General features: G+C 56.5%; 52 protein-coding genes (1 of these 52 running past the window's edge). 24 read left to right on the forward strand and 28 right to left on the reverse strand.

Annotation, left to right across the window (positions count from 1 at the left end):
• From NUX24_RS05490 to NUX24_RS05500, 3 genes are all read right to left on the reverse strand, one after another.
• A partial coding sequence (locus NUX24_RS05490) for an ABC transporter substrate-binding protein (protein ID WP_257830180.1) occupies positions 1-309 on the reverse strand: 309 nt, incomplete at its 3' end.
• A 199-nt stretch (positions 310-508) separates the two neighbouring features.
• Positions 509-1,612, reverse strand: a complete 1,104-nt coding sequence (locus NUX24_RS05495; protein ID WP_047651278.1) for a cobalamin-independent methionine synthase II family protein — start codon at positions 1,610-1,612, stop codon at positions 509-511.
• A gap of 156 nt (positions 1,613-1,768) precedes the next feature.
• Positions 1,769-2,182 (reverse strand): rhodanese-like domain-containing protein, encoded by a 414-nt coding sequence (locus NUX24_RS05500; RefSeq protein WP_257830181.1) that lies wholly within the window; start codon positions 2,180-2,182, stop codon positions 1,769-1,771.
• A gap of 73 nt (positions 2,183-2,255) precedes the next feature.
• Here NUX24_RS05500 and ftrA point away from each other — a divergent pair, with 73 nt between their 5' ends.
• Complete coding sequence (gene ftrA / locus NUX24_RS05505) at positions 2,256-3,263, forward strand: transcriptional regulator FtrA (RefSeq protein ID WP_047651276.1); 1,008 nt, start codon at positions 2,256-2,258, stop codon at positions 3,261-3,263.
• Between the two features lie 154 nt (positions 3,264-3,417).
• On the opposite strand, the gene NUX24_RS05510 is transcribed toward ftrA, so the two are convergent.
• Positions 3,418-3,780: a hypothetical protein gene (locus NUX24_RS05510; protein WP_047651275.1), complete on the reverse strand. Its 363-nt coding sequence runs from the start codon at positions 3,778-3,780 to the stop codon at positions 3,418-3,420.
• A gap of 244 nt (positions 3,781-4,024) precedes the next feature.
• On the opposite strand from NUX24_RS05510, the gene NUX24_RS05515 reads away from it, so the two are divergent.
• A complete protein-coding gene (locus tag NUX24_RS05515) occupies positions 4,025-4,255 on the forward strand; it encodes a YncJ family protein (RefSeq protein WP_257830182.1) in 231 nt (76 codons plus the stop codon).
• Here NUX24_RS05515 and NUX24_RS05520 read toward each other — a convergent pair whose 3' ends face one another.
• A complete protein-coding gene (locus tag NUX24_RS05520; protein ID WP_257830183.1) occupies positions 4,256-6,220 on the reverse strand; it encodes a U32 family peptidase in 1,965 nt (654 codons plus the stop codon). It abuts the gene before it with no gap.
• Positions 6,221-6,300: 80 nt separating this feature from the next.
• The gene (locus NUX24_RS05525) at positions 6,301-6,828 is read right to left on the reverse strand and encodes a helix-turn-helix domain-containing protein (protein WP_257830184.1); all 528 of its coding nucleotides are present in this window, start codon (positions 6,826-6,828) and stop codon (positions 6,301-6,303) included.
• A 92-nt stretch (positions 6,829-6,920) separates the two neighbouring features.
• Here NUX24_RS05525 and NUX24_RS05530 point away from each other — a divergent pair, with 92 nt between their 5' ends.
• Entirely contained in the window at positions 6,921-8,087 is a 1,167-nt protein-coding gene (locus NUX24_RS05530; RefSeq protein ID WP_257830185.1) for a benzoate/H(+) symporter BenE family transporter, read from the forward strand.
• On the opposite strand, the gene NUX24_RS05535 is transcribed toward NUX24_RS05530, so the two are convergent.
• A complete protein-coding gene (locus NUX24_RS05535) occupies positions 8,067-8,939 on the reverse strand; it encodes a helix-turn-helix transcriptional regulator (protein ID WP_047651270.1) in 873 nt (290 codons plus the stop codon). The two genes, NUX24_RS05530 and NUX24_RS05535, sit on opposite strands and share 21 nt — an antisense overlap.
• Before the next feature lie 173 nt (positions 8,940-9,112).
• On the opposite strand from NUX24_RS05535, the gene NUX24_RS05540 reads away from it, so the two are divergent.
• The gene (locus NUX24_RS05540; protein ID WP_047651269.1) at positions 9,113-10,009 is read left to right on the forward strand and encodes a DMT family transporter; all 897 of its coding nucleotides are present in this window, start codon (positions 9,113-9,115) and stop codon (positions 10,007-10,009) included.
• Positions 10,010-10,043: 34 nt separating this feature from the next.
• Here the strand turns inward: NUX24_RS05540 and NUX24_RS05545 are convergent, their stop codons facing one another.
• Together NUX24_RS05545 and NUX24_RS05550 are read right to left on the reverse strand one after the other, a co-directional pair.
• A complete protein-coding gene (locus NUX24_RS05545) occupies positions 10,044-10,718 on the reverse strand; it encodes a DUF3313 domain-containing protein (protein ID WP_047651268.1) in 675 nt (224 codons plus the stop codon).
• Between the two features lie 135 nt (positions 10,719-10,853).
• Entirely contained in the window at positions 10,854-12,449 is a 1,596-nt protein-coding gene (locus NUX24_RS05550; protein ID WP_047651267.1) for an ABC transporter substrate-binding protein, read from the reverse strand.
• A 111-nt stretch (positions 12,450-12,560) separates the two neighbouring features.
• On the opposite strand from NUX24_RS05550, the gene pepT reads away from it, so the two are divergent.
• Complete coding sequence (gene pepT, locus NUX24_RS05555; protein ID WP_257830186.1) at positions 12,561-13,790, forward strand: peptidase T; 1,230 nt, start codon at positions 12,561-12,563, stop codon at positions 13,788-13,790.
• On the opposite strand, the gene tehB is transcribed toward pepT, so the two are convergent.
• Positions 13,787-14,383, reverse strand: a complete 597-nt coding sequence (tehB, locus tag NUX24_RS05560) for a tellurite resistance methyltransferase TehB (protein ID WP_257830501.1) — start codon at positions 14,381-14,383, stop codon at positions 13,787-13,789. The genes pepT and tehB overlap by 4 nt on opposite strands.
• 133 nt (positions 14,384-14,516) lie before the next feature.
• Here tehB and ydcK point away from each other — a divergent pair, with 133 nt between their 5' ends.
• Positions 14,517-15,497 (forward strand): YdcK family protein, encoded by a 981-nt coding sequence (gene ydcK / locus NUX24_RS05565; RefSeq protein ID WP_257830187.1) that lies wholly within the window; start codon positions 14,517-14,519, stop codon positions 15,495-15,497.
• On the opposite strand, the gene rimL is transcribed toward ydcK, so the two are convergent.
• From rimL to NUX24_RS05585, 4 genes are all read right to left on the reverse strand, one after another.
• Positions 15,492-16,040, reverse strand: coding sequence for a 50S ribosomal protein L7/L12-serine acetyltransferase (gene rimL, locus NUX24_RS05570; protein ID WP_257830188.1), 549 nt, complete (start codon positions 16,038-16,040; stop codon positions 15,492-15,494). The two genes, ydcK and rimL, sit on opposite strands and share 6 nt — an antisense overlap.
• 45 nt (positions 16,041-16,085) lie before the next feature.
• Positions 16,086-17,741 (reverse strand): glucan biosynthesis protein D, encoded by a 1,656-nt coding sequence (locus tag NUX24_RS05575; RefSeq protein ID WP_257830189.1) that lies wholly within the window; start codon positions 17,739-17,741, stop codon positions 16,086-16,088.
• A gap of 356 nt (positions 17,742-18,097) precedes the next feature.
• Entirely contained in the window at positions 18,098-18,871 is a 774-nt protein-coding gene (locus tag NUX24_RS05580) for a transporter substrate-binding domain-containing protein (RefSeq protein ID WP_025756391.1), read from the reverse strand.
• A gap of 10 nt (positions 18,872-18,881) precedes the next feature.
• Complete coding sequence (locus NUX24_RS05585) at positions 18,882-20,051, reverse strand: pyridoxal phosphate-dependent aminotransferase (RefSeq protein ID WP_047651261.1); 1,170 nt, start codon at positions 20,049-20,051, stop codon at positions 18,882-18,884.
• Between the two features lie 115 nt (positions 20,052-20,166).
• Between NUX24_RS05585 and NUX24_RS05590 the strand changes: the two genes are divergently transcribed.
• Complete coding sequence (locus tag NUX24_RS05590; RefSeq protein WP_257830190.1) at positions 20,167-21,009, forward strand: LysR family transcriptional regulator; 843 nt, start codon at positions 20,167-20,169, stop codon at positions 21,007-21,009.
• On the opposite strand, the gene NUX24_RS05595 is transcribed toward NUX24_RS05590, so the two are convergent.
• Together NUX24_RS05595 and NUX24_RS05600 are read right to left on the reverse strand one after the other, a co-directional pair.
• Entirely contained in the window at positions 20,996-22,501 is a 1,506-nt protein-coding gene (locus NUX24_RS05595; protein WP_257830191.1) for a carboxylesterase/lipase family protein, read from the reverse strand. The two genes, NUX24_RS05590 and NUX24_RS05595, sit on opposite strands and share 14 nt — an antisense overlap.
• 43 nt (positions 22,502-22,544) lie before the next feature.
• Positions 22,545-23,888, reverse strand: a complete 1,344-nt coding sequence (locus NUX24_RS05600; protein ID WP_257830192.1) for a VOC family protein — start codon at positions 23,886-23,888, stop codon at positions 22,545-22,547.
• A 528-nt stretch (positions 23,889-24,416) separates the two neighbouring features.
• Between NUX24_RS05600 and NUX24_RS05605 the strand changes: the two genes are divergently transcribed.
• The 8 genes from NUX24_RS05605 (at position 24,417) to NUX24_RS05640 (ending at position 30,953) form a co-directional block, all read left to right on the forward strand.
• Positions 24,417-24,602 carry a general stress protein gene (locus NUX24_RS05605; RefSeq protein WP_004150795.1) on the forward strand — a complete coding sequence of 62 codons (186 nt, stop codon included), beginning with the start codon at positions 24,417-24,419 and terminating at the stop codon, positions 24,600-24,602.
• Between the two features lie 94 nt (positions 24,603-24,696).
• Positions 24,697-25,191: a ferritin-like domain-containing protein gene (locus NUX24_RS05610; protein WP_008502272.1), complete on the forward strand. Its 495-nt coding sequence runs from the start codon at positions 24,697-24,699 to the stop codon at positions 25,189-25,191.
• Positions 25,192-25,213: 22 nt separating this feature from the next.
• Positions 25,214-25,417, forward strand: coding sequence for a hypothetical protein (locus tag NUX24_RS05615; RefSeq protein ID WP_008502273.1), 204 nt, complete (start codon positions 25,214-25,216; stop codon positions 25,415-25,417).
• Positions 25,418-25,442: 25 nt separating this feature from the next.
• Positions 25,443-25,949, forward strand: coding sequence for a ferritin-like domain-containing protein (locus tag NUX24_RS05620; RefSeq protein ID WP_014883791.1), 507 nt, complete (start codon positions 25,443-25,445; stop codon positions 25,947-25,949).
• Between the two features lie 15 nt (positions 25,950-25,964).
• Entirely contained in the window at positions 25,965-26,837 is an 873-nt protein-coding gene (locus NUX24_RS05625) for a manganese catalase family protein (RefSeq protein WP_008502274.1), read from the forward strand.
• A gap of 68 nt (positions 26,838-26,905) precedes the next feature.
• Positions 26,906-28,309, forward strand: a complete 1,404-nt coding sequence (locus tag NUX24_RS05630) for a cytochrome ubiquinol oxidase subunit I (protein WP_047651256.1) — start codon at positions 26,906-26,908, stop codon at positions 28,307-28,309.
• Entirely contained in the window at positions 28,309-29,319 is a 1,011-nt protein-coding gene (gene cydB / locus NUX24_RS05635) for a cytochrome d ubiquinol oxidase subunit II (RefSeq protein WP_047651255.1), read from the forward strand. The genes NUX24_RS05630 and cydB overlap by 1 nt, the downstream gene beginning before the upstream one ends.
• An 8-nt stretch (positions 29,320-29,327) precedes the next feature.
• Positions 29,328-30,953, forward strand: a complete 1,626-nt coding sequence (locus tag NUX24_RS05640; protein WP_257830193.1) for an alpha-amylase family protein — start codon at positions 29,328-29,330, stop codon at positions 30,951-30,953.
• Here the strand turns inward: NUX24_RS05640 and NUX24_RS05645 are convergent, their stop codons facing one another.
• From NUX24_RS05645 to NUX24_RS05660, 4 genes are read right to left on the reverse strand one after another with little or no spacing between them, the layout of a single operon-like run.
• Positions 30,954-31,940: an SDR family oxidoreductase gene (locus tag NUX24_RS05645; protein ID WP_126328494.1), complete on the reverse strand. Its 987-nt coding sequence runs from the start codon at positions 31,938-31,940 to the stop codon at positions 30,954-30,956.
• A 17-nt stretch (positions 31,941-31,957) separates the two neighbouring features.
• Positions 31,958-32,476 (reverse strand): 2-oxo-tetronate isomerase, encoded by a 519-nt coding sequence (locus NUX24_RS05650; RefSeq protein ID WP_032657136.1) that lies wholly within the window; start codon positions 32,474-32,476, stop codon positions 31,958-31,960.
• An 11-nt stretch (positions 32,477-32,487) separates the two neighbouring features.
• Complete coding sequence (locus NUX24_RS05655) at positions 32,488-32,934, reverse strand: DUF421 domain-containing protein (protein WP_126328493.1); 447 nt, start codon at positions 32,932-32,934, stop codon at positions 32,488-32,490.
• Between the two features lie 9 nt (positions 32,935-32,943).
• Complete coding sequence (locus NUX24_RS05660; RefSeq protein WP_257830194.1) at positions 32,944-33,447, reverse strand: hypothetical protein; 504 nt, start codon at positions 33,445-33,447, stop codon at positions 32,944-32,946.
• Between the two features lie 138 nt (positions 33,448-33,585).
• On the opposite strand from NUX24_RS05660, the gene NUX24_RS05665 reads away from it, so the two are divergent.
• The 4 genes from NUX24_RS05665 to NUX24_RS05680 all read left to right on the forward strand — a co-directional run bounded on the left by NUX24_RS05665 (position 33,586) and on the right by NUX24_RS05680 (position 38,667).
• A complete protein-coding gene (locus NUX24_RS05665) occupies positions 33,586-33,975 on the forward strand; it encodes a YdeI family stress tolerance OB fold protein (RefSeq protein ID WP_257830195.1) in 390 nt (129 codons plus the stop codon).
• A gap of 64 nt (positions 33,976-34,039) precedes the next feature.
• A complete protein-coding gene (locus tag NUX24_RS05670; RefSeq protein ID WP_047651249.1) occupies positions 34,040-34,924 on the forward strand; it encodes an SDR family oxidoreductase in 885 nt (294 codons plus the stop codon).
• 181 nt (positions 34,925-35,105) lie between these two features.
• Complete coding sequence (locus tag NUX24_RS05675) at positions 35,106-36,029, forward strand: LysR substrate-binding domain-containing protein (protein ID WP_033145495.1); 924 nt, start codon at positions 35,106-35,108, stop codon at positions 36,027-36,029.
• 256 nt (positions 36,030-36,285) lie between these two features.
• Entirely contained in the window at positions 36,286-38,667 is a 2,382-nt protein-coding gene (locus NUX24_RS05680) for a glucose/quinate/shikimate family membrane-bound PQQ-dependent dehydrogenase (protein WP_257830198.1), read from the forward strand.
• 48 nt (positions 38,668-38,715) lie between these two features.
• Here the strand turns inward: NUX24_RS05680 and NUX24_RS05685 are convergent, their stop codons facing one another.
• The 3 genes from NUX24_RS05685 to NUX24_RS05695 form a co-directional block, all read right to left on the reverse strand.
• Complete coding sequence (locus NUX24_RS05685; protein ID WP_257830199.1) at positions 38,716-40,407, reverse strand: methyl-accepting chemotaxis protein; 1,692 nt, start codon at positions 40,405-40,407, stop codon at positions 38,716-38,718.
• 160 nt (positions 40,408-40,567) lie between these two features.
• Positions 40,568-41,686, reverse strand: coding sequence for an S-(hydroxymethyl)glutathione dehydrogenase/class III alcohol dehydrogenase (locus NUX24_RS05690; RefSeq protein ID WP_032668253.1), 1,119 nt, complete (start codon positions 41,684-41,686; stop codon positions 40,568-40,570).
• A gap of 30 nt (positions 41,687-41,716) precedes the next feature.
• On the reverse strand, positions 41,717-41,992 hold the full coding sequence (locus NUX24_RS05695; RefSeq protein ID WP_003857256.1) for a metal/formaldehyde-sensitive transcriptional repressor: 276 nt from the start codon (positions 41,990-41,992) through the stop codon (positions 41,717-41,719).
• 198 nt (positions 41,993-42,190) lie between these two features.
• On the opposite strand from NUX24_RS05695, the gene NUX24_RS05700 reads away from it, so the two are divergent.
• Positions 42,191-43,057: a GyrI-like domain-containing protein gene (locus NUX24_RS05700; RefSeq protein ID WP_257830200.1), complete on the forward strand. Its 867-nt coding sequence runs from the start codon at positions 42,191-42,193 to the stop codon at positions 43,055-43,057.
• A 51-nt stretch (positions 43,058-43,108) separates the two neighbouring features.
• On the opposite strand, the gene NUX24_RS05705 is transcribed toward NUX24_RS05700, so the two are convergent.
• Positions 43,109-44,038 carry a LysR family transcriptional regulator gene (locus NUX24_RS05705; protein ID WP_257830201.1) on the reverse strand — a complete coding sequence of 310 codons (930 nt, stop codon included), beginning with the start codon at positions 44,036-44,038 and terminating at the stop codon, positions 43,109-43,111.
• Between the two features lie 89 nt (positions 44,039-44,127).
• On the opposite strand from NUX24_RS05705, the gene NUX24_RS05710 reads away from it, so the two are divergent.
• The 3 genes from NUX24_RS05710 (at position 44,128) to NUX24_RS05720 (ending at position 45,789) form a co-directional block, all read left to right on the forward strand.
• Positions 44,128-44,604, forward strand: a complete 477-nt coding sequence (locus NUX24_RS05710; RefSeq protein WP_047651244.1) for a GNAT family N-acetyltransferase — start codon at positions 44,128-44,130, stop codon at positions 44,602-44,604.
• A 124-nt stretch (positions 44,605-44,728) separates the two neighbouring features.
• Positions 44,729-45,397 carry an epoxyqueuosine reductase QueH gene (locus NUX24_RS05715; protein WP_257830202.1) on the forward strand — a complete coding sequence of 223 codons (669 nt, stop codon included), beginning with the start codon at positions 44,729-44,731 and terminating at the stop codon, positions 45,395-45,397.
• A gap of 119 nt (positions 45,398-45,516) precedes the next feature.
• Positions 45,517-45,789 (forward strand): YqjD family protein, encoded by a 273-nt coding sequence (locus NUX24_RS05720; RefSeq protein ID WP_047651242.1) that lies wholly within the window; start codon positions 45,517-45,519, stop codon positions 45,787-45,789.
• Between the two features lie 29 nt (positions 45,790-45,818).
• Here the strand turns inward: NUX24_RS05720 and NUX24_RS05725 are convergent, their stop codons facing one another.
• The gene (locus NUX24_RS05725; protein ID WP_257830203.1) at positions 45,819-47,282 is read right to left on the reverse strand and encodes an EAL domain-containing protein; all 1,464 of its coding nucleotides are present in this window, start codon (positions 47,280-47,282) and stop codon (positions 45,819-45,821) included.
• 276 nt (positions 47,283-47,558) lie between these two features.
• Here NUX24_RS05725 and NUX24_RS05730 point away from each other — a divergent pair, with 276 nt between their 5' ends.
• Positions 47,559-48,443 (forward strand): hypothetical protein, encoded by an 885-nt coding sequence (locus NUX24_RS05730; protein WP_047651240.1) that lies wholly within the window; start codon positions 47,559-47,561, stop codon positions 48,441-48,443.
• A 35-nt stretch (positions 48,444-48,478) separates the two neighbouring features.
• On the opposite strand, the gene NUX24_RS05735 is transcribed toward NUX24_RS05730, so the two are convergent.
• From NUX24_RS05735 to NUX24_RS05745, 3 genes are all read right to left on the reverse strand, one after another.
• Complete coding sequence (locus NUX24_RS05735) at positions 48,479-49,654, reverse strand: HlyD family type I secretion periplasmic adaptor subunit (protein ID WP_257830205.1); 1,176 nt, start codon at positions 49,652-49,654, stop codon at positions 48,479-48,481.
• The gene (locus NUX24_RS05740; RefSeq protein ID WP_257830206.1) at positions 49,651-51,831 is read right to left on the reverse strand and encodes a type I secretion system permease/ATPase; all 2,181 of its coding nucleotides are present in this window, start codon (positions 51,829-51,831) and stop codon (positions 49,651-49,653) included. The genes NUX24_RS05735 and NUX24_RS05740 overlap by 4 nt, the downstream gene beginning before the upstream one ends.
• 176 nt (positions 51,832-52,007) lie before the next feature.
• Positions 52,008-57,671, reverse strand: the end of a protein-coding gene (locus NUX24_RS05745) for an Ig-like domain-containing protein (RefSeq protein ID WP_257830207.1). Its footprint extends 12,342 nt past the window's final position; 5,664 of the gene's 18,006 nt are visible here — the last part of the coding sequence; its start codon lies off the right edge, out of view; its stop codon occupies positions 52,008-52,010.

Below are 57,671 nucleotides of genomic sequence, written 5' to 3' on the forward strand. Positions count from 1 at the left end.
GAATACCACCGCCACTTTATCCTGACTTAACAGCTGGCGCGCCTTCTCGGCAAACAGCGGCCAGTTTGAGGCGGGATCCACCACCACCGGCTCCAGTTTTTTACCCAGCACGCCGCCTTTCGCGTTGATCTCGTCGATGGTCATCAGCGCGACGTCTTTCAGCGGCGTTTCGGATATGGCCATGGTGCCGGAAAGAGAATGCATGATCCCCACTTTGATGGTATCGGCCGCCTGCACGCCAAAACTCATTCCCATCGCCACGACTGACGCGGATAACGCAAAGGCTTTTAATAAGGTACGACGCTGCATATTTTCACTCCTGAAAAAGAACGCTGTCAAAACGTCCGTTACGGCGTGGACGCGGAAAAAAATGTGTCAGCGAAGCAGGAGCAAAAAGGATGCCAGAATGGAGGAAGCGCTATTTCAGGTGGGGGAACGCGGGATGTAAAGAGAACGACTCAGAATGGCACAGCGCTGCACTTTTATAATGCAGCGCTGTGGAAGAGTCTTACCAGACTTCGCTGGCGATCTGCGTGACCAGACGGACTTTATCCCACTGCTGGGATTCACTCAGACTGTTGCCCTCTTCGGTAGAGGCAAAGCCGCACTGCGGGCTGAGGCAAATTTGCTCTTTTGCCACGTATTTTGCCGCCTCTTCCAGACGGGCTTTTATCCCCTCCGGGTTCTCCAGCTCGCCGTTTTTCGTGGTGATCAGACCCAGCACCACCTGCTGTTTGCCCGGGCGAATGAAGCGCAATGGCGCGAAATCCCCGCTGCGGTCGTTGTCGTATTCAAGGAAGAACGCGTCAACGTTGACCGTACCGAACAGCACTTCCGCCACCGGCTCATAGCCACCTTCGGAAATCCAGGTTGAACGGAAGTTACCGCGACAGACGTGCAGCCCGATGGTCAGATCGTCCGGCTTGCCTTCCAGCGCCTTGTTCAGGACGCGGGCATAGATGCGTGCCAGCTCATCGGCATCATCGCCCCGCTCGCGGATCTGACGGCGCTGATCGTCCGAACAAAGATAGGCCCAGACGGTGTCGTCCAGCTGCAGGTAGCGGCAGCCCGCGTCGTAAAATGCGCGGATGGCGTCGCGCCAGGTGGTCGCCAGATCGTCGAAATAGTCATTCAGATCCGGGTACACCGTCGCATCGATGTCTTTGCGCCCGCCGCGGAAATGAAGCACGCTCGGGCTGGGTATGGTCATCTTCGGCTGAGCATTGCCGCTGATGCTTTTCAGATAGCGGAAATCTTCCAGCATCGGATGGTCGCCAAAGCCCAGCTTTCCGGTGACGCGCACGCCGTGGGCTTTGGTTTGTACCCCGTTGAACTGGATACCCTGCTGTGAATCGTAACGCTCAACCCCCTGCAGACCGTCGAAGAAGTCGAAGTGCCACCAGGCACGGCGAAATTCACCGTCGGTGACCACATGCAGGCCGCACGCACACTGCTGCTCAACGACGTGGCGAATGGCATCGTCTTCCACCGCGCGAAGCTGTCCGGCGTCAATCTCGCCGCTGGCGAACTTCAGGCGAGCCTGCTTGATGGCATCCGGGCGTAAAAAACTGCCGACTACGTCGGCGCGGTACGGGGCGTGCTGTCGTTGCATGGAAATCTCCTCAGTCTGCCGACGATAATTGCCAGCAGTGATAGTTCATCATTTGAAGTTTTAGACTTCTGGATGTCTAAATGTCCAAAAAAGATGTCATACCTGTCCTGTTCCGGCAAACGAGAAAATTTCACGGGTGTTGAAAAAAATTCATCTTCACAGCGCGACGCCGGTTTCGCTGCTGGCAAAGGCGAACTTTTCATCTTCCCATCCGGCGATCCCCCCGAGCATAATTTTGACCGGCAGCCCGAGGCGCGCCAGCTTCAGCGCGGCTCTGTCCGCGCCGTTACAGTGCGGACCTGCGCAGTAAACGACGAACAGCGTGCCTTCAGGCCATTCGGCCATGCGCCCGGCAGTCATCTGACTCCGCGGCAGGTGCAATGCGCCCGGCACGTGACGGCGGGCAAACTGCTCCGGACTCCCCACCACGTGCAGCAAAACAAAATCCTGCTCATTATTGGCGATGGCGTGATGCACATCCGCACAGTCGGTTTCAACGCTCAGGCGGCGCAGAAAATGGGTAACGGCTTCCTGCGGCTCGGCAGCCGGAAATTCAGTAACATAGCTCATGATCCTTCCTCATCTTTGGCGTTTGTGTTAACACTACTCTATCCACAAATTCAGCCCGTGAATGCGTTCGCTTATGCCAGAAAACAGCAAAAAGATGACAAACTTAAGACAAATTGCCCGCCCGCAGGTGGTCGTGCTGGCGTATGACGGTCTGTGTACCTTTGAGTTTGGCGTAGCGGTGGAGATCTTCGGCCTGCCGCGTCCCGAGCTGGGCGACGAATGGTATCGTTTTGCGGTGGCGAGCGTGGACAGCGGTGAACTTCGGGCAACTGGCGGGATCCGCATCGTTACCGATGGTGATTTAAGCCTGCTTGCGTCTGCGGATCTGATTGTGGTTCCCGGCTGGCGTGGGCTGGACTCGCCGGTTCCGGACGCGCTCAGCGAGGCATTACGTCAGGCCAGCGAACGAGGATGCCGGCTGCTGTCCATCTGCTCGGGGGTGTTTGTGCTGGCCGCAACGGGGCTGCTGAACGGCCGCAAAGCCACGACGCACTGGCGCTACATTGACGCGCTTAAAGCCCGTTACCCTGACATCGACGTGGTTGAAGATGTGCTCTACCAGGACGAAGGCGATATTCTGACGTCCGCTGGCAGCGCGGCGGGAATCGATCTCTGTCTGCACGTTGTGCGGCGGGATTATGGCATGGAAACCGCCAACAGCGTGGCGCGTCGGCTGGTCATTCCTCCACACCGGGATGGTTCACAGCCGCAGCAGCTTAGCCGCCCTGTGGCGCAGCTGCGGGAGAGCCAGCGTCTCGGACAGCTATTTGATTTTCTGCACACGCATCTTATCGAGTCGCACAGCGTCGACTCCCTGGCGCGTCGGGTCGGAATGAGCCAGCGCACCTTCCTTCGTCGCTTCGAGGCGGCAACGGGAACGACGCCCGCACGCTGGTTAATCAATGAGCGCCTGCTGAGAGCAAAAGATTATCTGGAAAGCAGCCGGTTAAGCGTCGACAGCATCGCTGAGCAGACCGGGTTTGGGCAGGCATCAACGTTGCGTCATCATTTTCGCCAGCAGTTCGCGCTTTCCCCGGCTCAGTATCGCAAACAGTTTTCACGTTCTGACACTGCCCGCTAGCGGCATAAGTGCAAAAAAAACCGCCATTAACTGGCGGTAAATGCTTGCATGGATAGATTTGTGTTTTGGTCTCTACGTCCCGACACTCCATGGCCGGGCTGCGGATCTCCTACAACCTAACACCCGTTGTCTTAACGAAGGTTAAACAGTCTTATTAACCTGCATGGGTATTGATCTGCAAATAACGCATAAGCCCCTGCTCAGCGCTCTGTTTTGCGTCGTCATTAAGGGCTTCAAGATAAAAGGAGCGAGCGACACCATAAGGTGCTTTTTCAGAGGGATACACCGCGAACTGGAATGTTTTTCCTCTTGCCTGATGAGTACAATCTAATTCCCAGCGCCGATCGTTTATTTTTTTGCTGGAGCAGGCAACGCCACCATAATCGCTGGTTAAATAGGAACCCACGCGAATTTCTGCAGACTGAATATATTCTGGTTCTTCATTACCTGCATAACGAATCCCAACAACAGCCCCAACAGCCACCGCCAGAAGCGCAAGCGCTATTATTTTTTTCATTTATGAATGACCTGTTCCTTAGCCCGAGATAACTATTATATAAGATTTATCCTTAATGCAAATATCCAATTGTGGTCCAGAAATGGAGCTTTACAAAGTTTCAGATGACTTTTAGGAAATGTCTTAACCGTAATTCCGAATCCACAATATTTGACATTTTCTTTTCGCTAATTTTAATTTTTGAATAATAACCCTTAAAAATAATCGACATGATTATCCCGCATTGTTTTTGAGCGGTGAATCCATGATTAAAAAAGGGTTATCTTTCCTCATGCTTATCTGTGCGCTGTTTTCCGGCCAGCTTATGGCCGGACACAAAGGACACGAATATTTATGGGTCAAGAATGTGGCGCATCAGCTTCGTCATGAAGCCGACAGCGATGAGTTGCGAAGCGCTGCGGAAGAGTCGGCGGAGGGTTTGCGCGAACACCACCTGTGGCAGAAATCGCGCAAACCGGACACGCACGTTCGGTAATTAGCTGCCCTTGCGTTTTGGCAGGGTTTTCATCAGATCGTCCGGACTGACGGACGCCACAATACTGCCGGGCTGCGGCATTTTGAAGATGTGGTTTTTCATCTTACCAATCACATGCATTTCGCAGGGACGACAGTCGAATTTAAGAGTTAGCACTTCGTCACCGTTTACCAGCTGCATGGGGGTGGCCTTCCAGCTCTTAATGTTCCCTTTCGCCTGCTTAGGACACAGGTTAAAGGCAAAGCGCAGGCAGTGCTTGGTGATCATCACCGGCACATCGCCCTTCTCTTCATGCGCTTCATAGGCTGCGTCGATCAGCTGTACGCCGTGGCGATGATAGAATTCACGCGCTTTATGGTTGTAGACGTTAGCGAGGAAGGATAAATGGGTGTCCGGGTAGACTGGCGCAGGGACGGTTTCCGCTTTACGGCTTCCGCGTGGATACTGAGCCAGACGCGCGGCATCCAGCATCTCTGCCGTTTCACGACGGAACTGGTTAAGCAGGCTGTTCGGCACGAACAGAGCATCCGGCAGACTGACCTCAACGTTGCGGGCGTAGTAAATCGTCTGGCCAAGCTTCGCCACCCCATCCTTCAGGCTGTTGAGCGCTTTTTCCGCGTTGTTTGCCACCTCGAACAGGCCATCGAGCGTATGCGTTACGCTGATGCCGTCTTCACAGGTCATGGTCAGAATCAGCTGCTCTTCCCAACCGCCCAGCTCAATGTCCACAGCGATACGACGTTCGCTGGAGGTTTTCAGCAGCGCCTGCTGCCAGTTATGATCGAGGTTACGGTTAAGCGCCGCGTTCGGCCGCGCCTTGTAGAGATCGGCGGGCATTTCATTCGGCCAGACGCGGTAGCGGTTCTCGCCGGTTTTCTCGACCGTGTTGGCGCGGAAGCCTACGACCTCACGCTTAATCATCACGTTAAGGCCATCGCCGTTCGCCAGCGGTTCCGTCACCTGGACATCAAGGTGATCTTTCGCCACTTTCAGCACTTCACCCACCGGTAAACCGATAAACTTCGGTGAGTCAAACGCGCCGATATCCCCTTTACGGGCATTAACGAAATAGTCCGTGCTGCCGCGGTGGAACGTTTTGTCCGTCGACGGAACGAAGAAATGCTCGGTGCGACCGGCGGACGCGCGCGCCAGATCGCCGCGATCCTCAATAATGGCGTCGAGCATCTGGCGATAGTGCGCGGTGATGTTCTTCACGTAGCTCATATCTTTGTAGCGCCCTTCAATCTTGAAGGAACGCACGCCCGCGTCGATCAGCGCGCCCAGGTTGGCCGTCTGATCGTTATCCTTCATGGAGAGCAGGTGTTTTTCGAACGCCACGACGCGGCCCTGATCGTCTTTCAAGGTATACGGCAGACGGCAGGCCTGAGAGCAGTCGCCGCGGTTGGCGCTGCGGCCCGTCTGCGCGTGGGAAATATTGCACTGACCGGAATAGGCGACGCACAGCGCGCCGTGGATAAAGAATTCAATCGTCGCGTCTGTCGCCTGGTGAATATCGCGGATCTGATTCAGGTTCAGCTCACGCGCCAGAACGATCTGCGAAAAGCCGACGTCAGAGAGAAACTTCGCCTTCTCTACCGTGCGGATATCGCACTGGGTACTGGCATGCAGTTCAATGGGGGGAATATCCAGTTCCAGCACGCCCATATCCTGAACAATCAGGGCATCCACCCCGGCCTGGTAGAGATCGGTAATCAGACGTTGCGCAGGCTCCAGCTCATCATCATGAAGAATGGTGTTCAGGGTCACGAACACTTTCGCCCCGAAACGGTGGGCGAACGGCACCAGTTCAGCAATATCGCTCAGGCTGTTGCTGGCGTTATGGCGGGCACCGAAGCCTGGGCCACCAATGTAGACGGCATCTGCGCCATGAAGGATCGCTTCACGGGCAATGGCGGCGTCGCGGGCCGGGCTTAAAAGTTCAAGATGATGGGATTGCAGGCGCATACTTCGTCGTTATCCGTTATGGTCAAAATGGCGGCTATTGTAGTCAGAAGTATGCGTCAGCGAAACAGTTTTGCGTAGCGTCAGCGGGGATAATGAATCAGGGAGTGAAAATGCACCGTTCGGTCGCTGCTGTTGCGGTAGGCGTGCGGTTTATCGCCGGCGAAACGGACGCCCGAATCGGCAGATATCGTCTGCCATTTGCCCTCGAGCTTCATCTCCAGCTCGCCGCTGACCACCACCACATGTTCAATCACCCCCGCCTCATGCGGCGTGGATTCACTCAGCGCGCCGGGTGCCAGCGTAATCGAGAAATAATCAAACCCGAGCGTCTCGTCCCACGGAAAAAGCGGTTTGACCACCATCGCCTGCTGCTGCGGGTCAAACACCGCCTGCCGATCCGCCTCCGGCGTGATGAACGCGGAAAACGGCACGTTCAGCCCGGTGGCTATTTTCCACAGCGTCGACACCGTCGGGCTGGATTCATTGCGCTCGATTTGCCCCAGCATCGCTTTTGACACGCCGGTCTCGTCCGCGAGCTTCGACAAACTCCAGCCGCGCGTCTGGCGCAGCGTTTTCAGCGTTGTTGCAAGGTGTAGTGTGATGTCCATGGTCCCTCCTGATGGCGATCAGCATACCACTTGTACGCTATAGCGCACAGTGTTACCTTATATCGGACGTTATAACGCACAACGGAGTTTTCATGCGCCCTTCCTCTCACCTTGTTCCAGTCGCACTGGCTGGATTTGTCGCCGTGCTGGTCGGTTACGCCAGCTCGGCCGCCATCATCTGGCAGGCCGCCGCGGCGGCTGGTGCCAGCGCGCAGCAGATCGCAGGCTGGATGACCGCGCTGGGGATTGGGATGGGCGTCAGCACGCTGGCGCTTTCCTGGTGGTACAAAGCGCCGGTGCTGACCGCATGGTCTACGCCCGGCGCGGCGCTGCTCGCCACCAGCCTGCACGGCGTGACGCTGCCGGAAACGATCGGCGTGTTCATCTTTGCTAACGGGCTCATTTTACTTTGCGGCATCACCGGGCTCTTCGCCCGTCTGATGAGGCTGATCCCCCATTCGCTTGCTGCCGCCATGCTGGCAGGCGTGTTGCTGCAGTTTGGCCTGCACGCGTTTGCGCACCTGGAGGGTCACTTTCTGCTGTGCGGCAGCATGATTGTAGCGTGGCTGATGGCAAAAGCGCTGGCGCCGCGCTATGCCATCGTGGTCACGCTGCTGGTCGGCGGTCTCGTGGCATGGGCGGTCGGTGACGTTGTCACGGATAAGCTCACGCTCTCCCTTGCGATGCCTGAGTTTATTGCGCCCACGTTCACCTTCACCAGCCTGGTGAGTATTGGCGTGCCCTTCTTCCTGGTGACCATGGCCTCGCAGAACGCGCCGGGGTTCGCCACGATGAAAGCCTCCGGTTACCCGCTGGCGGTCTCGCCGCTTATCGTCGTGACGGGCGGACTGGCTCTGCTGTTTTCTCCGTTTGGCGTCTTTTCAATATGCATCGCGGCCATTACCGCCGCCATTTGCCAAAGCCCGGATGCACACCCGGACGCCGATAAACGCTGGCTGGCGGCCATCGCAGCGGGAGGTTTTTATCTGCTGGCGGGGATTTTCGGCGGCTCGATTACCGGGCTGATGGCCGCTCTGCCGCTCAGCTGGATCCAGACGCTCGCCGGTCTGGCGCTGCTGGGAACCATTAGCGGGAGTTTATATCAGGCGCTGAATCACGAGGCGGAGCGCGACGCGGCCATCGTCACGTTCCTGATGACCGCGAGCGGCGTCACGATCCTCGGCATCGGTTCGGCATTCTGGGGGCTGGTGCTGGGCGGCGTTTGCTATGCCCTGTTTTCACGCGCGCGCCGCGCGTAGCTGCGAAGGCGTCATGCCCGTCGCGCTGCGAAAGCGGTTGCTGAAGTGGCTGGCGGAGTTAAACCCACAGGCAAGGGCGATGTCCGTTAGCGGCGTCGCCGTGTTCTGCACCAGCGCCTTCGCTTTTTCCATTCTTCTCTGCATCACGTACTGATGCGGCGCCAGCCCCGTCGACTGGCGGAACATGCGGGCAAAATGGTATTCGCTGAGGGCGGCCTGCGCCGCCAGTTCAGCCAGCGTCAGGGGTTGCCCGAGGTTCTCTTCGATGAAGGCCAGCACGTTGCGCAGCACGAATGGCGATAGCCCGCCGGTGACGACCGGCAGCTTCCACTGAACGTTAGAGTAGTTTTGCAGCAGATGGGTCAGGAGCAGCGTAGAGGCCGTACTCAAAGTGAGCTGGTTGGCGTGCTGCTGCCAGTCGCAGCCGAGCAAAAACTGGCGATACAGCGCGGTGATCTTCGGATCGCTACCAAAAATGCGCTCGTCCAGCGTCAGCGAAAGCGGGCGCTTATCCCAGATCTTCTCCCCCACGTCGCGCAGGTGTTCATCGGTGCAGTAGAGATGCACAAACGACAGGTCATCGCGGATATCCCACGTCGATTCGCTCTCTTTTGGCATCAAGCAGAAACGGTCCGGCCCCCCGCCGTTCTTCCAGCCGCCCGGCGTTTTTTGGTAGCTTTCGTAGCCGTCCGCCACGTACAGGCTCAGGGTATGGTGGTTACTTTTTACCGTTATTGTATCGTGCTTGTTGTACCACGCTGCCAGCTGAATGCCCGAGTTCAGCGAGACGGTTTCCCGCAGGACCGCATTCTGTTGGCAAAGCGTTTCAAAGGTATCGTAAGCGTGAGACATGACCGTAAGCGCGTGATTGACTGGAATATCAGTCTAAGAAGAGTTGTCTCCCGTTGCCAGCCCCCGGGGAAGAAAAAAGCGCAAGAATTTGCAAGTCTACCGCAAGCCGGTGAAAGCCCCTGACCGATCTCAGCGGCATACTGCGGGCTTCCGTGGTTTGAGAAGAGAAAAATATGAACGCATTATTATACGGACTGGTGGTGGTCATCTGGGGAACCACCTGGATTGCGATTTTCCTGCAGCAGGGCCCCGTGGCGGCGCCCGTCTCGATTTTCTGGCGTTTCGCCGTCGCCAGCCTCACGATGATGGTGGTGTTACTCGCCCTGCGCCGCCTGCGCAAGCTGGCGCTGCGGGATCACCTCTTTTGTATGCTCCAGGGATGCTGCGTTTTCTGCTTTAACTTCTGGTGTTTTTATACGGCAGCGGCACATATCAATACCGGGCTGGAGTCGGTGATCTTCTCCATGGCCGTGCTCTATAACGCTATTAACAGCTTTATTTTCTTCGGGCAGCGCCCGCCCGCGCGTTTCTGGACGGCGGCGGCACTGGGCCTGACTGGGATCGTCACCCTCTTCTGGGACGATCTGCTGGCCAGCGGCTGGAGCGCGTCGCTCCTGACCGGGATTGGTCTTTCCGCGCTCGGCACCTACGGCTTCTCGCTGGGCAATATGATCAGCATGCGTCACCAGCGCAGAGGCTTGGAAACCATGACCACCAACGCCTGGGCGATGCTCTACGGCACGCTGGTAATGGGTTGCATTGCCCTGCTCAGAGGCGACAGCTTCGCGCCAGAGTGGACCATCAGCTACATTGGCGCGCTGCTCTATCTGGCGCTGTTTGGTTCGGTGATTGCCTTTGGCGCCTACTTCACGCTGGTGGGACGTATCGGTCCCGGCAAAGCGGCCTACAGTACGCTGCTCTTCCCGCTGGTGGCGCTGTCCATCTCCACAGTGTACGAAGGCTACGTCTGGCATATCAACGGAATCGTGGGGTTATTGCTGATTCTGGGGGGAAATATGGTGATGTTTACCAAACCAGAAACCTGGTTCAGACGCTTACGAACGGCGTAAATAAAAAGGCCTGCATTAAGCAGGCCGTTTTATTTTATTTCGCGGTATTTTTCACATCAAACATGGTGGCGTCCGTCGCCATGTCATCAACTACCTGTTTCAGCGTCGCAAAGCCCATCGGCGTATTTTCGTTTGCCAGCTCTTTACCTTCGCCTTTACGAACCACCTTCATTACGGACTTATTGGTTGCCGCATCAATCAGCTCACCTTCAAAGTAAAGATGGGTATCCATGGTGCGATGTCCGGTTGCCATCTGCGTACCTGCTACCACCAGCGCGACCGGCACCACTTCATAGAACTGCAGACCTTCTTTCTGCGAACTCACCCCGGTAATTGCACCGCGGAAAATCAGGCTGTGTTTACCCGGCGTGGTCACGACTGGCTTACGGGTACCAATAGCGGTTTTCATTTTGTTATTTGTATAATTCAACAGCTCATCAAGCGTTTTCTGACCAATTTGAGTGGTCGGTTTAGGCGCAGGATAATAAGTAATCGGCGTCCAGAGAATACTGTCGTAATTAGCTTCGTTATAAGAAGGATCAACCCAACGCAGCGTTGGTTTCCCCGTCGCAGACGTCGTCTGCTGCAAGCCGGAATAGTCTTTTAAAAAGCCAGAATATTGTTCGGGAGCCGCGACTTTTGAAGAACAGCCCGCTAACGCCAACAGACCAGTAAGCACTGCAACTTTAAAAAAAGTTTGAGTACGCATGATAGTTTTCCATGTTATCTGCAAGTATGCATTTGAAGTTATAGCAAAAGACCGACGGGTTTGTTGTGACAAAAAATGATGCGGAGAGCACAAATTGCAAAAAGACTGCCCGGAGGCGTGCCGGGCAGTGAAAAATTACTGATTTATATCCAGTTGCCAGAACAGATGTTTGCCAAATGGGTCGATTTCATAGCCCGTCACCTCCTTGCGCACCGGCTCGAAAATGGTTGAATGCGCAATCATCACCGCCGGCATCTGGTCATGCATCATTTGCTGAGCCTCTTTATACAGCGCCACGCGTTTATCGCGATCGGTCGTTGATTTTGCTTCCGCGATAATATTATCGAAGGGCTTATAGCACCATTTCGCCGAATTTGAGCCACCGTTTGCCGAGGTGCAGGTAAATAGCGGACCAAAGAAGTTGTCGGGATCGCCCGTTGCGGTCGTCCAGCCCATCAGCGCGGCCTGATGTTCCCCGCCCTTCACGCGCTTAAGGTATTCGCCCCACTCGTAGGTCACGATTTTGGTCTGTACGCCGATTTTCGCCCAGTCGGCCTGAATCATCTCCGCCATGCGTTTCGCATTCGGATTGTACGGACGCTGCACCGGCATCGCCCACAGGTCGACGCTCACGCCGCTGGCAAAACCAGCCTCTTTCAGCAGCGCTTTCGCCTTTTCAGGATCGTAATCGTAATCCTTAAGCTCGCTGTCTGCGCCCCAGACGCCCGGCGGCAGCAGGTTCTTCGCCGCAGTGCCGGTGCCGTGGAAAACCGCATCAATAATGGCAGGTTTATTGATGGCAATCGCCAGCGCCTGACGGACTTTCACGTTATCCAGCGGTGGCTTTTGGGTATTGAACGCCAGAAAGCCGGTATTCAGTCCGGCTTTGCTCATCAGATTGATGTCTTTGTTCGCCTTCATGCGCGGCAGGTCCGCCGGGTTCGGGAACGGCATCACCTGACACTCGTTCTTTTCAATTTTGGCAAAACGCACGGAGGCATCCGGCGTGATGCTAAACACCAGCCGGTCCAGCTTCGATTTCCCCTGCCAGTAGTCGGCAAACGCCGTAAACAGGATCCGCGAATCCTTCTGATACTGGGCCAGCTTAAACGGGCCGGTGCCTATAGGCTCCATATCCACCTTCTCCGGCGTACCCGCTTTGAGCATCGCGTCGGCATATTCCGCGGATAGGATCGAGGCAAAATACCATGCCAGATCGGCGACAAACGGCGCTTCCGGGTGCGCCAGGGTAAAGCGCACGGTGTGGTCATCAACTTTATCAATGCCGGTTATCAGGCTGCCAAACTCCAGACTTTCGAAGTTCGAGTAGCTGCCGTTAGAGACGTTGTGATACGGATGATTCACGTCTTTCTGACGCATAAACGAGAAAATCACGTCGTCGGCGTTAAAGTCGCGGGTCGGCGTGAAGGATTTATTGCTCTGGAATTTGACGCCCTTACGCAGATGGAAGGTATAAACCTTGCCGTCGTCGCTCACCTCCCAGCGCTCCGCCAGGCTCGGCACCAGCTCCGTGGTGCCGGGTTTGAAATCAACCAGCCGGTTATAGACCGGCACGGCGCTGGCGTCCACGCTGGTTCCCGAGGTGTATAGCTGAGGATTAAAGTTTTCCGGCGATCCTTCGGAGCAATACACCAGCGTTTTCGCGGCAACGGTGGAACTGACCGTGAGCGCAGCAAGCGCCAGCGTTAAAGTTGTGAGTTTGCTTTTCATCATTTATTCCTGTCTTTTTAATTCGACGGCTAATTAATTCTTTTGCCATTTCATAAATAACATTAAAGTGATGTGGCAAACACCTGAAAAATAAATAAGGAATAAATCACTATGGGCTCGCCGCTTTCCAGACAATTAACGCACCGTTTTTTCCGCTATCTCGCGATCACCAGCCAGAGCGATCCCAAAGTCAAAACCCTGCCCTCAACGCCGGGCCAGCACGACATGGCGCGGGAGCTGGCGCAGGAGCTGTCACAGCTGGGTTTAGACGACATTGTTATTGATGAATTCGCCACGGTAACGGCGGTTAAAAAAGGCAACGTGCCCGGTGCGCCGCGCATCGGCTTTATTACCCATATTGATACCGTGGACGTGGGATTATCACCGGATATTCATCCACAAATATTAACCTTTACCGGTGAAGATCTCTGTCTGAATAAAGAGAAAGACATCTGGCTGCGGGTTAACGAGCATCCTGAAATTCTGGCGTATCCGAATGAGGAGATTATTTTCAGCGACGGAACCAGCGTATTGGGCGCGGATAATAAATCGGCGGTCACGGTGGTCGTGACGGTGCTGGAAAACCTGACCGCGGAACATCAGCACGGGGATATCGTCGTGGCGTTTGTGCCTGACGAAGAGATCGGCCTGAACGGTGCAAAAGCGCTGGACCTTAAGCGCTTTGACGTCGACTTCGCCTGGACTATCGACTGCTGCGAGCTGGGGGAAATTGTCTACGAGAATTTTAATGCGGCAGCCGCTGAAATCCGCTTTACCGGCGTAACGGCGCACCCGATGTCCGCCAAAGGCGTGCTGGTGAATCCCCTGCTGATGGCGACTGACTACATCAGCCATTTTGACCGCCAGCAAACGCCGGAGTGCACCGAGGGGCGTGAGGGCTATGTCTGGTTTAACGGCATTCAGGCCGGACAGAACGAGGCCGTTCTTAAGGCCAATATCCGCGACTTTGACAAGGACAGCTTTGCCGCCCGCAAGCAGCAGATTGCCAACGTTGCCGCGCGGATTGCCGCCCAGTATCCAACGGCCAGGGTGGACTATCGCATTGAAGATACCTACAGCAATATCAGCAATGCGATTGGTGAGGACAGACGCGCCATCGATCTGATGTTCGAGGCGATGGAATCGCTCGGCATCACGCCAAAACCGACGCCCATGCGCGGCGGTACCGACGGCGCGGCGCTCTCGGCAAAAGGGCTGCTCACGCCGAACTTCTTCACCGGCGCGCATAACTTCCACTCGAAGTTTGAATTCCTGCCGCTGTCGTCGTTCGAGGCGTCTTATAAGACTGCCCTGCAGATCTGCCTGCTGGCCGCCCGCTAAGCGGGCTTGCGCGCCAGCATCGTGGCAAAGCGCAGCTTGATGCGGTTACCGTTTTCATCGGTGCGGTGGAGTTCGCCAACGTCTTCGTTGTATTTGAGCAACTCCCAGCCTTCGTAGTAGTTGCTCAGCTCGCCGCTCCTGAACGCAAACGGGAAGCCGACGGTGCACGGGTAATCCGCCGTGTCCATCGCGGCAACAATCAGGTTGTAGCCGCCGGGCTTGGTGCAGCGCTGCATGTTGGCGATAAGTCCCGGGATGGTTTTTGACTCCAGGAACATCAGCACCACGGTGGAGAGAATGAAATCGTACTCGCCGTCAAAACTCAGGTTGTTGAGATCTTTGATCGCCGTATGGAGGTTATCGATCCCTTCTTCCGCCTTGATGCGCTCGATATTCTCGATGCTCATCGGGTTCTTATCCCACGCGGTCACCTCGTAACCGTTGGCCGCCAGATAAAGGCTGTTGCGGCCATTGCCGCAGCCCAGGTCCAGCGTTTTGCCCGGTTTAATCTGTGCCGCACTGAACAGCACCTCTGAATGGGTGCGGGTTAAGCCATATTTCTCTGTGAAGTAATTCTCGTCGACGGTCATTATTTTTTTCCTGAGCCTGCATAATCTGAAAGTGCATTCTGAATGCCATTTTAAGGCGTTTACCGTCTGGTTGCCAACCGTTCGAAAACCGAAAAATTTGCTACGTTTAGTTAAGACGCTTATCAGAGACCTAAAGATGAATAAATATCGCCTTAGCGACGAAACCCGCCTCTGGCAGTGGAAAAACGGCGAAACTACCCACTCCGTCACGCTGCGGCAGATTATCGCGACGGCGGATTTTAACGACGTGACGGTCGGGACGAGAGGCGGATGGATTGATGATGAGCGCGCCCTCGCGCAGGACGGCGTCTGTTGGATCTACGACGAAAACAGCGTGGTGTTCGCCGGTGCAACCGTGTCCGGCAACGCGCGGCTTACCCTGCCTTGCATCATTAGCCACGACGCGCATATCAGCGGCAGCTGCTGGCTGGACGGCGCGGAGGTAAGCCACGGAGCACGCATAAGTGACAATGTCACCGTTCAGCACTCCTGCGTGCGGGGCGAATGCCATCTCTACGGCGATGCCCGCATCCTGCACAATAGCGTTATCATTGCCGCCAAAGGGCTGACGCCGGACCATGACCAGATCCTGCAAATCTACGATAAGGCGACGGTGAGCCAGTCGCGCATTGTGCATCAGGCGCAAATCTACGGCGAGGCGATGGTTAATTTTGCCTTTGTTGAGCACCGCGCCGAAATATTCGACAACGCGATCCTCGAAGGTAACGACTTAAATAACGTCTGGGTGTGCGACTGCGCAAAGGTCTATGGCAACGCCCGCGTGATTGCCGGTTATGACGACGATGCCATCCCGACGGTGCGCTACAGCTCTCAGATTGCGGAGAATGCCGTGGTGGAAGGAAACTGCGTCATCAAACATCACGTCCTGATTGGCGGTCAGGCATGGCTGCGCGGCGGGCCGATCATGCTGGACGATAAGGTCGTGATTCAGGGACGCGCGAGGATCAGCGGAGATGTGCTGATCGAACATCGGGTTGAAATCACAGATGATGCGGTCATTGAAGCGTTTGCCGGGGAGAGCATTCACCTGCGCGGCGAAAAGGTGATCAACGGCGACCAGCGCATCACCCGCACCCCGCTGCTGGGAGCGTTATAGGGCGTAGATCTTCCCGTAGATATTCACATCGTCAAAGCGGCCATTCAGGTATTCCGCTTCCCGCAGGCATCCTTCCAGCGTAAAACCGTTACGCACGGCAACGCTGTTGCTGTGCTGATTCGCCACCCGACACTTGATCACAAAACGGCGGATCTCCCCGCGTTCGACGTAGTAGCGCATAAACGCCTGCAGTGACCGGGAGAGAATGCCCTGCCCCTGGTGGGATTCATCCAGCCAGTAGCCGATGTACCCGGCTTTGTTAGCAGGCTCAATCGTATTGAAAGACAGCACGCCAACCAGTTCATCATTCTTGAAGATCAAAAACATTTTGGCGTAGCCGCGCTGATGCAGCATCTGATTGCTCTGCACGTTGCGGCGGGTATCCTCCTCGCTGCCGACGTGCTGCGCCCAGTCAAAGGCGGTTTGCAAAAAGGTTTTATTTTTGACGACCAGATTATGCAGATCGGCGGCGTAGCGCTCTTCGACGGCGCGAAGCTCGAGAGCGTCAGATACCGGGATAATTTCGGATTTTGCTTCGGTCATTGCCCCTCACCCTAACCCTCTCCCGAAGGGAGAGGGAATCGATCGTTAACGCATTATCCGCTCGTCAACGTAGATACGTTTATCCGGCGCCGGTGGGAAATACTGGTACAGCCAGGTTTCACTGATGGCATCGCCCTGACAGCGCAGGAACAGGCGCATATCCACCGGCTCCGTTGAATCCGATGTCGGATACCAGTCAAACAGGATGCGATAGCCGTCAAACGGCTCAACGTAGAGGATCTCAACCTGCTTCGCTTCACCGCTGGAGAGCGTAATCACCGGCTCGATGCCTTTTGGCGCAGCGGCCTTCAGGTCGCCGCCGACGAAGTCGATAGCAAAGCGACGGGCCCACACTTTCGGGTAATTTTCGCCCGGTGCCCAGCCTTCCGGGAAGCCGCCCATGCCGGTACGGGTGGCGAAGACGTTGGCCAGCGGAGAACGCACCGGCGGCATGGCGCTCCAGTAGAGGCGATATTTGAAGTCCAGCTCGTCGCCCGCTTTCACCGCTTTTTCCGGCTGCCAGAAGCAGACCACGTTATCCAGCGTTTCGCCGGTGGTCGGGATCTCCATCAGGCCAACCGCGCCTTTCCCCCAGTTGTTACGCGGTTCCACCCACAGGCTCGGGCGTTTGTTATACCAGCCCATCACGTCCTGATAGTGCGAGAAATCGCGGTCGAGCTGCAGCAGGCCGAAACCTTTCGGGTTTTTGTCCATATAGGCGTTGAACTGCAGCTTCTGCGGGTTGTTCAGCGGACGACAGATCCACTCCCCGTTGCCGCGCCACATTGCCAGGCGGTCGGAGTCATGAATTTGCGGGTGAATGGTGTCACACATGCGGCGTTCGTTATTACCGCAGCTGAACATGCTGGTCATCGGCGCGATGCCGAGCTGCTTGATGTCCTTTCGCGCGTAGAGATGGTTTTCCACCTCCATAATCACCTGGCTCTTCTCGCAGTGGATCACGAATTTATAGGCACCCGTGATGCTCGGGCTGTCCAGCAGGGTATAGACGGTAAAAGTCGTGTCGCCGGGCTTGACGGTTTCAAACCAGAATGACGTGAAATCGGGAAACTCTTCCGGCGTATCGGTAAAGGTATCTACCGCCAGACCGCGGGCAGACAGGCCGTACTGGTAGGTGTCATCCACCGCGCGGAAATAGCTCGCGCCCAGGAAAGAGACGATATCGCGACGCGCCAGTTCAGGGGCCTTAAAGGCGCGGAATCCCGCAAACCCGAGATCGCTTTGCCCTTCCAGCTGTTTGGTATCCACACCCGTTTCACCGTAGCTGAACAGCTCCGGACGGAAGTGGATCTCGCGCGCCATAGAGGTCGACTGGTCCAGCGAGAACATCCGCACGCGGCGGCGGAACCCCATCCCCATATGGAAGAACTGCACGTCCAGCTGACGCCCTTCAATGTTGTTCCACAGTGACTGTTTTTCATCGTAGCGGATGGCGTTATACGCCTGCGGCGTCATGGTTGCCAGCGTGTCCGGCAGCGGACGCGGCGCGCCACCCCACGGGGTTTTCGCCAGGTCATGCGCCATGGATTGCAGTACGGAGAAGTCGAAACGACGGCTCTGGCCGTCAGCAATGTCAGAGTCGGCAGCGTATGCCGCTTTGGAAAACAGGGAAGCAAGGCCAGATGTGCCGCTCAGGGCTGCCACTGCCAGCGAGCCTTTTAGAAAACGTCTGCGATTCATGCCTGGAAAAACGTCCTTATGGTCGTGTGAATGTGTTTCGCGCTCGGCGAAATGACGGCAAGAAAGAACGCACAGCCTAAACAAAAATGGTTAAGAATCCAATTGTTGGCCGGTGATTATATGAACAAAGTGAGAAATATTTTCTGTCGACCAGAACGGCCCGAAAGTGGTGTAAAAAACAGTAAATACACAAAATCATTCATGCTGGATCAAGGCGGCAAGTCTGAGAATCCCCAGGAGCTTACTTAAGTAAGTGACTGGGGTGAACAGACGTAGCCAACGCAGAGGCAGCTTGAAGGATGAAGTGTATTAAAAATGCCCCGTCAGGACATCAGCTGACGGGGCTAATGAGGCGGTTATTTTACGCTGACATCGATACCCGGGAAGTACTTATCAGCGAGTTTAGCGATCGTGCCGTCGGCACGTACTTTATCGATCGCGGCATCAAGCTGCTTTTTGGTGGCCTCGTCACCTTTACGCAACCCAAAACCGATCCCACTGCCGAGGATAGTGTCGTCAGACACCGGTTTGCCGATGAAGCCAAACCCTTTCCCCTGCGGCTTGCTGAGGAAACCTGCCTGCCCGGCCGCGGACATGACCAGCGAGGCGTCGATACGGCCATTCAGCAGATCGCCCCAGGCCATATTCTGATCTTTATAAGACACCACGGTGACACCCTGCTTTTCCCAGTGCTCTTTGGCATAGGTTTCCTGAATGGATCCCTGCAGTACGCCGATGGTTTTGCCCTTCAGCCCTTCTGGCGTTGCCTCAACCGCCGTGCCGGCCTTGCCGACCAGCTGCGACGGAATACGGTAAATCGGCTGGGTAAAATCAATGCTCTTCCGGCGCTGCTCGGTGATGTTCATCGCCGAGTTGATGGCGTCAAATTTCTTCGCCACCAGCCCCGGGATCAGCGCATCAAAGGAGGTTTCAACCCAGCTGCACTTCAGCGCTGCCGCTTTGCAGATGGCATTCCCCAGCTCAACGTCAAACCCTTCCAGTTCGCCCGCCGCATTGCGGCTCTCAAACGGCGGGTATTCCGCTTCCAGACCGTAACGCAGCTCGGTGGCCGCGAAGGAAGAAAAAGTACACAGCAATCCCATGCCGACAACTAACGCGCGTAATTTCATCTAATACTCCTCAGCGTGGTTTAACCCGACACAGGGCCTGGGCACCTGCCCGTAACGTCGCCTCATCTTTCGCAAAAGAGAGACGAATCAATTTATTATCCGTACCGTCCGCATAAAACGCCGACAGCGGAATGGTGGCAACGCCGTACTCAACGATCAGCCGTTTCACCAGCTCGCTGTCGCGTTCGTCGCTGAACTGGCTGTAGTCCGCCAGCATGAAGAACGATCCGGCGCTCGGCAGCAGCGTAAACGGTGAATCGGCCAGCAGGCTGTGCAGCAGATCGCGCTTGCGCTGGTAAAACGCAGACAGCGATAGCCAGGTTTGCGGGTCGACCATATGCTCAGCAAACGCGTGCTGCATTGGCGTATCGGCAGAAAACATTAAAAATTGATGCACTTTACAAATCTCGTCCATCAGTACCGCCGGTGCAACACAGTAACCCACGCGCCATCCGGTGACGTGATAGGTTTTTCCGAAAGAGGAAATAATCACGCTGCGCTCCGCCAGCTGCGGGTGCGTGGCCATCCCGTGGTGCGGCTCACCGTCAAAAACGACGTGTTCGTACACTTCGTCAGACAAAATAATGATGTCGGTGTTGCGCGTCAGCGCCGCCAGCTGCTGCAGGTCACTGGCGGAGAAGACCTGACCGCTCGGGTTGTGCGGCGTATTGATGATGATCATGCGCGTGCGCGGCGTGATCGCGGCGCGAACCTCATCCCAGTTGACGGCAAAATCCGGCACCGTGAGCTTGATGGCGATCGGGGTTGCCCCCTGCAGACGAACAATCGGCGCGTAGCTGTCAAAGGACGGCTCAAAGTAGATCACCTCATCGCCCGGATGTACCAGCCCGCTAATCGCCGAATAGAGCCCTTCGCTGGCGCTGGCGGTCACCAGCACCTCGCTGGCAGGGTCATACTGCGTGCCGTAGAGCGTAGCAATTTTATCGGCAATACGTTCCCTGAGCGGCTGCAGGCCGGTCATCGACGCGTACTGGTTGTGCCCCGCCTCCATTGCGCGGGTGACGCCCGCAATCAGCTTCGGGTCGCAGGAAAAATTCGGTGCGCCCTGAGAAAGGTTAATCGCGTTATGCTGCGCCGAGAGCTGGCCGATAACGGTAAAAATGGTGGTTCCCACATCCGGCAGTTTGGAGCGCGTTTGCACAGGCGTTCGTAAAGTCATCCTCTTTCCCTTCTCATGGATATTGCATAACTATTCAAACAACATCTGTGCTGTCGGGACAATCGAATTGTTGTCATAATAGCCATGAGAAAAATGCATAGCTGAGGTGTTTTCTATGTTACGCCGTTCGCTCCCCCTTAATGCCATCGACGCATTTTTAGTCACCGCGCGTCACCTCAATCTTACCCATGCCGCGGCGGAACTGTGTCTGACGCAGGGGGCCGTGAGCCGTAAGATTGCCTCTCTTGAGGCGTGGTTTGGCTTTCCGCTTTTTGAACGCCACGCGCGCGGGCTACGCCTCTCACCGCAGGGTAGCGCCCTGCTTCCGGAGCTGCAGTCCGCTTTCGAGCAACTGCTGTCCGTGGCCGACCAGGCCCGCAGCCAGCACACGGTGATCCGGCTGAAGGCCCCCACCTGCGCTATGCGCTGGCTGGTACCGCGCCTGCTGGAGGTGGAGCGCGAGCATCCGGACCTGCAGATCGCGCTGACCACCACCACCGATCACAACGTCAATTTCAAAACCGAATCTTACGACGCGGCCATCGTGTTCGGCACGCACATGAGCGCAGGCGATCTGCTGTTCGACGAGGCGCTCACCCCGGTGATAAGCCCGGTGCGGGCAGGAGCAGCGCTGGGATCGCTGACGTTTCTGCACCCCACAAGGGATAAGACGGACTGGTCGCTGTGGCTGGCGAAACAGGAAGGTCCAGGCTTTGCCATGCACAAAAATCAACACTTCGACACGATGGATCTCGCCATTACGGCCGCCATTCAGGGGCTCGGCGTCGCCATCGCCGACGAAACGCTGGTGGCAGAAGATGTTCACGCTGGAAGGCTGGTACGGCCCTATGAGGCAAACATAAAAACCGGCGCAAGCTACCGGCTGGTGCTGCGCGAAACGCCAGGCGAGGAAAATGGTCTCGCGGCGTTTCGCGCCTGTTTGCTTAATCGAGGCTGACGTGGTGCTTCATCACCCGCTTGAAGAGGCTCATGCGGGCGCGCATAAAGCGGTTTTCAAGCCTGAAAGCTGCATGTTTATTCGCGCCAATGCGTAACAGAACGTCCCGCCCTTTACGGCACGCGGGCCAGTGCGTCGGCCCGGGCAGGATGTCGCGACGACCCGCGTCACGCGCAAAACTCACCCAGTAATCGGCCACCTGGGCAGCAAACTGCAGATCCCGCTCATTGACATACTGACGAGAAGGCTCCACCTGGCCGAGCGTATCGAAGACGTAGGGCACCTCGTTGCCGTGCCAGGCGCCGTTGACATAGGTGGCATGTTCCGCTTCCGCGACATAGTCAAACCAGTAACGCCAGCACAGTCCACCGACGCGCTGCTGGGCCTGCATCACCACATAGCCCATCGTGGTGAACGCCATGTCGCGGCACACCTGTCTGCCCAGCTCTTCATCGCCCTTCACGCCCGGATAGAGCAGCTTAATCAGCCCCAGCCCGAAGCGGCGCTCCCGGCGAAGCTTCTGAATTTGTCCGGCGAGATCGATGCCAAACACCGCCATCACGCTGGCTTCATCGCTGTTAGAGCCAATCATCACCGGCACCTGATGCTGACGGGCAGCGAAAAAGACGTCCAGCATGGCTTCCGGCAGAACACAGTCTCCAGCGATAGGCGCCGGGGCGACGTTCAGCGGCGCGGTGAGCGGCCAGAACGCCTCGGGTGGGATCGCGCGCAGCTGCCCGGCAGTCGCATTTTCCAGACCGAAATGGGCGGCCAGCGCTTCCCCTTTTTGCAGCGCCTGCTCGCGCGGCGTGTCAGGCAACGTGTATCCGCTTTGCACAATCGCCTTATGGAATAATCCTGCTGCCAGCGGAGAGGCCAGCAGAGAAAGCACGCTGCGCGCGCCAGCGGATTCGCCAAACAGGGTCACATTAGCGGGATCCCCGCCAAACCCGGCGATATTCTCCCGCACCCATTCGAGCGCGGCGATCTGATCCAGCAGGGCAAAATTATGCACCACGCGCCCTTCCTCGCCTTCCAGCGCGGGATGGGCGAAAAAGCCGAGATGGCCGAGACGGTAGTTAATCGTGACCACAACCACGCCGCGCGTGGCCAGCGCTTTGCCGTTATACGGCGGCAGGCCCCCGGCACCAATCGTAAACCCGCCTCCGTGCAGCCAGACCATAACCGGGAGCGGCTCGGCCCGCTCTGCGGGAGACCAGACGTTAAGGTAGAGGCAGTCTTCGGAAAACTGGCCCGGATCGCCCCCGCCCAGCTCCTGACAATACTCGCTGCTTTGCCAGCTTGAGGCGGAGAAGGCCTTGGCCTCACGCAGGCCATCCCAGGGTTCAGGCGGCTGGGGCGAGCGCCAGCGCCACTCCCCCACGGGCGGTGCGGCGTAGGGAATACCGCACCAGACGTGGACATTTTCATCGGTTAAACCAGACAGTGCGCCCTGGCGCGTTTCAACCACAGGGGCGGAAGGATTTTGCATAACGACCTTAATTTTTCCATCACACCCCAGCAGAGTAACGATTTCAGAGCAAACCGCAACGCTGTTTGCTACGCGTTTCAGCCTCCTGGTAGAGCGTAAACTCGTCATACACCGGGCAGTCCAGCGCGTCTTCAAACGCATCGCGGCTGGCGTTACCGTGGCTGCGGGCCTGGGTTTCGTTCCCGAGATTGGACTGGAAAATCCCCGCGGCGCTGACCGGGAGGAAATCTTCATAGGTGATCGGCTGGGCAACCACCCATCCGCGCTCGATCAGCGGCTGAGGATCGTCGCCCGGACGAAACGCATGCCGATGCGCTTCCCCGGCTGGCGTCAGGCGGTAGCGGAAATAAGCCAGCTCCTGACGGCGCATGAGCATTTCGCTGTCCGGGAAGGCGCTAAAGATCTCCCGCAGGTGCAGCTGATGCGTCAGGTTATCTTTGCCGGTACCGGCCTGGGCGAGGAGGCTATCGTACAGTTCCCGGCCTTTTTGCGTCAGCGCCACGCCGCGCTGCTCAATCTCACCGAAGCGCGCGGTGTGGGTTCCTTTATGTTCCCCGGCAAACAGCACCGGCTCTTCCAGCGCCTTGAAGCTGGTTTGACGCAGTAATACGGGCACCTCGCGACGCGGCGGGCCTTCAATCAGTATTTTTGGCTCAATACCGTACTTCGGCATCAGCTCCTGCACCCGGTCAATATCCAGCGTGCGCGGCGTGAGGTGGTTAATATGGCAGCCCGGGAAGCAGACCACGTCGGCAATCAGGCGATGCTCGTTGCTCAGGGCCAGATAGGTCTCCCGATCGACCGTCGCATGGCGGTGCCAGCGGAAGGTTTCCACCGCTTCCTGCACAAACTCGTGGGCCTGTGCGTCAGTAAAGTGCCCTTCCGACTCGTGGAGGTCGAGCAGTTCCACACAGCGGGGGGTGAAGATGTTCCGGTGAGAGAGGATCTCCGCGGCACGTTCGCGCAGCGCGACGTTTTCAATCAGCTCAAGACGCAGCAGCGAGGTAAAGATACGAAACGGATTCCGGCACAGCGCTGCGTCGTCTATCGGACGAAACGCCGTAGAGTGGACAGGCACCCCCGCCTGAGAGAGATCGTAATAGCTGACCGGGTACATGCCCATAATGGCAAACATACGGCGCAGGGTTGAAAGTTCCTGTGCCGTGCCGACGCGGATCGCCCCGTGACGCTCCACGTTCAGGCGCGCAAGCTCATCGGCGTTAGCCAGTTGTTCATGTAATAGTGGATTATTTTCCAGAACCGCCAGGTTTACGTCCGCAACCAGTTCGAGCAAGGTGCCGTACTGCGGAACTTCCTGCTGGTACATCGCCGACATAGCCTGCGAAAAGTGTTCCCGAATGTCATCAGCCGTGATGGTGTTCGCCATGATGTCATGCCTCCAGTGAATATTACCTGGAGTGTAGAGAAACCCGTTCCTTCCGGGGGGAAAGATTTCTGATTTGTGATCTTAAGACGACAGTGGTCAAACCGTGCGCTACGGGTCCCTGAACAGCGCCGAACGGAACCGCCCTTTATGCTCAACGCTTTTATCCAGGATTTTCCTTATAATTATTTAGGGTTCCGCTTTCTAGCTATAAAGGAGTATTTTTTGGCTCTCTCCTGAATGCAAATTAACCAATTCGAGTACGCCATTATTTTTATCCTCACCTTTCAAATTTTTAGCCTTAAGTTAGGATTAATCTGAATGGTTGTTTACAAGTCCTTCCTGTCTATCCATATTTCCATTTTAAGCGAAGCGCAAATTTACAAATATTTAAAAATAACGCAACCGCAAATAGCAAAACGCATTTGACGGATGCCGAACAGCGACTAGAGTTATTACTCGAACGACGAGTGATACGGAATATTTTTCGTATCGTACTGACATAACCAATATATGACTATGAGGTTTAATATGGCAGAGCATCGTGGTGGTTCCGGTAATTTCGCTGAAGACCGTGAAAAAGCATCAGAAGCTGGACGTAAAGGTGGCCAGCATAGCGGTGGGAACTTTAAAAACGATCCGCAACGCGCATCTGAAGCGGGTAAGAAAGGGGGGCAGAACAGTCACGGCGGAGGCCGTAAATCTGATAACTCCTGATCTTATTTAATACTCTTTTAATAATACCAGAGAGCATGCTGCGGGCTGAAAAGCTCGCAGTACCCTTTCTTTATTTTACCGGAGCGTAATTATTATGAATATGAAAAGCGTCGAGGATGTCTTTATTCATCTTCTGTCGGATACCTACAGCGCAGAAAAGCAGCTTACCCGAGCGTTAAGCAAGCTTGCCCGCGCCGCGTCCAGCGAGAAGCTGAGCGCCGCTTTTACCGCGCACCTGGAAGAGACGCAGGGTCAGATCGAACGTATCGACCAAATCGTCGAGCAGGAAGACGGTATCAAGCTTAAGCGCATGAAATGCGTGGCGATGGAAGGCTTAATTGAAGAAGCCAACGAAGTCATCGAAAGCACGGAAAAAAATGAAGTACGTGATGCCGCACTTATTGCCGCCGCGCAAAAAGTCGAACATTACGAAATTGCCAGCTACGGTACCCTTGCCACATTAGCAGAACAACTGGGCTATAAAAAAGCCGTTAAGCTTCTTGCCGAAACGCTGGAAGAAGAAAAAGAGACCGACCTTAAACTCACCGATCTGGCCGTAGGAAATATTAACCAAAAAGCGCAGAAATGACGTAATAAAAAGGTTAAATAAAATGAGCATCAGTCCCAGGACTATTAAACGGTGCCATTTAGCGGCAGCCATAATATGGTTCATTCTCGCTATCCCCTCTGTAATATGGTGGAAGAATAGCGTGCTATGGGTCATTATCATCAGTATTTACGCCAATATTGTCGGCCATTTATCTGGCTACAGTGCCGCGCGTGCCGATCAGGCTGCTGAAAGTGAGACCAAATAAGCGAACCCCTAATGAGGATACAACGATGAATCACGTAGAACACTACCATGACTGGCTACGCGATGCCCATGCGATGGAAAAGCAAGCCGAATCTATGCTGGAATCCATGGCCAGCCGTATCGATAATTATCCTGATGTTCGCGCCAGAATTGAGCAGCATATTAATGAGACAAAACGGCAAATTACATTGCTGGAAGAAATCCTCGACCGTAATGATATTTCTCGTTCGGTTTTAAAAGATTCGATGAGCAAAATGGCGGCGCTCGGGCAGTCTATTGGCGGCATGTTCCCGTCGGATGAGATCGTGAAGGGCTCGATCAGCGGCTATGTTTTCGAACAATTTGAAATTGCCTGTTATACCTCCCTGCTGGCGGCGGCCAAAAAAGCGGGCGACACCGCCTCGATACCTGCGATTGAGACGATTCTGGCTGAGGAACGCGAAATGGCCGACTGGCTGATTCGTCATATTCCGCAGACCACGGAACAGTTCCTGCTGCGTTCTGACGCATCGGGTGTAGAAGCGAAAAAATAACCCGGGAGAATCGCCATGTTCCGACACGTCAAACAGCTGCAATACACGGTTCGCGTTGCCGAACCGAACCCTGGCCTCGCCAACCTTTTACTGGAACAGTTCGGTGGGCCCCAGGGCGAACTGGCTGCCGCCTGCCGCTACTTTACGCAAGGATTAAGCGATGACGATCCGGGCCGTAAAGATATGCTGATGGATATCGCGACCGAGGAGCTAAGCCACCTCGAAATCATCGGTACTTTGGTCGGCATGCTGAATAAAGGCGCCAAAGGCGCTCTGGCGGAAGGGGTGGAAAACGAGGCTGAGCTGTATCGGTCCATGACCGAAAACGGCAATGACAGCCACATCACCTCCCTGCTCTACGGTGGCGGCACCCCGCTCACTAACTCTGCGGGCGTGCCCTGGACGGCAGCCTACGTCGATACCATCGGCGAGCCTACGGCGGACCTGCGCTCAAACGTGGCAGCTGAGGCACGAGCGAAAATCATCTATGAACGGCTGATCAACGTGACCGACGATCCCGGAGTAAAAGATGCGCTGGCGTTTCTGATGACGCGCGAGGCGGCGCATCAGCTCTCCTTTGAGAAGGCGCTGCAGTCCATCCGTAATAATTTCCCACCGGGAAAACTGCCGCCAATCGAGGAATTCACCAACAAGTACTACAATATGTCTGAAGGTGGAGAGGTTCGCGGAAGCTGGAACAGCGATAAACATTTCGATTACGTTGAGTCCCCCCAGCCTGCGGTTGACGGCGGCGATGGCAGCGCAAGCGTCACGCTCACAACCGAACAGGCAACCCTGGTCAAGGCGATGTCTGCCCGCACGAAGTCCGATCCACATTCTGACCCGCTGACCGGTGCCGAGCTGGGTGCCGGTAAGACTAAACCGTAATCGGTTTTGCCGGGCAGCCATAAACTGCCCGGCAATTCTCGTGCCCCATCGTTTCAGAGGTACGGACCATGTTCGAACTCGACGCGTTCCATCTGGCCAGAATTCAGTTCGCTTTTACCGTCTCGTTCCATATCCTTTTTCCCGCGATCACCATCGGCCTCGCCAGCTATCTGGTGGTGCTGGAGGGCATGTGGCTGCGCACCAAAAACGACGTCTGGCGATCGTTGTACCACTTCTGGCTCAAGATATTTGCCGTTAACTTTGGGATGGGCGTCGTTTCCGGCCTGGTCATGGCGTACCAGTTTGGCACTAACTGGAGCGGGTTCTCTCAGTTTGCAGGCAGTATCACCGGCCCGCTTCTGACCTATGAGGTGTTAACCGCCTTCTTCCTGGAGGCCGGATTCCTTGGCGTCATGATGTTCGGCTGGAATAAGGTCGGCCCGGGCCTGCACTTCTTTTCAACCTGCATGGTGGCGCTCGGCACGCTGATGTCGACCTTCTGGATCCTCGCCTCCAACAGCTGGATGCATACGCCGCAGGGCTTCACTATTGAGAACGGACAGGTTATCCCGCAGGACTGGCTGGCGATCGTCTTTAATCCCTCCTTCCCTTATCGCCTGATTCATATGGCTATCGCCGCGTTTCTGAGCAGCGCGCTGTTTGTCGGCGCGTCGGGCGCATGGCACCTGCTGCGCGGTAACGATACCCCCGCCGTCCGCACCATGTTTTCCATGGCAATGTGGATGGCGCTGCTGGTCGCCCCTATCCAGGCGGTCGTGGGCGATATGCACGGCCTGAACACGCTTGAGCATCAGCCGGCCAAAATTGCCGCCATTGAGGGGCACTGGGAAAATCCGCCGGGCGAGGCCACTCCGCTGCTGCTGTTTGGCCTGCCGGATATGGATGAAGAGCGCACCAAATACGGTCTTGAGATCCCCGCGCTCGGCAGCCTTATCCTGACCCACAGTCTGGATAAGCAGGTCCCGGCGCTGAAGGATTTTCCGAAAGAAGATCGGCCAAACTCGACCATCGTTTTCTGGTCGTTCCGCGTCATGGTCGGGATGGGGCTGCTGATGATTACCCTCGGGCTGATTAGCGTCTGGCTGCGCTATCGTCATCGACTTTACCACTCGCGTCCGTTCCACTGGTTTGCCCTCTGCATGGGGCCTGCCGGGCTGCTGGCGCTGCTCGCCGGCTGGGTGACCACCGAGGTGGGCCGTCAGCCGTGGGTGGTCTACGGCTATCTGCGCACCATCGACGCGGTATCGCTGCACAGCACCCTGCAGATGAGCATCAGCCTGCTGGCGTTCTTCGTTGTCTACTCATCCGTGTTTGGCGTGGGCTATGTTTATCTTATCCGGCTGATTAAGAAAGGTCCGCAGCCCGTCGATACGCTGACGTCAAACACCTCGGGCACGCCTGCCCGTCCGCTGTCTGCCGCGGAGTCTGTTCCGGAAGAGGAGAGAATCTGATGGGCGTCGATATCGCAGTGATTTGGTTTGCCATCATCGTGTTTGCCACGCTGATGTACATCATTATGGACGGCTTCGATCTGGGGATTGGCCTGCTGTTTAACTTCGTGGGCGATGCGAAAGAGCGCGACGTGATGGTCAACAGCGTGGCGCCGGTCTGGGACGGCAACGAGACCTGGCTGGTGCTCGGTGGCGCGGGCCTTTTCGGCGCGTTTCCGCTGGCCTATGCGGTCATTATTGATGCGCTGACGATACCCCTCACCGCGATGCTGATCGGCCTCATCTTTCGCGGCGTCGCCTTTGAGTTCCGCTTCAAAGCCACGCCCTCGCACCGCAAGTTCTGGGACTACTCCTTTGCCGGCGGCTCCCTGCTTGCCACCTTCAGCCAGGGCGTGGTGGTAGGGGCCGTGATCAACGGCTTTGACGTCGAAGGCCGACGTTTTGTCGGCTCTGCGCTAGACTGGCTCACCCCCTTCAACCTCTTCTGCGGCATCGGGCTGGTCGTCGCCTACACGCTGCTGGGCACCACCTGGCTCATCATGAAAAGCGAAGGCGCGCTGCAGGCCCGCATGCGCGAGCTGACCCGCCACGTGCTGCTGGCACTGATGGTCGTCATCGCTGTGGTGAGCATCTGGACGCCGCTCGGCTGGCAGTACGTGGCCGAGCGCTGGTTTACCCTGCCCAACTTCTTCTGGTTCCTGCCGGTTCCGCTGCTGGTCGGGCTGTTCAGCGTGCTGATATGGCGACTGACCCGCAACCCGGCCAGCCACGCGCGCCCCTTCCTGCTGACGCTGGGGCTTATTTTCCTCGGGTTTAGCGGCCTGGGTATCAGCCTCTGGCCAAACATTATTCCGCCGCACATCACCCTGTGGGAAGCCGCGGCCCCGCCCGCCAGCCAGCTGTTCATGCTGGTAGGCACGTTGCTGATTATTCCGGTGATCCTGGTGTACACCGCCTGGAGCTACTACGTCTTCCGCGGCAAAGTGTCGGATACTGAAGGCTATCACTGAGGAATGCTATGACGGACTGGCATACACGAGCCATTATTTATCAGATTGATACCGCGCTATTTTATGATTTGAACGGCGATGGCTGTGGGGACATCGCCGGGATAGCGTCTAAGCTACGCTATATTCGCCGCATGGGGGCGACGGTCATCTGGATCACCCCGTTTTACCTCACGCCTTTTCTCGATGAAGGCTACGACGTTAGCGACCACCTCCAGGTGGACCCCCGCTTCGGAAAGCTGGCCGATATCATTGCCTTTATCGAGCAGGCCCGTGAGCTTGGCATGCAGGTCATTATCGAGCTGCTGATCCAGCACACGTCGGACGCGCATCCCTGGTTCCAGCAGGCACGCCGCAACCCGGCGTCACCCTATCGTGATTATTACCTCTGGTCGGATAACGACGAGGACGATACGCCCCCCATGTTTCCCGGCGTGGAAAAGAGCATCTGGACCTGGGACAATGAGGCGGGACAATACTACCGGCACATGTTTTATCGCCACGAGCCGGATCTGAACCTCACCTCGCCCGCGGTGCTTAAAGAGATTGAAAACATCATCCTCTTCTGGCTCAAGCTGGGCGTATCGGGATTTCGCCTCGATGCTGCCTCCCATCTCACCACGCAGGCAGGCGACGGTGACGAAAAAAAAGGGCTGTGGATCCTCGAACATATGCGGCGTCTTATCGAACAGCGCAATCCGGACGCGATCCTGCTGGGTGAAGTGGACGTAGACGTTGAGGCCTATAAAGACTACTTCGGCAATAATGACCGCCTGAATCTGGTGCTCAACTTCTGGATCAACAAGTATTTCTACGTCAGCCTGGCCCGCAAAAGCGCCCGCCCGCTGCGCAATGCGGTGAAGAAGATGATCGTCCCGCCTGACTCCTGCTGTTTTGCCAACTGGCTGCGCAATCACGACGAGCTGGATCTGGAAGGCATCAGTCAGAAAGATAAACAGTTTGTCCTCGATACCTTCGCCCCTGATGAGGAGATGAACGTCTATCAGCGCGGGATCCGCCGCCGCCTGGCGCCGATGCTCAACGGCGATCGGAAGCGGCTGGCGTTCTGCCACGCGGTGCTGTTTTCCCTGCCGGGTGTCCCGGTGATGCGCTACGGCGACGAGATAGGCATGGGTGACGACCTGGATCTGGAGGAGCGCTACGCCGTCCGTACCCCGATGCAGTGGGCGGGGTCACAGGGAGGCGGTTTCTCTGCGGCAGACCCTGAAAAATTTATCGCGCCGATTATCGACCGCGGCCCTTACCGCTATCAGAAAGTCAACGTCGCCGATTCGCTGCTTCACCGCAACTCGCTCCTGCATCGGATCATTGATATTGCCACTACCCGCTCGGAGTTCCCCGAAATAGCCGTTGCGCCCTTTCGGCTTATCACAATCGATGATGACGCGGTGCTGGGGCTCTATTACGAAACCGACGAGCGCAGCATCCTGACCTTCGTTAACTTCAGCGACCAGCCGGTGCAGTTCACGGCCAAAGGGATCCGCAACGCCATCTGGACCGCCTGTCTCGCGGACAAGCGCTACGATGACGCGCTGATTTGCGGTAAAACCGTTCAGCTCAGTCTTGGCGGCTACGGCTACCGCTGGTTCTGGACGCACCGTAGCGCGCTGCGCTGACTACGGTTTCCGGCGGGTTATCAGACGCGTCAGCACTACCCCCGCCACCGCGAGGGCGCCCAGCGCTACCTTACCCGGCATGCCGGAGGTGACGGATGGCGCGCGGGTTTTTGCCTCGTCAGTAAAGCGGCCATGGATTTTATGCAGATCGTTAACCGGCTGGTCGAGGTAGTCCCGGCGATCCGGCGCGTTGAGATCGTCGGTCATTTGGCCTTCCCAGGCCTTTTTTACCATCAGCCGGTCAAGAAAACCGGGGAAGAAAAATTGCCCGACGATGGACTGGATGGTGCTGCTGCCAACCCACAGCTCGCGCACCGGTTTTTGCGCCACTCTGAAGATGGCGCTGGCGGCCACCTCAGGCTCGAACACCGGCGGCACCGGGCGCATCGCCCAGGCGAACTTGTTCCTCGCCCATTCGAACTGCGGGGTATTGAGCCCCGGCATCTGGACCATCGAAAGCTGAACCCGGCTGTTCTCATGCATCAGCTCGGTACGCACCGCATCGGTAAACCCGCGGATCGCCGCCTTTGCCCCGCAGTAGGCTGACTGCAGCGGAATGGAACGGTAGGCCAGCGCGGACCCCACCTGGATAATCACCCCCCTGTCGCGCGGAACCATAAGCTCAAGCGCGGCGCGAGTGCCGTTCACGTAGCCGAGGTACGTCACCTCAGTCACGCGCCGAAACTCGTCCGGCGTGAGGGTGCGAAACGGCGCCAGAACGGCCCCCATCGCGTTGTTCACCCAGACATCAATCGCGCCGAGGCGATACTCAATTTCGTTAGCGGCATCCACCACCGCCTGGCTGTCGGCGACGTCCGCCTGCACGGCGTGGGCATTAACGCCAAAGCGCCGTAGCTCCTCCTGAGTCGAGTGCAGGCTGGCTTCATCGCGGGCGATGAGCCCCACGTCGTAACCTGCCTTTGCGAAGTGCAGCGCCGTGGCTTTTCCCACGCCCGCCGTCCCGCCGGTAATCACTATGACAGCCATAGAACCTCCACGTGAGTTTATCCGTTATTCCCGTCCGACAATGTTGTCACCAGTTCAGCCAGCGAGTAATGCACCGCTTTTTCGACCACATCCTGACAGTCACCGGAGAAAAGCACGGTGCGGGTCTTCGTCTCGCCGCGTATGTTCCACGCGAAGCAGACCGTCCCCGCCGCCGTGCCGTCGTCGCCCCCTTCCGGGCCCGCGTAGCCGCTGATGGCGATGCTGATATCGGCCTGGGCGATGTCGCGGATACTGGCGGCCATTTCGGTTACCGTCTGCTCGCTCACGGCCGTAAACCGCTCAAGCGTCTCAGGACGCACGCCGAGGATCCGCGCTTTGGCTTCATCGCTGAACACGACCAGGCCGACATCATAAAATTCGGCGGTGTTTTCCTCTGCGCAAAGCGCTACCGAGAGCTTGCCGCCCGTGCAGGATTCCGCGGTGGTTAAGCGAAGCCCGAGATCGGTTAATTTGCTCGCCAGCTTTTTTGTCAGTTCACCCACGGTATTATTACTGTCGTGGAAAAGATTGCTCATCTTACCGCCTCTTATTTCTCGAAAGGAATGATTGAAATATGTCCATTGCGCTCAAGTATGGCATATTTAATTTCACTCATTTCTGTAAGCCCATTATTTTGACGCGCTGACACCAGAATATCATCACAGGATACGTCGACTTTTTTCAGCTTATCGGCTAACGGCACCCCGTTCTCGACCAAAATCACCGGCGTACCATCCAGAATATTCTCCACAGGGGAAAAATATTTTTTCATCAACCCAAATATTATATCCACTACCACCAACGTGGTAATAGTAATCATCGCACCGGTAACGGAAAAATCCTGTCCAAGAAGCGCCTGCTGCGTGGCTTCACTAATTATCAGGAGCAGGATGAGATCGAAGCTGGTCATCTGCAGCAGCGCGCGACGCCCGGCCACTTTAAATACCACCACGAGGAACAGATAAATAGCCAGCGCGCGAAAGACCATATCCATATCAGCCTCCTAGGGGTAAATGAATTGCCAGATGTTAATCTCCGACTCGCTGTTGACGCGGATGACGGTGTTCCATTTACCGGCTCTGGAAGGTGTCGTGAACAGTAACACGGAGAAGCTGTCGGATTTTTTCAGGTTGTTATAGACAAAAAAGAGGGTCTTCCCGCGGCTGAACATAGCGTCCGGCTGCGGCCAGACGCTGCCGGGCTCATACGCATCGCTGCTCTCGCTGGTCATACTAAGGACATACTTCCCCTCGGTCTGCACCGGAAACGCGAGAGCCATCCGCGTCTCTGTCTCCCGTCGTCCAAAGCGTTCATAGTCTATGGTCAGTGATTTAGCGGAATTCGTTTTGACCGTGTCGCTGACCATTCCACTGGAAAACAGACCGGCAATCGCCGCAACGATAATACCCAGCAGAACAATAAAACCCACCTGACGAAACGCGTATTCAAACGTCAGCAAACGGTAACTCTCATCTATCCCGGGTAACTTTTCATTTTCACGCTTCATGGCCATCGTCACCGTTTCGCTTATTATCCGATAATTTTGATTTCTAACGCGAATGTTTTTAGGACTTATCACATTTGCCACATAAAGGAATAGCAACAATACTTAATAAGTCAAGACACGCAAAATGAAGGATATCGGATGAAATTATCACTTATTTCCGCTTTATTGATATTTCTGGTTCCGTCCGCATGGGCAGATAATAACGGGGGTTTACAAAAAGGTGAAGCGCCACCACCTCCCCACGCGCTTGATAGCGGATATCGCGGAACAGACGATGCGCGTATTATGACCATCAAACAGGCAAAAGAATTGCACGATGGTGCGACAATTTCATTACGCGGTAATCTTATTGACGGTAACGGCGATAAGTTTGTATTTCAGGATAAAACCGGAAAAATCGACGTTATTATTTCCCAGGCAGTTTTCGACGGCAGAACGGTAAAACCCGACCAGATGATCAGTATCAACGGTTCGCTTGATAAAAAATCATCTCCTGCCGTCGTCCGTGTTGATCGTTTGCAGAAATAATTCAGCGAAGCGTTAACGCTGCAGTTATCCATCAAATCTCACCCCTTGGCTTAAGGAGTCAGCTATGAGTGATACTAAACAACGTACGAACGCTTACCCGCAGCCCCCGTTCCCGGAACAGCCGCAAACGCCGCCGGGACTGGCATCTGAAATGCAGCCCGTACCCGACCACGGGGAACAAAGCTATAAAGGGCATGGTCGCCTTGCCGGCAAAAAAGCGCTGATTACCGGCGGAGACTCCGGTATTGGGCGCGCGGTCGCTATCGCCTATGCGCGTGAAGGCGCTGACGTTGCCATTAACTACCTGCCCGAAGAGGAAAAAGACGCCGCTGAGGTCATCGACCTGATCGAAGCGGAAGGTCGCAAGGCCGTCGCGCTGCCGGGGGACGTCCGGGACGAAACCTTCTGCAAAAATCTGGTTGAAGAAGCCGTCTCGAAGCTGGGCGGGCTGGACATTCTGGTCAACAACGCCGGCCGTCAGCAGTTCCGTGAATCGCTTGAGGAACTGACCACGGAAGATTTTGACGCAACGTTTAAAACCAACGTTTACGCCCCTTTCTGGATCACCAAAGCGGCGCTGCGCCACCTGAAAGCGTCGTCCGTTATCATTAATACCTCCTCCGTTCAGGCGGTGAAGCCCAGCCCCGTGCTGCTGGACTACGCCCAGACGAAAGCCTGTCTGGCGGTGTTTACCAAATCCTTAGCCAAACAGCTGGGTCCGAAAGGCATTCGCGTCAACGCGGTTGCTCCTGGCCCTTACTGGACGGTTCTGCAATCCAGCGGCGGGCAGCCGATGGAAAAAGTGAAGGAGTTCGGGGGAGACACCCCGCTGGGACGTCCGGGCCAGCCCGTCGAGATTGCCCCGCTGTACGTCACGCTGGCCTCAGATGAATGTTCATTTACGTCCGGCCAGGTGTGGTGTTCCGATGGCGGTGACGGCGTGATCTAAACCGGTAAACGATACCCCTCCGCAATGAGCAATAAATGAACAAGGATGTTCGCTTTTATTCCCCTGCCAAAAAACATGTTGTAACTCAAACAGATCAAATGTTAAAAATATTTTGCTATCAGGTTATCAAAATTAAACAACTTAACTTGTCACCCGCATCGCTCTGTTTTTAACATCGCCTATGGAAAAAAATGGTCTGTTCAGTCAGCGCATACGCTTGCGCCATTTGCATACATTTGTGGCCGTCGCTCAACAGGGAACGCTGGGGCGTGCGGCTGAAACTCTCAACCTGAGCCAGCCTGCGCTCTCAAAAACTCTCAACGAGCTGGAACAGCTGACCGGTGCCCGTCTTTTTGACCGCGGCCGGCTGGGGGCGCAGCTTACCATCGTGGGTGAACAGTTCCTCACGCACGCCGTGAAAGTGCTGGATGCACTCAATACCGCAGGCCAGTCCCTGCACCGAAAAGAAGAGCAATCCAGTGAGGTGGTGCGCGTGGGTGCTTTGCCTACCGCGGCGCTGGGCATCCTTCCGCCCGTTATCGGCCAGTTCCACAAGCAGCAGCGGCATACCACGATTCAGGTCGCCACCATGAATAACACCATGCTTCTCGCGGGGCTAAAATCGGGCGAACTGGATCTCGGTATCGGTCGCATGTCCGACCCTGAGCTGATGGGTGGCCTCAACTATGAACTGCTGTTCCTGGAGTCCCTGAAGCTGGTGGTTCGTCCCGATCACCCTCTGCTGCAGGACACGGTCACGTTAAGCCGCGTGATGGAATGGCCGGTGGTGGTTTGCCCGAAAGGGACCGTTCCCCGCCAGACCGCCGAAACCTTGCTGCAAATGCAGGGGTGTACGCTGCCCTCAGGATGTATCGAAACGCTGTCGGCCTCGCTTTCGCGCCAGCTTACGCTGGATTATGACTACGTCTGGTTCGTTCCCTCCGGCGCGGTGAAAGATGATTTACGCCAGGGAACGCTGATCGCCCTGCCGATTACCTCCCCTGGCCCCGGTGAACCTATCGGCATTTTGACCCGCGTAGACACGCCGCTTTCAACGGGCGCGCAGACGCTGCTGAGCGCTATCCGTAAATCAATGCCGGTCTGACACCTTTCTCTTCTCACCCTAACCCTCTCCCCAGCGGGGCGAGGGCATTGTCCTGCGCCCTAATCAATTAATGCGAAATCATTCATTAACAATTGCGCAAAACATTTTAACAGTTTTATCATAGCGACGAATTCACCAAATGGTTCGTAAATAATTTTACAACCCCGAATTCACCCGTATTAATCATTCTTCCCTCCGCATTTATTACCCAACTGGTACACACCCAGCACGACGGGGGGATCTTAAGGAGACAGAAATGGCATTTGGCAGCGCGCCACGTGGGATACCGCGTATCCTGCAGTGGCTTCTTGCCGGACTGATGTTGCTCATCGGTCTGGCGGTCGGCGGGCTGGGCTTTAAGCTCGTCACCGTAGGCGGAAGTGGATACTTCCTGATAATGGGCGTGGTAATGGTGATTGCCGCGATCCTGATTTTCCTCAACCGCACCAGCGGGATCGTGCTTTACGGCATCGCGTTTATTGCCTCGCTGTTCTGGGCGGTAAGCGATGCGGGCTGGGATTTCTGGCCGCTCTTCTCCCGCCTGTTTACCTTTGCCGTACTGGCCTTCCTCTGCGCCATCGTCTGGCCTTTCCTGCGCGCGGCAAACCACAGCGCCGCGAACAAGGCTCCCGCTTTTGGCGTCGCGGCCGTGCTCGCGGTAGCGATGCTGGTCAGCCTGGGCTGGATGTTTAAGCCGCAGACCCTCGTGGCAGCGAACGAGCCCGTTCCGGTGAAACCCGTCGCCCCCGGCGAGCAGCAAAAGAACTGGGCGCACTGGGGCAATACCACCCACGGCGACCGTTTCGCCGCGCTGGACCAGATTAACAAGCAAAACGTCAGCGACCTGAAGGTCGCCTGGGTTGCGCACACCGGCGATATTCCGCAGAGCAACGGCTCGGGCGCGGAAGATCAGAACACGCCATTGCAGATTGGCGACACGCTGTACGTCTGTACTCCATACAGTAAAGTACTGGCGCTGGACGTGGATTCCGGCAAGGAAAAATGGCGCTACGATTCCAAAGCCACGGCGCCTAACTGGCAGCGCTGCCGCGGTCTGGGCTATTTTGAAGACCATTCCAGCGTGACAACGTCACAGGCAGAAACACCGATTGCGGCATGCCCTCGCCGCCTGTTCCTGCCGACCACCGACGCCCGCCTGATTGCCATCAACGCGGATACCGGCAAGGTCTGCGAAGACTTCGGCGACCATGGCACGGTGGATCTCAGCGTCGGCATGGGCGAGATCAAGCCCGGATATTATCAGCAGACCTCCACGCCGCTGGTTGCAGGCAATGTGGTTGTCGTCGGCGGTCGCGTCGCGGATAACTACTCCACCGGCGAACCGCCGGGCGTAGTGCGCGCCTACGACGTTCACACCGGTAAGCTGGCCTGGGCGTGGGATCCGGGTAATCCGAACCTGACCGGCCTGCCGCCGGAAGGCCAGACCTACACGCGCGGTACGCCGAACGTCTGGTCCGCGATGTCTTACGACGCTAAGCTGAACCTGATCTACCTGCCAACCGGCAACGCCACCCCGGACTTCTGGGCGGGCGAACGAACCGCGCTGGACGATAAGTACAGTTCCTCCATCGTCGCCGTCGACGTGACGACCGGTCAGGTGCGCTGGCATTTCCAGACGACCCATCACGACCTGTGGGACTTTGACCTGCCTTCCCAGCCGCTGCTGTACGACCTGCCCGACGGTAAGGGCGGCACCACGCCTGTGCTGGTGCAGACCAGCAAGCAGGGCATGATCTTCATGCTTAACCGCGAAACCGGCAAGCCGGTGGCGAAGGTAGAAGAACGTCCTGTCCCGGCGGGTAACGTTGAAGGTGAACGCTACTCGCCGACCCAGCCGTATTCCGTTGGCATGCCGATGATTGGCAACCAGACGCTGACCGAATCCGACATGTGGGGCGCGACGCCTGTCGACCTGCTGCTGTGCCGCATTCAGTTTAAAGAGATGCGTCATCAGGGCGTCTTCACCCCGCCGGGTCTCGACCGTTCCCTGCAGTTCCCCGGCTCACTCGGCGGGATGAACTGGGGCAGCGTCTCCGTTGACCCGAACAACAGCCTGATGTTCGTCAACGATATGCGCCTGGGTCTTGCAAACTACATGGTGCCGCGCGCGAACGTGGCGAAAAACGCCAGCGGCATCGAGATGGGTATCGTCCCGATGGACGGCACGCCGTTCGGCGCGATGCGCGAACGCTTCCTGTCGCCGCTGGGCATTCCATGCCAGAAGCCGCCGTTCGGCACCATGTCGGCCGTTGACCTGAAAACCGGCAAGCTGGTCTGGCAGGTCCCTGTCGGCACGGTGGAAGATACCGGCCCGCTGGGCATTCGCATGCACATGCCAATCCCAATCGGTATGCCGACCCTGGGCGCATCACTCTCTACCCAGTCCGGCCTGCTGTTCTTCGCCGGCACGCAGGATTTCTACCTGCGCGCGTTTGATACTGCCACCGGGAAAGAGATCTGGAAAGACCGCCTGCCGGTCGGCAGCCAGTCCGGCCCGATGACCTACGTATCGCCGAAAACCGGTAAGCAGTACATCATCATCAACGCCGGGGGCGCTCGACAGTCGCCGGATCGGGGTGATTACGTTATCGCGTACGCGTTGCCCGATAAGAAATAAGATGTGAAAAAGGGACCGAAAGGTCCCTTTTTTATCTGGTGGCGCAACTCAGAACGTTTCCCAGTTATCCCCGGAAACCGTCGCCGCCGGGCGTAGCGGAGCGCTCTTCGCTAACGGCGCAGACGACGCCGCGCGGCCCGGCTTTACACTGCTCAACCGAAACGCCCCAACCGCCTCGGTCAGACGCGCCCCCTGTTCTTCCAGTGACGCCGCCGCCGCGGAAGCTTCTTCCACCAGCGAGGCGTTCTGCTGGGTCACTTTATCCATCTCAGAAATCGCCTGGCTCACCTGCACGATACCGCGGCTCTGCTCGTCGGACGCTGCGGCAATCTCCAGCATGATGTCGGTCACGCGTTTAACCGCGTCGACGATTTCATTCATGGTGTTACCGGCGGCGACAACTTCACCGGAACCCTGGTCGATCAGCGAGACCGATTCGTTGATCAGGCTTTCGATCTCTTTTGCGGCATTCGCACTGCGGCTTGCAAGGGTTCGGACTTCGCTTGCCACCACGGCAAACCCTCGCCCCTGCTCGCCCGCCCGCGCCGCTTCTACCGCCGCGTTAAGCGCCAGGATATTGGTCTGGAAGGCAATGCTGTTGATGACGGCGGTAATCTCCGAGATTTTCTTCGAGCTGCTGGAGATATTGCCCATGGTTTTAACCACGCCGGAGACCATCTGGCCGCCGCGGCTGGCTTTACCTGACGCATCTTCAGCCAGCTTGCTGGCATGATGGGCGTTATCGGCGTTCTGCTTCACCGTCGCGGTCAACTGTTCCATGCTTGCGGCGGTTTGCTCAATGGCTGCGGCCTGCTGCTCGGTACGTGAAGAGAGATCGGTGTTACCGGCAGAAATCTCGCTGGTGCCGCGATAGATCTCCTCCGCCCCCTGACGTACGGTGCCCACCGTGTTTTCCAGCGAGTGCTGCATGGTTTGCAGATCGCGCGTCAGGCGGCCAATTTCGCTGCGCCCGGCCACATCGTCCGGCATCGTCAGGTCGCCTTTGGCGATATTCTCGATACGTTTCGCTGCCCGCTGCAAAGGATTGATTACCGTGCGGCGCAGCACGACAAAGGTCATGGCCGTCAGTACCAGCGCCAGCGCAAACGCGCCCACCATAAACATCAGGCCCAGCTGCGTGCGGCTGTGCGCCTGCGCCGTCAGCGCATTGGCACGGTCGGTACGGATCTTAATCGCCTTCAGCAGCACGGCGTTGTAAGCATCATCCAGCGGGCGCGCCGTTTCGTTTTCGTGGTTGATAATCGCTTCGAACATGCCGTTTTTGGCGAATTTCAACATCGGCTGCATGCCCGAGATATAGGCGTCGTAGCGTGCTTTCAGATCAGCGTCCAGCGCTTCGTCTGAAGAGGTGCGCACCGTACGGTTCATATAGGCGGTAAAGCTATCCTGGGACTGCTTAATGCGCTTTTCCGCCTCGCTGATGTTCTGCTTCATCGCATCCATCTCCGCGATACGGCTTGCCGCACCGGCGTGGATCAGATTGATACGTGCGGTTCGCAGATGGTTTGAGCTGTTCGACAGCCCCATACGCACCTGAATTTCGGATGTGACATCCTGCTGATCGTTATCGGCCTGCAGCAGGAAATACCCCGCCAGACCCGAGCTCAAGGCAAACAGAAGAATAATGCCACCGAGAATGGAGGAAAACAGCGGAACCAGCCTGATGTGATGCAAGAAGCCCAGCTTGCGCTGCGCCAGCATCGAAGTAGTGTTGTCCATGACCGTCGACTCTCTTGTAGGTAAGATGCGTAAAAACACGCCTGTTAAATAGTCATCGGCACGGCAGAGATTTAGATTACGGCTAAAAACGCCGCACTGGTCACACTTTAGAGAAGATTATTAAAGAAACGCCAGCGGCGAAAAACCGCTGGCAGAAGAGTTACTTGTCGCCGAAATGAATGACGGTACGGATGGATTTTCCTTCGTGCATCAGATCGAACGCGTCGTTGATCTGCTCCAGCGGCAATCGGTGGGTAATGAACGGGTCGAGCTGAATCTTGCCGACCATCGCATCTTCCACCATACCCGGAAGCTGGGTACGGCCCTTCACGCCGCCAAACGCGGAGCCGCGCCACACGCGACCGGTGACCAGCTGGAATGGACGGGTTTTAATCTCCTGGCCCGCACCGGCAACGCCTATGATAATGCTCTCGCCCCAGCCTTTGTGGCAGCATTCGAGCGCGGAACGCATCACGTTCACGTTGCCGATACATTCAAAGCTGAAGTCAACGCCGCCGTCGGTCATCTCAACGATGACATCCTGAATCGGTTTTTCGTGATCTTTCGGGTTCACGAAATCGGTCGCGCCCATTTCACCCGCCAGCTTGAATTTCTCCGGATTGGTGTCGACCGCGATGATACGCCCGGCCTTCGCCTGCACCGCGCCCTGAATCACCGCCAGACCAATGCCGCCGAGACCGAACACCGCCACGGTGTCGCCCTCTTTGACTTTTGCCGTGTTATGCACCGCGCCAATGCCGGTGGTCACGCCGCAGCCCAGCAGGCAGACTTTATCCAGCGGTGCCTGCGGGTTCACCTTCGCCAGCGAGATCTCCGCGCAAACGGTGTATTCGCTGAAGGTGCTGGTGCCCATGTAGTGATAAACAGGCTCGCCGTTATAAGAGAAACGGGTGGTACCGTCCGGCATCAGTCCTTTCCCCTGGGTAGCGCGAACCGCCTGGCAGAGGTTGGTTTTACCGGATTTACAGAACTTACACTCGCCGCACTCCGCGGTGTACAGCGGGATAACGTGATCGCCAGGCTTCAGGCTGGTCACGCCCTCGCCCACTTCCACCACAATCCCGCCGCCTTCATGGCCGAGTACCGCCGGGAAAACGCCTTCAGGATCGTCACCGGACAGCGTAAACGCATCGGTATGGCACACGCCGGTATGGGTGATTTTGATCAGCACTTCGCCTTTCTTCGGCGGTGCAACGTCGATTTCAACGATTTTCAGCGGCTGGCCGGGACCAAATGCAACTGCAGCGCGAGATTTCATATGTCTTCCCTTTTTGTCAGGTGTGTGGGTTTATTTTAGATAAGAGCGCAGCAAATGGCCGACTTCTGCCATGCGTACGGCTCGCTGATCCGGCGTGGTTTCCCCCGTCACCAGCTCATCTTTGAGGTGAATTTCAACCATTTCGCCCATCAGGCCATTGGCAGCCCCGCGCACGGCGGCGATTTGCTGCAGGATGGCCAGACAGGGATCGCCCGACTCCAGCGCGCGTTCAAGGGCATCAACCTGGCCCCGAATGCGGCGGACGCGAGTAAGAATACGTTTTTTATCTTCGGGTGAATGCGGCATACGCCCTCCTGATACTATAGGGGGGTATGGTATTTAACTTTCCTGGTGATGTAAACCTTCTATTTGAACAGTATATTTGACGACAATGCGATTGCCGCCGCACAACGTTATGCCGCCAGTATAACCTCTCCATAATCAGCAAGATCGGTCAGGATTCTGGCCGTTCGGTGAGGCAATGTGGGTCATCAGGAGGATGCAATGAACGATGCAATCAAAACGGCTTACCGCGAGCGCTTCACGATGGTGTGCGACTATATCGCCCGCCATCTCGATGAACCGCTCACGCTGGAGAAGCTCAGCGCGTTAGCCTGCTGTTCGCCCTATCATTTTCACCGGCAGTTTCTGGCGTTTAGCGGCCAGCCTTTATATCGCTATATCCAGTGGCTGCGTCTGCGTCATGCTTCCTGGCGACTGGCGTTTAATCCTCAGGATAAGGTGATTGATATTGCGCTCGATGCCGGTTTCCAGAGCCCGGAATCGTTCAGTCGCGCCTTCAGAAACGCGTTTGGAAAAAGCCCGCGTCAGTTTCGGCAGCAGCCGGATTGGCTGAACTGGCACCAGCGCGTACCGAAAATGACCTTTCAGGAGCAAAAAACGATGGAAATTAAGATTGTCGATTTCCCACAGACCCAAGTGGCAATGCTGCAGCACCGTGGCAACCCGGATCGGGTAAATGACAGCGCGGCGAAATTTATTGCCTGGCGTAAAAGCACGGGCCTATCGCCAGTACACGAAAGCAGCACGTTTGGCATTGCCTGGGATGACCCGGCAACCACACCCGCAGACGCCTTTCGTTTCGATATCTGCGGCAGTATCTCTGAAGCGATACCAGAAAATGAATTCGGGGTTTGCAGTGGCGAAATCGACGGCGGACGATACGCCGTAGCCCGCCACACGGGTTCTCTGGATACCATTTCCGCTACGGTGTGGGCGATGTTTCGCGACTGGCTACCGGCCAGCGGCGAAACGCTGCGCGATGCCCCGGTATTTTTCCACTACCTCAACCTTATTCACGAGGTGCCAGAACATGCGCTGCAAACGGATATCTACCTGCCGTTAAAGTGACTCTCCCTTATTGACCGCCATGTATGCCGGGTGGCACTGCGCTTGCCCGGCCTACGGTTCCCTGCCAGCCTGCGCCAGCGTTTGCAGCTCCTCCTTAAGCCAGCGGGTTGCGCCCCGCTGGCCGCTGCGTTTATGGGAGTAAATTTTCACTTCAAACGTGCGTATCGAAAACGGTAAAGGAAAAATCCTCAGGTCCGCTGCCGCAGCCAGCTTCTCAGCGGCAAACCGGGGGATCGCCATCAGCAGGTCGCTTTCCGCTACGATAAACGGCGCGCTGAGCATCGATGGCGTTTTGATCGCTATTTGTCGGGTATAGCCCAGCTGTTCCAGCCGCACGTCCAGAACACCCTGCTTCTCATTCCATGGCGTCACCACCAGGTGTCGGGCTGCGAGATACTCCTCCAGCGCGAGACGCGTCCGGCGCGCGTTGCTGATGACCACATACTCATCTTCAAACCAGTCGATCTCTTCCAGCTCCGGGTGCCGGATATCATCCTGAGTGCTGAACCCCAGCGCGAGATCCACTTCGCCCGCCAGCAGTTCCGTCAGCGCCGGGCTGTGCGGCAGATAGCGCAATTCGAAACGCAAACCCGGGGCCGCAAGCTGCAGTTTGTGCATCAGCGCCGGGAAAATGCACAGCGCGGTAAAATCCGTAATCCCAATTTGTAAGCTTTCGGTACTGCTGGCCGGGTCAAACTCCGGCTGCGGGGTCAGCTCATGATTCAGGAACGACAATGCGGAAGCAATGGAAGGCGCAAGCTGAGAGGCATACACGCTGGGGGACATGCGATGCCCTTCGCGAAAAAAGAGCGGGTCATTAAGGGTAATGCGCAAACGCGACAGCGCATGGCTCAGTGCCGATGTGCTCATCGCCAGCTCGTCAGCGGCCAGCCGAACGGAACGGTGGCGGTAAATCGCGTCGAAAACGGGCAGCAGGTTTAAATCAAGGCGTCTCAGTATCGGATGCATAATATTCATCATTTGTTGATTTCATTGCACTTAATTCTTCGGACAATACTCCGTATGCTTATCGCCATCAATCGAACACAGGCTAAAAAGCAGGAAAAACAATGAGCATCACCATTCGTCAGGCCCGCCCCGAAGATGCGGCAGTAATATATGCCATGATCTACGAGCTGGCGGTGTATGAAAAAGCGCCGGAAGAAGTGGTTACCACGCCGGAGGAGATCCGCGAAACGCTCTTTGGCGCAGGCACAAAAACCGAAGCGTTGATCGCGGAATTTGAAGGCAAGATCGCCGGCTATGCCGTTTTCTTCACCAGCTATTCTACCTGGCTCGGACGCAACGGGATTTATATGGAAGACCTGTACGTTTCTCCGGAGTATCGTGGTAAAGGCGCGGGAAGAGCGCTGCTGAAACATATCGCGCAGCTGGCGGTGAGACGGCAGTGCGGCCGCCTTGAATGGAGCGTGCTCGACTGGAACCAGCCCGCTATTGATTTTTACCTGAGCATAGGCGCACTGCCGCAGTCCGAATGGGTACGCTATCGTCTTGATGGCGAGGCGCTGCTGAAATTTGCCGAATAGCGACACGTGGTACCCGAGTAGATCCCGCCCGGCGGGATCGCTCTGTCCTGCCCTGATCCCGTCTCAACAGATGATGAATTTATGCTACCCTTCCATAAATTTCATAAACATAGTGCAGAACGCCATGACGACAGCCCCTTTTATCCGCCCACAACTTTCCCTGCCAGACGGTGCCGACAAGCTGCTGCTGCACTCCTGCTGCGCCCCCTGTTCGGGTGAAGTGATGGAGGCTATCCAGGCTTCGGGGATTGACTACACGATTTTCTTCTACAACCCCAATATCCATCCGCAGAAGGAATACCTCATCCGCAAGGAGGAAAATATTCGCTTTGCGGAAAAACACGGCGTGCCGTTTGTTGATGCCGATTACGACACCGATAACTGGTTTGAGCGCGCGAAAGGCATGGAATGGGAACCCGAGCGTGGCGTCCGCTGCACCATGTGCTTCGATATGCGTTTCGAGCGTACGGCATTCTATGCGGCTGAAAATGGATTCAGCGTCATAAGCAGCTCGCTGGGGATTTCCCGCTGGAAAAACATGCAGCAGATAAATGACTGCGGCCAGCGTGCTGCCGCGCGCTACCCGGGTATGGTTTACTGGGACTATAACTGGCGTAAACAGGGCGGCTCCTCTCGCATGATTGAGATCAGCAAGCGGGAGCAGTTTTACCAGCAGGAATACTGCGGGTGCGTTTATTCGCTCAGGGACAGTAACCTGCATCGTAAGTCTCAGGGACGCCCGCTGATCCGCATCGGGAAACTGTATTATGGTCAGGATGACAGTGAGAAATAACGGGTTACCGGTATAGAGATATATCCGAAAACAGCCCTGCCGGGTGCCGAAATTAACCTTTCGTCTCCCACATCCACAAAGAGCGGCTATCCTTAAATTATCAACAAAAGGAGGCAAAAATGTCTGATTTCGGTACTGATAAAAACACCCAGTTTGCTGAAGATAAAGCAAAAAATAAATTTGATGAGCTTGCAGGTTCAGCGCAGCAGCAGTTTGGTGAATTCGTAGATTCACCAAAGCATCAGGTAAAAGGTGCGGCTAAAAAATATGCCGCGCAGGCCAGCGATGCCGTTTCCGACGTCACTGAAGCTGTCAGAAATAATCCCCTCACCGGCCTCATCGCCGCAGGTGCGGTAGGTATTGTTCTCGGCCTGCTGTTGGGTCGAAAATAATAAAAGGCCCTTCGGGGCTTTATTTTTTCTTAACTAAAAATTCTGACCATGCGATCTAACTCGTCCTCTTTCACGGCTCGCGATAAATAATATCCCTGAAAGTTTTTGACGCCCAGCGCGACTAATTTTTCAAATTTTTCCTCACTGTCTACTCCCTCTGCAATACAGTCCGTTCCGGTCATGTCGCTATAAATCTGTATCGCTTTAATCAGGTTATAGTCATTGTCGTTTGCCACAAAATGCTCAACGATATCCCGATCCAGCTTGAGTCCATCAAAAAGCACCTGCCGCACCGGGAACATGGTTTGGTGATTAGAGAAGCAGTCATCCAGAAACAATCGACACCCCGTATTACGCAAATGCCGCATGGTTTCTGGGATCCCTTTGTCCTTCGTCACGTCAATATCTTCTGCGAATTCAAAGACCAGCTTCTCGGCCCACTGCGGTTTGAGCAGCATGTCGATAGCTTTCCTTGCCATATCAGGCAATGCATTTCCTGAAGCCAGGCGAGGTGGAATATTCACAGAAAAATAGTATTTACCATTATACTTATTAATTCCCGACACGGCGGCATGAATAACTAGCGCGGTAATTTTCAACCATATCTCATGATTTGAAATATCCGTGAGAAAACTGGTCGGCTTGACAATTTTACCGTTTTTATTCCAGCGGATCAGTATCTCAAAGCCTACGCCTTTTTTGTCACGATCGGTAATGATCTGATAAGCAGGGAAGATCTCTTTTTTATATAATGCATTAAAAATCTCTGCTTCCTTATCCGTAAATTCCGTGTTTTGACTCCGCCGCTTGATACTTCTTTCCGCATTGAAATTATGCGAATCGTGTAACCACCGCTTAATTAAGCGTAATTTCAGCACGCCTTCCTTACGGTGGGTATAAACCGTTTTATTAGATAATCCCATTTCATCGCACATTTCTTTTACGGACATGCCGCGGTAGAAATTTAATAAAACGTCAATCTCTCTTTTTGTTAGCCACTTTACGTTGTCTTGCGAAGAATTATCCCTGTAGCGATCGCGTAATAAGTACGAACGTTCCTTAAATACATGATGGTGCGTATGAGAACCAGTGACGACATCCGAAACGCGGGCTAGTCGAATCAATGATAATTGATAACTATTATTTAAAAGACTGCCCAGGGTGCGATATAGCCAGCCATCCGGTATGTCGCCATACAGCGTGACGCGTCGAATAACGGGCAACGCATTGAGCACGGACGCCAGTCGCTTCAGGCTCTCCAGGAGACTTAAGATACCTTTTCCGAGAAACACCACAACATGAGCATTCTGATTTATAAGGATATTTTCCATATCCTGTTGCGATGCCTCATCCCCATCAAAATGAATATGCGAAGCCTGTATTCCGTACTGGTTAAGGAACAGACGATATCCCTGGAACGTAAAACCGCAGGCTGAGATGACAAACTTTTGTTCATCGCACGCCCTATTTCTGAGAGAAATGTTGTGGGTCATAAACTGCTCCTGGGCACTAAGGCACCATTTCCATTTGTGAATGCGTAAAATTTAACGCACCTGTTATAAACATTAATTTTACAGTACAGCCTAAGGGTAAGAAACAGTTATCAGCTGAACTCAGAGGAACATCTTTGCGTTAATCACCGCCGTTTAAATATACTTTTCTTTGCAAATAACAACGGCAAACATCTTATTCTCAGGGTATAATGAAAATTCCGAAAAAGAAGACTGGATACTTCATCTATCGGTTCATTCAAATACGAGAAAAATGCTATGGATAATCACATCTCATCCAGGGCCTTGCTACATCGAAGGGATGTTATAAAGAGCAATCCGCGATTCGGTGAGGCAATTTTAGAGCACTACACAATTAATGACACCATCTACAAAAAACAACCTTTGTTCTACAAGACAATGCTGCAGGAATCCCGGTTCAACATTATCCTCTCCATGTGTTGTTTTATTTTTGGAAATCAGGCCGAATCAGTTTCAGAGATTAAAGAGTTATGCTCTCGCTATAAAATAGCCAGCCCCAACAGCGTTATTGCGATCATTACAATACTGAGAACTACCGGACGCATCAGTACCTGGCGCTGCACGGAGGACCGACGCAAAACGAGAATCGCGCCAACTGAAAAAGGTCTCAATGAACTTAAGCGTTATATGTCCGGGGCATTTTTGCCCGTCAGCATTCTTTATCCGACTTTTAATATTAATGTAAACCTGCTGGATAATGATATTTTGAGAAACAACTTCTTCCGCCGCGCGGCTGAATATCTTTTTCGGGGATTAACGTTCAGAAAGGTGCTACCTGAAGTGGGGTTGTTTATTGATAAAGATGGAGGGCGAATGATTATGCTTTATATCTATTTGCAGGCCATGAAAAATAAATCCGCCCACGGAGCCGTCATTGACTATTCAGCGAGCACGCTCGCAAAAGAATTTTTCGTTTCGCGCATCCACGTCAACCGAATTATTAAAACGGCGCAAGAGGCGGGCTATCTTAAAGATCGGGGTGATGGAAAAATGTCGATCTATCCGGCCTTTATCGAACTGGTGGAAAACTATGCCGGTTTATATTTTGCGTATGTCACGCATTACATCAACGTGGTGCCTAAAGAACGACGCCACCTTAACAACGTGGCGTCAACGGTATAATTAACGTGGCGTTCGGGATCCCGAACGCCACTCTCTTATCTTTCGCGCAGCGCCTCTTTCGCCTTGTTTAGCGGCTTCAGCAGATAATCCAGGATGGTTTTACTGCCGGTTTTAATATCAACGGTAGCTATCATGCCCGGAAAGACCGGAAATTCCTGGCCGTGCTTATTGGTCAGATGGTTACTGTCGGTACGGATATAGACGCGATAGTAGTAGACATCTCTTTTCACTTCATCCTGCAGGGTGTCCGGGGAAATCATGGTCACTTCCCCTTCCAGCCCGCCATAAATGGAATAGTCATAGGCCGTAATTTTCACCAGCGCTTTCTGGCCGGGATGGATAAACGCCACGTCGCGAGGCGAAATTTTCGCTTCGACCACCATCTGATCGTCCAGCGGGACCAGGCTCATCAGCTTGCCGTTCGGCGGGATAACACCTCCCACGGTGGTGACGTCAATATCCTTCACGATCCCGCGAACCGGGGCATTGAAGGTCAGACGGGTCAGGGAGTCCTCACGCCCCTTCATCACCGAACGCTGGGCTTCTATCTCCGCGTTGGCTTTCGCCAGCTCTTCGCGGGCGCGAACGTAATACTGGTTTTTCATCTCGGTAATTTTATTCTCAAGCTCATTTTTTTGTCGCTCAAGACGTAACACCTCAACCTTGCTGGCCGCCCCCTGGGTCACCAGCGGACGGGTCAACGACAGCTCGCGCTGCACCAGCTCGGCGCCCTGACGCAAACCGGCCAGCCCTTTTTCAAGGCTTTCACGACGGGACTGGTAGAGCGCTGTTTCCTGTTTAACCAGCTCAACGTCGTCATCCAGCTCTTCCGGGAACGCAAGTTCCGTATCGTTCACCTCGGCCTTCAGGCGCGCCGCCGTTGCAAGCGCGGCATTCAGACGCGACTCACTCTCCAGCACGCTCGACTCGGTTTTGGTTCGGTCAAGCTGCGCGAGCTGCTGGCCGCGTTCCACGATGTCACCTTCGCGCACCAGCAGGCTGTGGATAATGCCGCCTTCCAGAGACTGAATAACCTGCTCATGAGAAGACGGTATGACCTTGCCGCTGCCGGTCGTCACTTCATCCAGTTGGAACAGACTTGCCCAGGTGATAAACGCCGCCAGCAGGGCGAACAGCGACCATGCCACGAGTGACGAGCGCGGCAGACGTGGCTCCTTCAGTCGACTATTGAAACGAGATAAATCATTCATGCCGCGCCCTCCTCTGCAACCGCCGCCGGCTTCATGGTCACGGTGCGCTGCGCGGCTTTCTGCGGTGCCATGCCGTGCTGATGCAGGATCGCATCGCGCGAGCCGTCCATCACCACCTTGCCGTTTTCCAGCACGATGATGCGGTCAACCAGGTCCAGTATCGGCAGACGATGCGTCGCCACGACCAGCGTCCGGCGTTTACCCAACCATTTGTGGAGATGCTGAATAAACTGCTTCTCGCTCATCTCGTCCAGCCAGGCAGTAGGCTCGTCCAGCAGCAGGATATTCGGGGAGGTGATCAGCGCGCGCGCCAGCAGCAGCGCCTGACGCTGACCGCCGGAGAGGCCCGTTCCGCCCTCGTTGATGATGGTGTTCAGCCCCATTTTCTGTTTGCGCACGAACTCCAGCGCGCCGCTGTTGACCAGCGCCTGGTGAATCTCGTCGTCGGTAGCGAGCGGGTTCCCCATCAGGATGTTGTCCCGCACGGAGCCAAAGAACAGCCGGGCGTGCTGGCCGAGCAGCTGCATGTCGCGACGCACGTCGGCCGGGTCCAGATGATTGAGGGCAATATCGTCCAGCAGGATGCTGCCCTGCTGCGGCTCCTGCATGCCCGCCAGCAGCTGCAACAGCGTGCTTTTACCGGAGCCATTACGCCCGAGCACCGCCACGCGCTCTCCGGCGCGGATCTGCAGCTTGCTGACGTTGAGCACGGTGAGTTTCTCTTCCTCGTCGTAATAAAACCCGACGTCATCAAGCGCATAGTCGCCGCGCAGGTGGGCTTTGTGGACCTTCTTGCCGTGCTGCGGATCGTCAATCGGACGCTGCATCAGGTCGTCCAGCCCCTTGCGGGCCACTTTTGCCGACTGCCAGCGCGACAGCACGCCTGAGATCTGCGACAGCGGCGCGATGGTGCGCGACGCCAGAATCGAGGTGCCCACCAGCGCACCGGTGGTCATGTCGCCGCTGATGACCAGATAACAGCCCACCAGCAGTACCACCGCATAGACGATGGACTGCACCTCCTGAGTCCAGGTCAGCAGTAACCCCGTCAGCCAGCGCTGCTTCATGCCGACGCTGGCGGCGACGTCGTTGGTGTTATTCCACTGGTTCTGGAAACGCTGCTCGGCGCGCATCAGCTTGATGTCTTCAATGCCCTGCACCGCTTCCACCAGCGTGGCGTTACGGATGGCGGATTCACGCATCCCTTCGCTGGAGAGTTTCCCCAGCGGGCGCTGCACCAGCAGGCCGGGGATAAGCAGCAGCGGCACGGCGAGCAGGACCACCAGCACCAGCGGCCCGCCAATCATCCACAGAATAAAGACGAACAGCAGGAAGAACGGCAGATCGGAGATCGCCGCGATGGTGGTCGAGGTGATGAGCTCGCGCACCGACTCCAGCTCGCGGATCTGGGCGATAAAGGATCCGGTTGATTTGGAGCGCGCGCCATTTTTAATCCGCAGCGCGTGGGCAAAAACGCGTTCGGAGATGCGCAGGTCGGCGCGTTTCCCCACCACGTCGGAAATATGCACGCGCAGCATGCGCATAATGAATTCGAACACGATGGCAATCATCACGCCGCCAAACAGCACCCATAATGTGGCTTCAGACTGTGACGGGACCACCCTGTCGTACACCTGCATGGAGAAAACCATGCCCGAAAGCGCCAGCACGTTGGCGACCAGCGCCACCAGCATAATGTCGCTGTAACGTCGCCAGTCCTTCAGCGCCAGCTGCCAGAACCAGTTTTTCTCATAGGGTTTGATGTAGTCATCCACGCGGGCATCCGGCGTGGATTCGAGCGGGCGCAGCACCATCAGGCCCTTTAACCGCGACCCGAGCTCATCGCGCGTCAGCGTTGTCTCCAGCCCCGCGTCGCCGCTAAACTGCAGGCTGACGTTACCTTCGCTGTCCATGCGGTTAATGACCGCGATTTGTCCGCCGGTAAATTCCGCCAGCAGCGGCAGACGCCACGGATCGAGGGATACCGCTTCCGCCGCCACCACACGCATCCCCAGCCCAAGCTGGCGCGCCATCTCCTCCAGCACCAGCTGGCGCGGAGACTGGCTTTCATGGTTAATCGTGACCCGAACATGCTCCGCGGAAAAATCCAGCCGGTAATGCTTCGCGATGATGAGCATGCCCTGCAGCCAGGGTTCGTACTGTGGATGTGTCTTCATAATGCTACGTCCTGTCCAGCGCGATAATTACGCACTGAAATGATACCTTTACGGGATGATTGAAAAACGAACACTCTCTAAACGAGCCCGCAAAATAATCTTGTGAAATATAGGGTTATGGCTATTCATGTAAAGAAACGCAAAAGGCCGCGAGGATCGCTCCCCGCGGCGTTGTTTTACGCAATTAACAGCTGATGGTTCGCCAGCAGCGTCGCCAGATCCGTCTGCACGCCGTTCAGCGTCACCAGGGTGGTTGGCGAGAACTGACCGCCTGTACCGTCCAGGTCAACCTGGATCTCGGTATTGCTGCCGTTCTGCACCACGCGGATGTAATCGCTGATATTGCCCGCGCTGCTGTCCAGCGTGGCCACGCCGTTCACGTAGCTCGCCGAGCCCGTGCCGGTATAGCCGCTGTCGGAGAGCAGATCGCGCAGGTCAATACGATCCGTGTCCGCGGTCCCTTCCCAGGTACCGACCGTGAAGCCGTTCACCACGTCGTGACCGTTACCGCCCGTTGCATCCGAGGCGTTAATCAGCTTGTAGAGCAACGTATCGTGACCGCCGCTGCCGATGTTGAAGGTGTCGTTTCCGCCGCGCCCTTCGAACTGGTTATCACCGCTGTTGCCGGTAATGACGTCGTCGTAATCCGAGCCGTTGATGCCTTCAATGTTCAACAGTCGCGTGGTACCGAACCCGGTGTTCTGCGCGGTTGAGAGGCGCAAGTCAACGTTAACGCCGGAGGTCGCGTTGCGGTAATCCACCACGTCCATCCCACCGGTGTTGCTCCAGGTGTCGTAGTCGGAGTGGGTATTCCAGCCGCCGGAACCGTTGTAGGTATAGGTGCCATCCTCTGCGATGAAGGTGTCGTTATACCCGGTCCCGGTGATGGTCCCGCTGTGGCCACCGGTGGTAGCTTCGGCCGTCAGGACATAGCCCTCTTTGCCGTTGCCCGCCTCCAGGCCGGTCCAGGTGACGTTATCCGACACGCCGTTGGTGATCTTCAGGATCTCCGCCGAGTAAGTCTCATTCGGGTCCAGCCCGTAGAAGCTCACCAGCGCAGAGGTATCGTTCGACCCGATACCGGACTGGGCGTTGATGATCTGCGAGGCCACCAGCACGCCCGCGGCGTTGTACAGATTGACCGTGTTACCGTAGTAGGCGTTGATGCCCTCGCTGTCGACAATGTGCAGGTGCATCGCGGTGCCATCAGCAATGGTTTTGCTGTTTTGCACCAGCACCACCTTGCCGTTCTGCTGAGAGACCAGCAGATCCTGCGCGCCGTCCCAGTTGTAGTCCACTGCCGCCACGCCGGTGACGTTCGCCAGGCCTGACGCCAGCTGGCTTGAGGTCCAGGTGGAACCGTAACCGTTGTTGGTGAACAGGGTCGCCGTCTGCGAGCCGCCGTAGGTGCTGAGCTTGATGATGTCCATCTGCCCGTCACCGTTCCAGTCCACCGCCACCGACAGATAGCCCGCCGTGGCGTTAGAGGCTTCCACCGCGCTCTTGGTGGCAGAGAGCTTCCCGGTACCGTCGTTGTAGTAGATCACCCCGCCGTTGTTGTTGTAGCTGCTGCCCAGGTACAGATCCATGTAGCCATCGCCGTTGAAGTCCGCCCACGTCATGGACGCCGCCGTGGTGGTATTCGAGGCGTTGACCACAAACACGTTGGTCAGGTTCTGGCCGATGGAGAGCGTGCCGTTACCGTTGTTGTTGATCACGGTTAACGAGTACGCGCCGCTGCGGTTGGTGTGCTGAACAATATCCACCGTGCCGTCGTTGTTCAGGTCAACCCCGGAAATTTCGCGCCCGGAATCGAACTGACCGTAGAACCCGCCTTCCCCGCCGGTGCCGTCCGGCGACAGAACGCCGTTGTTGTTCACCAGGTAGGTCAGTGAGTCCATACCGGCATCGCCGTACGCCAGATCCAGATAGCCATCCCCGGTTTTGTCGTACGCGATCACGCCGCCGTACCAGATGGTGGTGCCCATCGCCAGCTGGCTGGCGTTATAGGTGCTGCCATCATAGGTCCACATCACCTGCGTGGAGCCGGCGTAGGTATTCTCGGTCGCGAAGATGTCCTGCGTGCCGTTACGGTCAAAGTCGGCGGCGGTCTGGCTCACCACGTAGTAGCCGCGGGTGTTGGTCAGCGTATTTCCGGCATAGCTCGAATTATCGCTGCTGGAGTAAGACTGGCCGTTAGCAATGATATTCCACAGACCGCTGCTGTTCATGCCGAGGGTCATGGTCGAGTTGTTGCTGTTCCCCGCCGTGGTCGCCCAGTCGGTATTCACCGAAGTGGTATCAATCACCAGGCTGCCGGTCGCCGTACCGGTGGTATTGCCGTTACCCGCGCTGCTCTTCACCTGCGCCGTCACGCTGTAGCTCGACACGCTCAGTGCATCGCCGTCCGGGATCTGCAGATACCAGGTGTTGTGATCCGGGTCGACCACCACCGCACCGCCCGTCTGGGAGGTGTAGGTTTTGCCGTTCACCGTCACCACCAGATATTCACCGTTCACCAGGTCAGCGGAGACAGTACCGCTGACGATCGGCGTAGTGTCCGACGTGGTCTGCGCGGTAATCGCCGCCGTGGTGGTCGGAATGCTGGTATCGACGTTCAGCACAAAGCCGTCCGATTCCGTGTAGTTACCCGCTTTGTCGGTGACGCGCACGATATAGGTGTGATTGCCGTCGCTCAGGCCGTTGTCCTGGAAGGACCAGCTCGCGCTGCCGTTCATGGTCACCTGGCCGAGCAGAACGCCGTCACGGTAGAGCTGCACAATTTCACCGTCGTCCGGGGCGCGGTTCAGCGTCCCGTTGATCAGCGGCGAGTTATCGTCGGTTGCCACCGCGCTGCCAAAGGTGCCCTGACGCTCGCCTTCGCCGTCGGTATAGCTCACTACCGTGCCTACCGTCGCTGGCGGCGTGGTGTCCACGGTCACCACCTGAGAGGCGGTGGAGCCCACGTTGCCCGCCTGGTCGATAATCCGTACCTGGTAGGTATAGTCCCCGTCAGCCAGATCGCGGGTATCGGTGTAGCTCCAGCGCTGGTTGGTGACCGTGGTATCGAGCCAGGTATTCCCGCCGTCGAGGCTGATCTGCACGCGCTCGTCGTTTGCCAGCGCGCTGCCCAGCGAACCGTTGATGGTCAGCGTAGTGTCCATGGTAATGAAATCACTGCCGGACTGGCCGGTATCTTCGCTGATGCTGTCGATGGTGACGCCGTACTGCGGCGCCTGGGTATCCACCGTCACCGCCTGCGAGGTGGTGGCTCCGACGTTCCCCGCCTGGTCAACGACCCGCACCTGGTAGTTATGGCTACCGTCGGTCAGGGTACGGGTGTCGCTGTAGCTCCACTGCGTCCCGCTAACGGTGGCGTACACCCAGGTGCTGCCGCCGTCCATGCTCACCTGCACGAATTCACCCGCGCCGAGCTCTGCGCCAAGCGTTCCGTGCAGCGTGTACGAGGTCGAACTGGTCAGGAAGTCGTTATTGTCGAAGCCGGTATCCACGGTGATGTTATCCACGGTCACCGTAATCGCCGCATCCGGGGCGACCGTATCGACGGTCACCTGCTGATGGGCGCTGGCCCCCACGTTGCCGGCGGCATCCACCACGCGAACGTAGTAATCATAGGTCTGGTTACCCAGCGTGCGGCTATCGACGTAGTACCAGCTGTTGCCGGTGACGATGACGTTCTGCCAGGTCACGCCGCCGTCGATGCTGATCTGGGCATATTCGCCGTCGGCAAGCGTCGCGCCGAGCGAGCCGTGCAGCGTCAGGGACGTATCGTTGGTGATAAAGTCGCTGCTGCTCAGACCGGTATCGTCGCTGATGCTGTCGATAGCGATCGTTTTGCTTGCGTCCGGCGCAACGGTATCAATGGTCACCACCTGGCTGGCGGTGGCGCTGATATTGCCCGCGTCGTCAATCACGCGCAGCTGGTAGTTGTAATCCCCGTCGGCCAGCGTGCGGCCATCGACATAGGTCCAGCTCAGGCCGCTGACGCTGACGTCGGTCCAGGTGACGCCGCCGTCAAGGCTGATCTGCGCGTGGTCGCCGCTGCCCAGCGCCGCGCCGAGCGTCCCTTTCAGGCTGATCTGGCTGTCGCTGGTGATAAAGTCGCTGCCGGACAGGCCCGTATCCTGGGTGATGGAATCGACCGTAATGGTGCTTGCCGCAGGCTTAGTCAGGTCAATCACCACGTCCTGGCTGTCCGTTGCCCCCACGTTACCGGCGTTATCGATAACGCGCACCTGGTACTGATACGTACCGTCCGTCAGGGTGCGGCCATCGGTGTAGCGCCATGTGGTGCCCGTCACGGTCAGGTCAATCCAGGTGGTGCCGCCATCCAGGCTGATCTGCGCCTTCTCGTTGTTGCCGAGCTGCGCGGTCAGCGAGCCGTTGACCACGACCTGGCTGTCGTTGGTGATGAAATCACTCGCGCTCAGGCCGGTATCGTTTTGCAGCGAATCAATCGTAATGCCCATCGACGGCGCGGTGAGATCCACGGTCACGGTGTGGTTATCGCTGCCGCTGTTGCCGATGGTGTTGCTGACCTGCGCGTTGATGACGTAAGAACCGCCGTCTGCCAGCGCGGTCACGTCTGCGCTGCCCACCGTATAGCTCCAGCTGCCGTCATTCTGGACGGTCGCCGTGTAGGTTTTGCCGTTAAGCGTGATGGTCACCGTCTGGCCCGCCGGGGCGTCGGTGGTACCGCTGACGACCAGCGGCGTACCGTGCTCGGCGGCGTTGACGATATCGTCCTGCGCAAAGGTGTTAATGGTGATGGTTGGGACATCGCCGTTCAGCGTTACGTCGTGCGTCGCGCTGCCCGGGTTGCCCGCCTTATCGCTTACCGAAGCGGTGATGGTGTACTCCCCGTCGCTCAGGCCGAGGAAATCACGGCCCGGCACGAAGACAGACCACGAACCGTCTGCCCCGACGGTCGCCTGATAGCTGTGCCCGTTGAAGGAGACGGTCACCGTCTGGCCCTGTTCCGCCGTGGTGGTGCCGCTGATGGTCTGGCCCGCCAGCTGCTCCGCGTTGTTGACGATGTCGTCATCGGCGACGGTGCTGATGGTCACGGTTGGCGCGACGGTATCCACCGTTAAGGTGTGCGTGGTCTGGCCGCTGTTACCGGCTTTGTCGTTGACCGAGGCGGTGACCGTCAGCGCGCCCTGGCTCAGGGCGGCCAGATCTGCCGCCGGAACATCCAGCGTCCACGTCCCGTCGTTCGCGACGGTGGCGGTGTAGGATTTGCCGCCCAGCGTCACGGTGACGGTCTGACCCGCCTCCGCGCTGGAAGAGCCGTGCACGGTCAGCGGCTGCTGCGCTTCTGTCGCGTTCAGCATATCGTCAGCCGACAGCGTCGCGATGCTCACGACCGGCGCAGTGGTATCCACGCTGATGCCGTGCGTCGCCGACGCGCTGTTGCCCGCGCTGTCCTGCGCCGACACGGACACCTGATAGCTCGCGCCATCGGCCAGGGCGCCCACGTCGGCGGCCGGTACGGTGGTCGTCCAGCTGCCGTCGCTCTGGATGGTGGCCGTATAGCTCTTGCCGTTCAGCGTCACGGTAACCTGGGTCCCGCTGGCGAACTGGGCGCTGGAGCCGTTAATCACCAGCGAGTTGCCCGCCTCAGCCGCGTTGATGACGTCATCGCCGCTGAGGGTATTGATGGTCAGCGCCACGGAGGCGGTGTTGACCACCACGTCGTGAGTCTGGGTGCTGCTGTTGCCCGCGCTGTCGGTAATCGTCGCACTGAGGGTCACGGTGCCGTCGGTCAGCGCGGAAATCACGCTGGCCGGAACGCCCACGCTCCAGTTACCGCTGGCGTC

Origin of the sequence: Enterobacter sp. HG048 (genome assembly GCF_024702055.1) — a bacterium.
In the GTDB taxonomy this organism is placed as follows: Bacteria; Pseudomonadota; Gammaproteobacteria; order Enterobacterales; family Enterobacteriaceae; genus Enterobacter; species Enterobacter dykesii.

Coding starts and splice junctions, on each gene's coding strand:
- NUX24_RS05545 (WP_047651268.1), bottom strand. CDS start 10,718: ATGCGTACTCAAACTTTTTTTAAAGTTGCAGTGCTTACTGGTCTGTTG.
- NUX24_RS05625 (WP_008502274.1), top strand. CDS start 25,965: ATGTTCCGACACGTCAAACAGCTGCAATACACGGTTCGCGTTGCCGAA.
- NUX24_RS05720 (WP_047651242.1), top strand. CDS start 45,517: ATGTCTGATTTCGGTACTGATAAAAACACCCAGTTTGCTGAAGATAAA.
- NUX24_RS05535 (WP_047651270.1), bottom strand. CDS start 8,939: ATGTCTCACGCTTACGATACCTTTGAAACGCTTTGCCAACAGAATGCG.
- NUX24_RS05595 (WP_257830191.1), bottom strand. CDS start 22,501: ATGCAAAATCCTTCCGCCCCTGTGGTTGAAACGCGCCAGGGCGCACTG.
- NUX24_RS05725 (WP_257830203.1), bottom strand. CDS start 47,282: ATGACCCACAACATTTCTCTCAGAAATAGGGCGTGCGATGAACAAAAG.
- NUX24_RS05700 (WP_257830200.1), top strand. CDS start 42,191: ATGAACGATGCAATCAAAACGGCTTACCGCGAGCGCTTCACGATGGTG.
- NUX24_RS05695 (WP_003857256.1), bottom strand. CDS start 41,992: ATGCCGCATTCACCCGAAGATAAAAAACGTATTCTTACTCGCGTCCGC.
- NUX24_RS05550 (WP_047651267.1), bottom strand. CDS start 12,449: ATGAAAAGCAAACTCACAACTTTAACGCTGGCGCTTGCTGCGCTCACG.
- rimL (WP_257830188.1), bottom strand. CDS start 16,040: ATGACCGAAGCAAAATCCGAAATTATCCCGGTATCTGACGCTCTCGAG.
- NUX24_RS05735 (WP_257830205.1), bottom strand. CDS start 49,654: ATGAATGATTTATCTCGTTTCAATAGTCGACTGAAGGAGCCACGTCTG.
- NUX24_RS05640 (WP_257830193.1), top strand. CDS start 29,328: ATGACGGACTGGCATACACGAGCCATTATTTATCAGATTGATACCGCG.
- NUX24_RS05660 (WP_257830194.1), bottom strand. CDS start 33,447: ATGAAGCGTGAAAATGAAAAGTTACCCGGGATAGATGAGAGTTACCGT.
- NUX24_RS05690 (WP_032668253.1), bottom strand. CDS start 41,686: ATGAAATCTCGCGCTGCAGTTGCATTTGGTCCCGGCCAGCCGCTGAAA.
- NUX24_RS05515 (WP_257830182.1), top strand. CDS start 4,025: ATGATTAAAAAAGGGTTATCTTTCCTCATGCTTATCTGTGCGCTGTTT.
- NUX24_RS05675 (WP_033145495.1), top strand. CDS start 35,106: ATGGAAAAAAATGGTCTGTTCAGTCAGCGCATACGCTTGCGCCATTTG.
- NUX24_RS05520 (WP_257830183.1), bottom strand. CDS start 6,220: ATGCGCCTGCAATCCCATCATCTTGAACTTTTAAGCCCGGCCCGCGAC.
- NUX24_RS05510 (WP_047651275.1), bottom strand. CDS start 3,780: ATGAAAAAAATAATAGCGCTTGCGCTTCTGGCGGTGGCTGTTGGGGCT.
- NUX24_RS05575 (WP_257830189.1), bottom strand. CDS start 17,741: ATGAATCGCAGACGTTTTCTAAAAGGCTCGCTGGCAGTGGCAGCCCTG.
- NUX24_RS05650 (WP_032657136.1), bottom strand. CDS start 32,476: ATGAGCAATCTTTTCCACGACAGTAATAATACCGTGGGTGAACTGACA.
- NUX24_RS05645 (WP_126328494.1), bottom strand. CDS start 31,940: ATGGCTGTCATAGTGATTACCGGCGGGACGGCGGGCGTGGGAAAAGCC.
- NUX24_RS05525 (WP_257830184.1), bottom strand. CDS start 6,828: ATGGACATCACACTACACCTTGCAACAACGCTGAAAACGCTGCGCCAG.
- NUX24_RS05680 (WP_257830198.1), top strand. CDS start 36,286: ATGGCATTTGGCAGCGCGCCACGTGGGATACCGCGTATCCTGCAGTGG.
- NUX24_RS05580 (WP_025756391.1), bottom strand. CDS start 18,871: ATGAAATTACGCGCGTTAGTTGTCGGCATGGGATTGCTGTGTACTTTT.
- NUX24_RS05500 (WP_257830181.1), bottom strand. CDS start 2,182: ATGAGCTATGTTACTGAATTTCCGGCTGCCGAGCCGCAGGAAGCCGTT.
- NUX24_RS05630 (WP_047651256.1), top strand. CDS start 26,906: ATGTTCGAACTCGACGCGTTCCATCTGGCCAGAATTCAGTTCGCTTTT.
- NUX24_RS05705 (WP_257830201.1), bottom strand. CDS start 44,038: ATGATGAATATTATGCATCCGATACTGAGACGCCTTGATTTAAACCTG.
- NUX24_RS05605 (WP_004150795.1), top strand. CDS start 24,417: ATGGCAGAGCATCGTGGTGGTTCCGGTAATTTCGCTGAAGACCGTGAA.
- NUX24_RS05600 (WP_257830192.1), bottom strand. CDS start 23,888: ATGGCGAACACCATCACGGCTGATGACATTCGGGAACACTTTTCGCAG.
- cydB (WP_047651255.1), top strand. CDS start 28,309: ATGGGCGTCGATATCGCAGTGATTTGGTTTGCCATCATCGTGTTTGCC.
- NUX24_RS05730 (WP_047651240.1), top strand. CDS start 47,559: ATGGATAATCACATCTCATCCAGGGCCTTGCTACATCGAAGGGATGTT.
- NUX24_RS05665 (WP_257830195.1), top strand. CDS start 33,586: ATGAAATTATCACTTATTTCCGCTTTATTGATATTTCTGGTTCCGTCC.
- NUX24_RS05715 (WP_257830202.1), top strand. CDS start 44,729: ATGACGACAGCCCCTTTTATCCGCCCACAACTTTCCCTGCCAGACGGT.
- NUX24_RS05590 (WP_257830190.1), top strand. CDS start 20,167: ATGTTACGCCGTTCGCTCCCCCTTAATGCCATCGACGCATTTTTAGTC.
- NUX24_RS05670 (WP_047651249.1), top strand. CDS start 34,040: ATGAGTGATACTAAACAACGTACGAACGCTTACCCGCAGCCCCCGTTC.
- NUX24_RS05740 (WP_257830206.1), bottom strand. CDS start 51,831: ATGAAGACACATCCACAGTACGAACCCTGGCTGCAGGGCATGCTCATC.
- NUX24_RS05495 (WP_047651278.1), bottom strand. CDS start 1,612: ATGCAACGACAGCACGCCCCGTACCGCGCCGACGTAGTCGGCAGTTTT.
- NUX24_RS05685 (WP_257830199.1), bottom strand. CDS start 40,407: ATGGACAACACTACTTCGATGCTGGCGCAGCGCAAGCTGGGCTTCTTG.
- NUX24_RS05620 (WP_014883791.1), top strand. CDS start 25,443: ATGAATCACGTAGAACACTACCATGACTGGCTACGCGATGCCCATGCG.
- NUX24_RS05540 (WP_047651269.1), top strand. CDS start 9,113: ATGAACGCATTATTATACGGACTGGTGGTGGTCATCTGGGGAACCACC.
- pepT (WP_257830186.1), top strand. CDS start 12,561: ATGGGCTCGCCGCTTTCCAGACAATTAACGCACCGTTTTTTCCGCTAT.
- NUX24_RS05655 (WP_126328493.1), bottom strand. CDS start 32,934: ATGGATATGGTCTTTCGCGCGCTGGCTATTTATCTGTTCCTCGTGGTG.
- NUX24_RS05585 (WP_047651261.1), bottom strand. CDS start 20,051: ATGACTTTACGAACGCCTGTGCAAACGCGCTCCAAACTGCCGGATGTG.
- NUX24_RS05615 (WP_008502273.1), top strand. CDS start 25,214: ATGAGCATCAGTCCCAGGACTATTAAACGGTGCCATTTAGCGGCAGCC.
- NUX24_RS05530 (WP_257830185.1), top strand. CDS start 6,921: ATGCGCCCTTCCTCTCACCTTGTTCCAGTCGCACTGGCTGGATTTGTC.
- ydcK (WP_257830187.1), top strand. CDS start 14,517: ATGAATAAATATCGCCTTAGCGACGAAACCCGCCTCTGGCAGTGGAAA.
- NUX24_RS05710 (WP_047651244.1), top strand. CDS start 44,128: ATGAGCATCACCATTCGTCAGGCCCGCCCCGAAGATGCGGCAGTAATA.
- ftrA (WP_047651276.1), top strand. CDS start 2,256: ATGCCAGAAAACAGCAAAAAGATGACAAACTTAAGACAAATTGCCCGC.
- NUX24_RS05610 (WP_008502272.1), top strand. CDS start 24,697: ATGAATATGAAAAGCGTCGAGGATGTCTTTATTCATCTTCTGTCGGAT.